Source organism: Aquimarina spongiae (genome assembly GCF_900141785.1).
Lineage (GTDB): Bacteria > Bacteroidota > Bacteroidia > Flavobacteriales > Flavobacteriaceae > Aquimarina > Aquimarina spongiae.
In genome coordinates, this window is the sequence record NZ_FQYP01000006.1 from 57,672 (window position 1) to 115,342 (window position 57,671).

The following is a 57,671-nucleotide window of genomic DNA, read 5'->3' on the forward strand; positions in this document are numbered from 1 at the left end:
TCCTGCTCTCTTTAACAAAGCTTCAGATTTAGGTTCTTGTCCACGAAAACGTTTATATAACTCCATTGGGTTTTCGGTTCCTCCTTTTGATAAGACATGGTCCTTGAAGCGCGTAGCAATTTCTTTGTTAAAGATTCCGTTTTCCTTAAAATATTCAAACGCATCCGCGTCCAGTACTTCTGCCCATTTATAGGAGTAGTAACCTGCAGAGTATCCCCCTTGAAAAATATGTGAGAATGCCGTGCTCATACAATTCTCTGCTACATCTGGATACATTGATGTTTCGGCAAATACTTTTTTCTCATGTGCTTTTACATCGGTAATTTCACTTGGATCCTGAGCGTGCCAAGACATATCTAGTAGTCCAAAACTTAATTGTCGAAGAGTTGCCATACCTTCCATAAAGGTTGCAGATTCTTTGATTTTCTGTACCAACTCCATTGGGATTACTTCTCCTGTTTCGTAATGCTTTGCAAACAACTCCAGAGTTTCTTTTTCGTAGCACCAGTTTTCTAGAATTTGGCTTGGTAACTCAACAAAATCCCAAAATACGCTAGTTCCCGAAAGACTGGGGTAGGTAGTATTGGCCAGCATACCATGCAGTGCATGACCAAATTCATGAAATAAAGTGGTTACTTCATTAAACGTTAGTAATGAAGGTTTACTAGGTGTGGGTTTGGTAAAATTACATACTATTGAAACATGTGGTCGTATATTCTTTTGTTCCTCTCTCATCTGGGACTTGTATGAGGTCATCCAAGCCCCATTTCGCTTACCAGGTCTTGGATGAAAATCTGCATAAAACAGCGAGATAAAATTGCCATCAAGATCAAATACTTCATATGTTTTCACTTCTTCATGATAACTGTCTATGGTATTTACTTCTTTAAAGCGAAGTCCAAATAGTTTAGAGGCAACCTCAAAAACTCCATCGATTACATTTTCAAGTTTGAAATAAGGCTTTAGCTTTTCGTCATTGAGGTCAAAAAGTTGTTGCTTTAGCTTTTCTGAATAATACGCTCCGTCCCATTTTTGTAAAGTATCTATGCCGTCCAAGTTTTTTGCAAAATTGGATAGTTGTTGAAATTCTCGTTCTGCGGCAGGTTTTGCTTTTTTCAGAATATCATTAAGAAAAGCAAATACCTTCTTTGGGGTTTCGGCCATTCTTTCTTCTAGTACAAAATGAGCATGAGAATCATACCCTAATAATTGTGCCCTTTGATGTCTTAGATTTGTAATTTGTAAAACAATATCTTGATTGTCTAAGTCATCATTTTTAAAACTTTTTGATCCAAAAGCTAAAGAAAGCTTTTTGCGAAGAGCTCTGTTATCAGCATATGTCATAAAAGGAACATAACTGGGATAATCTAGAGTAAACAACCAGCCTTTCTTGTCTTTTGCTTCGGCCATTGCTTTTGCAGCTTCTTTGGCACCTTCTGGGAGTCCTGATAATTCAGCTTCGTCCGTAATAAGCATTTCAAACCTATTGGTTTCTGCTAGAACATTCTCTCCAAATTTCAAGCTTAATTTAGAAAGTTTCATGTCAATATCTCGTAATTGTTCTTTTTTATTTTCGGGAAGATTGGCTCCATTTCTAGAAAATGATTTGTATTTCTTTTTGAGCAATGTTTGCTGTTCTGAATTTAAATCAAGACTGTCTTTTTGTTGATATATAACCTCTATTTTTTTGAATAACTTTTCATTCAACGAAATGTCGTTCTTAAATTCAGATAGCAATGGGGAGGATTCCTGGGCTATTTTTTGAATTTCTTCATTAGTCTCAGCGCTATTTAGGTTAAAAAATACACTGGTTACTCTATCCAAAAGCTGACCACTGTAATCCAAAGCTTCTATCGTATTGTTAAAGGTGGGGGCGTCTTCATTATCAACAATAGCATCAATTTCTTTACGGGCTTTTGCGATTCCATTCTTTATTGCAGGAAGAAAATGTTCAGGTTTTATTTTTGAAAAAGGTGCCTGATCAAAATATTCTAGTAACGGATTATTCATTATTTATAGTAATTTCTTGTTGTACATTTTTATCAAGTTCGTTCATCGAAAAATAGTGTATTTTGTCGATAAATGAAGGATTGATTTCATCAATTTTGGCTTTCACTAATCTTTATTCACCTAGTTTTGAATTAGGTTTATTAGTGATGGTCTTGTAATGAGAATAGCTACATTATTGTATCAGGGGTATGGATGTTAATAATTATTTTTCATTACGTAGACCAAATATATTGAAAGAGCTGCAATTTTTTGCAGCTCTTTTTATTTTATTAATGTGATTTTTACTTGTAAAAAGTAAAAAATCTGTATGCTTTTTCGATCAAATTAAATTTTAAAGACGTCTTTATATGAGTTTTGTCGATAAAATACGTGTTTTATCGAAAATTGTTAATAAGTTTTTATTACTTTTATTGTGTAATCAAAGTAAGGTTTTACCTTTGTACTAGGTTTTAAGAGTATGGTCTTACGATGAATTTTTTTGTGTAATATATTTAAGTTGGTTAATAAATATTGTTATATTCCTTTGTAAGACCTAATATTTAAAAGAGTCACTGAAAAGTGACTCTTTTTTTATGCGTAAAAAATGGGTGTAAATTTTACTTCTTTATATCCTTAGCTCCTTGGATAACTTTTTGCTTTAATCCCTCTTTGTAGACTACTATTTTGTCTAACACACATTTATCCTGTGCGCCAATGATTTGTGCAGCCAGAATCCCTGCATTGAGTGCCCCGTCTAGAGCTACAGTTGCAACAGGAACTCCTCCCGGCATTTGAAGAATGGATAACACAGAATCCCAACCATCAATAGAATTTCTTGATTTAACGGGAACTCCTATTACAGGAAGAGGAGAAAGAGAAGCCACCATGCCCGGTAGATGTGCAGCTCCACCAGCACCTGCAATAATAACATTGATACCTCTGGTATGAGCATTTTGAGCATAATCAAATAGTTTTTCTGGTGTGCGATGCGCGGAAACGATATCAACTTCGACTTCAATATCAAAACCTTTTAATACTTCTATAGCTTTTTCCATGACCGGCATGTCACTTGTACTGCCCATGATAATTCCTACCTTGCTCATTGGTTAATTCTGTTTGGTATTATTAATAAAAATGCTTCTTAAAATTTATTTGCTAATCACCTTGATGGTGTTTTTTACTTTTTCGGCAATTTCTCTTGCTTCATTAATATCTTCATGAATAATAGTCACGTGTCCCATTTTTCTAAACGGTCTTGTTTGTTGCTTACCATAGATATGAGGAGTAACACCTCTCATCTGCATTATTTTTTCGATGTTTTCATACTCGACGTCACCAGCGTAGCCTTCGGCACCTACCAAATTAACCATAATTCCGCCAACAATACTTTCTGTGGCTCCTAGAGGTAAATCTAGAATTGCTCTGATATGTTGTTCAAATTGATTGGTGTAACTTGCTTCGATGCTATAATGACCACTATTATGGGGTCTTGGCGCTACTTCGTTGACTAGAATTTCATCTTCCTGGGTTTGAAACATTTCTACTGCCAAAATCCCTACATGTTCAAAAGATTCAGAGACTTTTTGAGCTACAGTTATGGCTTTTTGAGCCACTTTATCATCAATTCGAGCGGGACAAATCACATATTCTACTTGATTTGCTTCGGGATGAAATTCCATTTCTACCACCGGATAGGTTTTAATCTCTCCACTCGGGTTACGTACTACAATAACAGCCAATTCATTTTTGAAATTAACCATTTCTTCTGCAATACATTCTACATCGGGTAATTTTGCTAGATCTGCACCTGTCTTTATAATAGATACTCCTTTACCATCATACCCTCCTTGCGTACTTTTCCATACAAAAGGAAGTCTGATTTTATTATTGGTAATCCCCTCTGCCAAATGGGCCTTATTAGAGAATACTACAAAAGGAGCAGTAGGAATATTATGTTTTTGATAGAATAACTTTTGTCGTCCTTTGTTTTGAATGCTTTCCAGAGTTTTTGCACTTGGGTATACCTTTTTTCCTTCTTTCTCTAATTGTGCAAGAGCCTTAATATTTACGGTTTCAATTTCGAAAGTAAGTATGTCTACCTTTTTTCCAAAATTGTATACCGTGTCGTAGTCCATTAGACTACCCTGTTGAAAGTGATCACAACCCACTTTGCAAGGTGCCTCTGGATTAGGGTCAAGAACAAATGTCTTGATGTCATATTTTCTGGTTTCGTACAACATCATCTTTCCTAATTGTCCTCCTCCCAGAATTCCGAGCTTAAATTTTGACGAAAAAAAGTTTGTCATTATTGGGGTATTTTTTGGCTTAAAAACGCAAAAATAATTTTTTCAGAAGGATTTACCATAATTATAGCGGTTAAATAGTGTAGTCAAAGTGTATTTATCATTATCTTTGCCGCTTTAATAAAAAAAGGAAGATCACCGAAACCTAAAAAGATAGCATGATTACGTTGCACGATCTACAATTCGTTCCATTTATTGCTGAAGATCAAATTACTACGGCAATAGATAAGCTATCTGAAGACCTTAATCAAGACTTTGAAGGCAAAACTCCATTGTTTATTGGGGTGCTTAACGGAGCATTCATGTTCTTTTCTGAAGTGCTCAAAAGATATAAAGGTGATTGCGAAGTTAGTTTTGTAAAACTGGCTTCTTATCAAGGTACGCAAACTACAAACAAGGTACAGGAACTCATAGGATTAGATGAAGATGTGTCTGATAGAACAGTAGTGATTCTAGAAGATATAGTAGATACAGGAAATACCATAGAAGTTCTTATACAAATGTTGAAGGATAAGGGCTGTAAAACGGTTAAGATTGCTACCCTGTTTTTTAAAGAAGAAGTATATACCAAAGAGATTACCATCGATTATGTTGGGATCGCAATCCCAAATAGGTTTATTGTGGGATATGGTCTGGATTATAATGGATTAGGCCGTAATCTTACAGATGTTTACCAATTAAAAATGAATAAAATGACAAATTTAGTGCTATTCGGTCCTCCGGGAGCAGGAAAAGGAACCCAAGCAGAAGTTTTGAAAGAAAAATACAACCTGGTGCATATTTCTACCGGAGATGTATTTCGATACAATATCAAAAATGCAACCGAATTAGGTACACTGGCTAAATCATACATCGATAAAGGACAATTGGTTCCTGATGAAGTTACCATTAATATGCTGAATGCTGAGGTAGAAAAAAATCCTGAAGCTAATGGTTTTATTTTCGACGGTTTTCCAAGAACCGAAGCACAAGCAGATTCGTTGGCTACCCTATTAGAGGATAAAGGGTCAGAAGTAAGTGCCATGATTGCTCTAGAAGTAGATGATGAGGTATTGGTAAATCGATTGCTGGAAAGAGGAAAAACTTCTGGAAGAGCGGATGATGCTGATGAAAGTGTAATTAGAAACCGTATCAAAGTATATTACGACGAGACTGCAATCCTGAAAAACTACTATCAGAAACAAAGTAAATACTTTGGTGTGGATGGAGTTGGAGCTATCGAAGAAATTACGGATAGACTAAGCAAGACTATAGATAACTTATCCTAGTTTTAAAAGATATAAAAGGTATACAAATAATAGATTAACGATCCTGATCTAGAAAGATTAAGTATTGAACTATGACTGAAGGGAATTTTGTAGATTACGTAAAACTACACGTTACTTCCGGAAACGGAGGTAAGGGATCTGTGCATTTGCATCGCGAAAAGTATATCCAAAAAGGTGGACCCGATGGTGGAGATGGGGGTAGAGGAGGACATATTGTCTTACGTGCAAATTCTAATATGTGGACTTTGTATCACCTCAAATTCAAAAGACACTTCAGAGCTGGACATGGTGGACACGGTAGTAAAAATAGAAGTACCGGAGCCGATGGGGAAGATATCTTTATAGATGTCCCGTTGGGAACGGTAATCCGAGATACAGAAACCCAAAATGTAATCACCGAAATTACAGAAGATGGTCAAGAGTACATCGTGGCCGAAGGAGGAATGGGAGGTAGAGGAAACTGGCATTTTAAAAGTGCTACCAATCAAACTCCTAGATATGCTCAACCAGGTATAGAAGGGCAGCAGCACGATATTACTCTGGAGTTAAAAGTATTGGCAGATGTGGGATTAGTTGGTTTTCCGAATGCAGGTAAATCAACACTTTTATCTGTGATTACGGCAGCAAAACCTAAGATTGCAGATTATGAGTTTACCACACTAAAGCCTAATCTGGGGATTGTTGAATACAGAGATTTTCAAACTTTTGTGATGGCAGATATTCCTGGAATTATCGAAGGAGCTGCCGAAGGAAAAGGTATTGGGCATCGTTTTCTACGTCATATAGAACGCAATTCTACCTTATTATTTTTGATACCCGCAGATGCTCCAGATATCAAAGAGCAATATGAAATCTTACTGGATGAGTTACGTAGATACAATCCAGAACTTTTGGATAAAGAACGACTTATTGCCATATCCAAATCTGATATGCTGGATGACGAGCTACAAGAAGAGCTAAAAGCAGAACTTGATGAGCAACTGAAGGTTTCTTATTTGTTTATTTCTTCAGTTGCTCAAAAAGGATTGCAAGAGTTAAAGGATCAACTCTGGAAGATGCTAAATGCTTAAATAGTATTATCTTTTTACAATGTGTTTAGGATTGAGAAGCTTCGGGTGTCATTAATGTAGCTCTTCCTATTCGATTCCATGTATTTATTGCACAAATGGCCATAATGATATCTGCAACTTTGGTAGCATCAAAATGATCCATTGCTATTTGGTAAAGCTCGTCACTCAACCCCTGTTGTGAAATCATCGTAATTTGCTCGGTCATTTGTAGGATGATTTTTTCATCTTCAGTAAAAAATGGAGATTCTTCCCAGACGGGTAAGGCATGTATACGATATTGTTTTTCTCCGTTATCAATAGCATCTTTGATATGCATTTGTAGGCAATAAGCGCAGCCATTGATTTGAGATGCTCTTATTTCGATAAGCAAAAATTCTGCTGGAGATAATGTGCTATTTTTTAAGTAATGATGAAGATCAAATAAAGGCTGATATGCCTTTGACGTAATCTGATTGATATTAATTCTTTCTGTTTTCATGTCGTTATATTTTTTAAAATACACTACAAAATTCGAAAGGTAATACCAGCTAAAAATTAATCTAGTTCAAGAAATACATCACTTTTTTTTACGTGCTCTTATTTTACTTAAAAATTCTGGGGTAAAACCAAGGTATGAAGCTAACATGTATTGAGGGACACGTTGCACGAATTTTGGATTATGCTCACAAAAAGAATGATATAATTCTTCTCCCGAAAGGCTGTACATAAATTTTATTCGTCTTTGATCGGCTATACGAACTTTTTCATGGATCATTCTGAAGTATTGATTAATTATGATAGATTCCTGTAACAAAAGATCTAATTTTTGTTTGCTGATTTTGAGTACGATTGAGTCTTCTGCTGCTTGTATATGAAGTTCGGAAGGGCGATTATGGACCAAACTATCAAAATCTGTGATCCACCAATCTTCGATACCAAAATTGATTACTTTTTCTGCTCCACTAGTATGTATAAAATAAGATCGGAAACACCCTTGGACAATGAAGTATAGATGTAAACAATACTGTCCCTCCTTGATTAGATATTGTTTATGGGAAATCACTTCGGTTTCAACAGCATCCAACAGCAACTGAAGCTCTTTTTCCGAAGGTTTTACAAATTTGAGAACATGGTCGCGCAGCGAAGTTAACATGAAAGAAATGGTATCTGATTTACTCTTTAAAAATAAGGTTTTTCTGACAATCAAAAAACACCCTGAGGATCATCCAACAGGGTGTTTTTTTACTATTACAAAATAATGGGTGTGTCGCTAATAAGTTTCCAGGATCCTTTTTCGGTTTTGATTAGATCCATAAGAGAAACAAAAGTGGCTTTTTTACCTTTAAGTACCACTTTGGCAGTAGCTACGTTTTCATTAACAATTATGTTTTTGAAGCTAACCTCGCGTTGGTCTCCTCCCCATTCTTTACTTTTTATCTTTTGAAGATAAACAGACCGGGGGACGATGGCCACTTCAGAACTTCCAAAAAGCCTATTCATCACTACCCGATAATTTGAGTCAAGGTGTTGTTCTAATGTCTGGACGTCATTTTGATCTCCTGCCTTGGCAAAAGCAAGTACGGTGTCTTTAATTTCTTTTTCTTCTGTGGATTGAGCCTGTACAGGTGCGTTTGCAAACAACACAATCAATCCAATTAAAATGGTGTTTTTCATTGTATACGAATTTTTAGGTTAATATTTAATCATGCTAAATCAATTGTTGATATATCAATTTTAAAATCAAAAAAAACTAACTCATGTTTTTCTGTATTTTTAATAAAATCGTTCTCAAGGATTCAATTTCTTCAGAACTAAGTCCTTCAATACTTTTTCTTCTGTGCGCTTTGATCATTTCCATATTATTTTTTACGAAAGTGTTTCCTTGGATCGTAAGTTCGATATGGTATTGTCTTCGATTATTAGGTATAGGTTTTCTTTGAATAAGTTGTTTCTTCTCTAGAATATCCAGGGTTCTTGTGATCGACGCTGGATCTCTTAGGGATTTATCCGCAAGTTCTCTTTGCGAGATAGGTTGTGTTTCTTCTATTATTTTTAGTAAAATCCACTGTTCAATAGTAATTCCCAGCTTTTTTTGATCAAACTCTCGCTGGGAGTATTGTTTCGAAATTTTACTGGTCTTATCAATTTGAAACAAAATTACATTTTCAATGTCTTGGTTCTTCATAACGCATGGAATGAATCAAATATATAAAAATTATTGATATATCAATGGTTTATTCTTGGATTTAACTTTATAATATTGATCTAGTTCTTAAGAATCAAGAATTTGTTATCCATTACATTACCCGTAAGAATCATATCCTGAAAAGGAGTGGCTACCGAAGATCCTGACATCAAATCGCCTTTATCTACAAATATACTTTCTGCAGTATAATCTCCTTTTTTGCGATAGGTTACTTTGATGATTTCTGAAGGAGCTGCGGTTTTATTTCCTTTGGCATATGCTTTAAATCTTAGCAGGTTTGGGTGTCCTGCGGTCCATATGTTGCCCTTGGGATCAATTTCTATATTATCTACTCCAGTACCACAGGGGATATCTTCAGTAAAAGTTAAGGTTCCGTCTGGATTTCTAGAATATACTTTAATTTCAAAACCTCTGGGAGAGGCCACATACAAAAGGTTTTTGCTTGGATCAAAGTTAATCCCGTTTGCATAAGCGATTCCATCGGCTACCTCAATAAAATCAGTTCCATCAAAATAAACCACGTTAGAAACCGAGAGCCCCAAGTATTCTTCAAAAAACTTTCCCATTCCTTTGGTATACCCATGATCATTTGTAAAATAGAATCGATTTTGATCAATAAGTACCACATCATTAGGGCTAATCATAGATGGATGTGAATAGGTTTTTTCAAAAATCAAGCTATCACCGATTAATCTGAATTTTTCTATAGAATGTCCATTTTTGGTATGATTTACTGAAAGAACAGTATATGCTCCATCTTTTTTGAACATAGAAATCCCATGTGGAGCAAAAGGTTTAGAAAAGGATTTGCTGAGATGAATAGTGGTAAACGAATTGTTCTGTAAATCTAATTTATAGAGTCCGCCAGATTCTTCTTCAGTAGGGGGGTAGATATTTCTTTTTGTAGAAGAAACAAGTGCAAAATTATCAGTATGGCTTATGGTAATATCTTCTGCACCTTGCAAGGGGATTTGTTTTAGTACTGAACCCTCAAAATGATTCTCCACAGTTCTAAAAAATCCTGTGGATTGTAGTGTGTAAAAAACATAGCCTAGAAATACTATCAATACAAGAAGGGCAATTTTAACAAATCTACGTCGCATAACATCTTATAATTTTAAACTATTAAGATTACTCTATTTTTCCATCATGAAACCCGGCTCTTTTCCAACTTCCGTCTTGATGTACCCAAAAATTAGTAACCCGATATTGATTTTGTTGTGTAGTATCCCCTTTTGAAGTGGAAACGGTAATTTTTGCAGTAAGAATGGCTGTATGATCATGGAATTTGATATCTGTTTCTTCCATTTGATATGTATTTACTTTGATATCGCCATTTTCAATTTGAACACTTCGTTTGGTTAAGTACCCAATCCAATCATCTTTACTAATAGGCTTTGCGTTTCCATTGGTATGATGATAATCATCTGTAATCATAGATGCTAACTTCTTAACATTACCTTCTTTAAAAGCCTGATTAAACTCGTTTACGGCTGCTAAGAGCTCTTTTTCCTGATTTACAGGGTGGGGTGTAGTGTTCGTGCAGCTGATCATCAAATTGGAGAGTACGATCAAAAAACACAAAGTAAACATCTTCATGTGATAAAAGGTTTGTAAGGTTGTGTATCGTATGAATTCTTTAAATATACCAAATATATCTCATCAGGAATTGGTTTTAACAAAGACTTCGCATTCTGGAAATTTTTCAAATAAGAACGCATTCTAATCCAACTCAAACGGATACTCATTTGTTAACAAGCTTTAACTTTTCTTGAAATATATTTAACAGGTAAAATCATACTACAATCCTCAGAAAACAGTTTTGTAGTAGAGCACATTTTTTGACGAAACTAAATTTAAAGCATGAATTTTAACAAACCCCTTTTCGCACTTTTAGCATCTAGTTTTTTATTTTTTACATCCTGTTCTGAGTCCAAAAAAACGGATACCAAGGATAAAAATGACAAATTGATCGCTCAGGCGAATATTGTTACTGAAGAAAAAATACCCAACCTTTCAGAATTAGTATCAGGAGATATTGGTTTCGAAAAATTTAATACCCTTATTGCAGATACCGAATTCAAAGAATTGCTAGCGCAAAAAGGGCCTTACACTGTATTTGTTCCTTTAAACGGAGCCATCGAAAAATTGCACCCTAAATTAATAGAAAGTCTCAAAAAACCGGAAAGTAAGACTAAACTTACTCAAATCATGAATTGCCATATCATTCCGGGGCTTATTAATAGAGATGATATTGTAAAAGCGATCAAAGAAAATGGAGGTAGTGTTACGCTAAAAACCTTGGGAGGTGTACGCTTGCTAGCTTCGATGAAAAGAGATAAAATCTACCTTATCGATAAAGCGGGAAATGCTGGAAGGTTAATGGTAAATGACCTAGAAGCTACCAATGGTATTGTTCATACCATAGAGTCGGTAATGATGCCCAAATAATGACTGTTCACTGATATAGTTTTTGATACTTAGAGAAAAGGAAATCCATAGCGGGTTTCCTTTTTTTTTATGAATTAATTTTGGATATAAAACGGATTGAATTGAGTGTGAATATAAATTGTTAATTTTATCCCTTTTTAGAAGAATACCTTGGGAATGAAACTACTACTAGTTGTAAAAAAGATTGCTCGATCCATATTTGGTTTTTGGTGGCATATAGATTGGAAATCGAAAATAATAGATCTACTGATTGTTATTATTGGTATTACATTGGCTTTTCGGTTAAATAGTTGGAGTGAATCCAAAAAACAAAATGGTTTGCTGAAAGATTATATCACAAGTTTTGATATTGAAAACCAATCTAATATTGAAAGCCTGAAGAATACACTGTCCTATTGCGAGGTGCAGCTTTCTAAAATCGATACCCTAAAGAACATTATGCGCGTTGGTAACTATGGTGATGTACGACTACGCACACTGTCTCCTAGTTTACTAAATACAATCAGTTATAGTTCTTCTACAATTACTTTAGAAAATATTAAAGAGTCGGGTGACTTTGAATTGATAAAAGATTACAAGCTTCGTAAAAAAATAATTACAGTCTACGAATATTTGAATGAAGTAAAAGAAAAGGAAAAGGTACTTAACGATTATGTAAGAACGATCACGAGACCGTATTTTTTTGAAAAGATCAGATATCGCGATTTCTACCCAGTAGATGATAAAGGGTTGATTCAGGATCACCGCTATGAGAATATGATTATTGGTTACGGAATCCTGATTCAGCGACAAATACAGGCTTATCAAACTACAATGTCAAAATTAGAAGATCTAGATAAAGGGCTTGATCTTTCGTTAGCAGATTAAAGCTTAGTTTTGATGAATGTCAATTAGCCGAAAATCATAAGGTGTCCAGAGACAGGCTTTGGCTTCGCTTTGTTTCAAACCAGAATTTACCCAGGTGTTACAGGTGTTAAAACAGTTGTAATTTCCTGTGGCTTCATAAAAATCATCATTTTTATAATACCCTATACCCGGTAACAATATTTTTTGATGATTTTCATCTAATCGAAAAGCATTAAGTATGTACTTGTTCATTCGGTCCAGTTGCTGAGATGTCATTTTGATGGCAGCCCAGTCCTGGTGCATTGCATTGTATCTGGTTACATGTAGTAGGGTGGAAGTGTTTACAAACAATGCTCTAAACCCGTTGATAAAAGTAAGATCTGCCCAGGTAGGAGTTTCTACATAAAATGTTTTATCTCCCCATCCAAAAGAAAAGAACAAATCCTCATCGGTATAGGTTAGTCCTTCTAATATGGCAGGAGCTATTTCGGATCGGGGAATAATAATTTCCAGATGCACTCCATTAGAACTTAGATATACCGTGTGATCTTTTGTTGCAGACGTGTCTTCCGAATTCACAGTGATGTAGGTTGAGATCAGGGAAACGATGGAATACACTAATGGTATTACTAATACAAAACATAGATATTTTGCTATCTTTTTTATCAATGCCATAAAACGAATTACAGCTATTTAGATTTAAATCGCAAGCAAAAAATAAAATAAACCTGCCGTAAAAGTAATACAGCAGGTGTTGTGAACAGTTTGAAAAATCCTTGTTTTGGTGTTGTTTATGCTTTACTGAAGCTGTTGTTTTGTGAAATCGTAAAGCATCTAATTTTAGTTCTTAGCATAAATGATTTCTCTTAGCACTTGCCAGCGTTTCGATTCCCATACTAAATCAATACTCAAAATAATCTCTTTTTCAATCCCGGTAAGATTAACTCTTCTTGTTAGTATAACCAGGCCTTTGTTTTCTGTTTGTTCAATGTGATGAAATTCAGCCCAGTCGTTTAATGGTTCTTCTTTGTTTTTTAATTTTGTTTGAAATAAGGTTTTAAAAGATTCTTTGTTAGAAATGACTTTTTGACTAGTTTTATCAATCATTATAACCTTAAGATTTTCATGATAAATTAATTCTAGTTGTTTTAAATCAAAAGTTGTTCCCGCTTTGATTAAGTTTTCCACGGTTTCTTTCAAACCTTGATCTGTTTTATTTTCCATGATTAATAATTGTTTGTTTATAATTTCCAAAGACTTTTCTGTCATATGCCCATGATGTGATAATAAATACTATGCTCAATAGTGCTGGCATGTACTCGTGATCCCTTACCATCAAGTGCGCTGTTAAAGCAAGTAATGCATCGAAGAGAAAACCACTATAAGCAAGTTCTTTTAAAAAAGTTGACTTTTTTGTTAGTATAGTTAAGACTCCTAATACTTTTAGGATTGCTAATGGGTATATAAGCCAGGTAGGGAAACCTAGATTAATAAAAAAACCACTAGCTCTTTCATAATTAAATAAATACATGCTTGCCGAGAGTATAAACAACAGACTCATAAGTATTGTTGCGGTCCAATAGATCATTTTATTTTTTTTCATAATTCACTTTGTTTTAGTACTGTTTTATTTTTAAGATGGTTTAGTAGAGTAATTGGTTCTAAGCGCTTCATATAATCCTCTTCAAAATGAATGAATACGATTTCCATTTTTTTATTAATTACATAAACAGCGGGAACAGGTAATTCGAAATTAGTATTGCCATGAATTTGAGCGAAGTCCATTCCAAAATTTTCGTATTCCTGTTTTGAAGCTTTATCTAATCGGAACATTATTCCTATCTCTTTCATCAGTTTTGCATTGACATCTGTTAAAAGTGGAATGGTTAAAGTATTTTTATTTGCCGTTTGTAGTGTTCTGTCTGGAATTTCGGCACTTATCCCTATAATACTGGCTTTTGCCGAATCGAAATCTTTTTTTAGTCTTTCGTATTCACGAAGTTCTAGATTGCAATACGGACACCATCCACCACGATAAAAGTTGAGTACAAGAAATTCTTTTTGTAGAAATTCACTTAAGAGAACACTTTCTTTTTTTATAGTTGTAAGTGGTAAATTTGGAACTATATCACCTATCTGGAACGCTCTGTTTTTGAGTTGATCTTTTCTGATCTTGTCTATACTGGTTTTAAAAACCTGAATTATTGAACGAGGCATGCGATCCATTGTCGCATCTCGCATTACTTTTAGTTGTTTTTCTAATTTCATTTATATCAAATTTTGTTTGATACAAATTTCAGATGTATTAACTGTTTTGTAATTACCGATCTAGGTATATTGATAGTCAATGTCGAACCGAAAAGAAATCACCTAAGTTTTTGTTGAAATTGAGAAGGAGTGATGCCAGTAAACTTTTTAAAGAACCTTATAAAATTAGAAGGCTCTTTAAAACCCATTTTAAAAGCGATTTGTTGAGAGGTATATTTCTTTTCAGAGATGTTTCTTTTGATTTCAAGTAATAACCAACTATCCAAGAATGCTTTTGCAGTTTTATGCCCAATTTCTTTGCAGATCTCATTGAGATATTTGTAAGAAACAGATAACTTTTTTGCATAGTCTTTGGCATTATGTGTTTCAGTATAATGTTCTGTTATAAGTTGTTTGAATCGAATAAAATCTTTGAATCTTTTACTTTCAAAAGTTTTATGTTGATAAATCGAAAGACGTTTAATTTGAAATAGCAACGTCATAAAAGCGGCATTAACGACTTCTGATTTTAGGTTAATATTGGGGTCTAAATGTACATCTTCGAGCAATTGTAAAAATGGCCTAATCGTTATTAAATTTTCCTGACCAATCTGTATGCATGGTGTATGGTAAATATGAAGAAAGTGAAACAAGTTTTTATCACTGGTATTTTGCGTTATAAAGCTTTCTTCAAAAGAAATGATAACTCCATTTATGTTTAGTTCTTTACTAAATGAATGAACTTGATTTTTTGTTAATGGTAAAATTACACCAGGAGAAAGAATTTCTTCTTTAAAGTCGACTACATGAGTGCTTTCTCCTTCAAAAACAATAATAAGTGCATGAAAAGCAATACGATGAGATCTGGATAAATCAAATTTAGCTGCAGAACAGCGTTGGTATAATTCTTCAATTGAAATAAACTCAAATGGTATAGGTTGTTTTACAAACCTTGAGAATACAATATTTTCAATTTGGTTTTGCAAGAATTAATGATGTTTCTTCCGATTTCTAATATTACTTTATGTGTACTCTTATACCTTCAGAGTGGCTTGTAAATTCTGGAGCATACATACTCTGTATGGTGGTGATTCCATTCGAGAAGTCACCGCTATTATTTACTCTCAAATCATATTCAAACACATGCACTCCTTTTGGTAAATAATCAAAGAAGAAATTGGTGGCGGCATCTCTTGTACTTTGATAGTAGCCTAAACCATCCTGCCATTTGTACTGTGAGATCACATTTATGGGTTCAAAACCTGCGGCTCTCATATCTTTCATGTGTACAAATTCCATGGCGCGGTCGGATCGTAATTCGATGCGTACCCGAACAAGATCTCCTAATTGTAATTGGGAAGCATCTGTGATCTCAGTAATTTCTTCTCCCGTATCCGTATTCTTTTTTACAAATAGTTTTTTCTTCAGCGATAGTGGGGTTTCTGCAACTGTGATTTTATCCAGATCTTCAAAATATTGCCAGTACAGGGCTCCCCAAGCAATTCCTTTTCCTTTTTTGGTAATTTGCGCCGTAGCCATGTTTGGTTGTATTTCGGATCCATTCCAAGAGGTTTTAAAGTATCCGGTTCCTGCTTCTACGCTTACATCTTCGATAGTGGCAGGATCAATTTTTTGATCACCTAGTACAATGTCTACCATATCGGTAACCGATATCCAATCACTTCCTTGCAATAGCAATGCATATACTGCATCAGCTGTCGCCTTTGTGGTTTGCCACCTGTTAGTTTGTTTGTTTTTGAGTAACCAAACCTTAAGATTGTCTACGATTTCTGTACGTTTTGGCTCTTTTTCTACTTCAGAAAATACCTCAATCATTAAAGACTGTGTTTCTATAGGTGCCTGATACCAATACCAACTTGCTACATTTGATTTCCAGTACATACCCAACTCTTCGTTGTTGATACTTCTCTCGTCAAGTGATCGAATGATCTTTGTTGCAGTAGAATTATCATTGTTTCTATGCAAAACCAGTGCTGACATTCCTTGAGCGTACAGATTTTGTTTCAACCAATATTTTTTGGATTGCCCCATATAGTATTCCCAGGCTTCATTGGTGTTATTTGGTCTTTTGATATCCGGAAAGAAACTCCTCATATACAGATAGTGGATTTGCGTATAACTAAGGTGATTTTTATTGATATCAATTTTATTTTTCTTGCAATATCTTTTCAGTTCTTTGTATTCTTTTACAAAAGCATTGTCAAGGTATCGAATAGCGTTTTGAAGCATATTTTTAGTACTGCTATCATATTCGGCTACGTTAAGCTTAGCGAGATGTCCAAATCCAGTTATAATATGTTGCGTGATATATCGATTTTCTCTTCCGCCTTCGAACCAAGGGAAAGCACCAGAACCGTACTGCATTTTCTTCAGTTTATTTAATGCAGATTGCAACTCATTATTCATTTTATTAAGATCAAAAAGCAAGGCTATTCGTTTCTTTTGCTCCGTTTCACTTTGTGCATCTCTTAACCATGGGGTTTCCTGAATGATCAGTGATTTTAATTCCTGATTCTTTTCCAGATTACTCAATAAAGCATCGGTAGATTTCCATTGATTAAAAACCTCTTGTATTCTTGGTGTAGAATTCGCGATATGGCTAGCTAATGCATTGGCGTAATATCTAGAAAAGGTTTGTTCTGAACACTCATAAGGATATTCCATCAAATAAGGTAGGGCTTGCACCGCATACCATGCCGGGTTTGATGTCATCTCTAGCGTTAGTTTATGATTCTTAAGTGTATTCGAGCGATTGTCTTTAAGCTTGTCTAAAGTAAATGTCTTGCTTTGATTAGAACGTATCCACATTGGCATCGTCTCAGTAACCAGCATTCTATTGCTTAATACCGGTAACATACTTTGTTCTCCATCAGAAAACTCACCCGCCTTGGCTACAATTTTATACAGAACAGTTTGTACATCATCAGGCACTTGCAATTTCCAGGAAACATTAGTATTTCCTTTTGTGGTTACTTCAAAATTCTGACGCGCATTGGTGTTACTTAATTTGTCATCTATCTTAGCATTAGTCAAGGCATCAAACAGTTGCAATTCTACAATTCCATTCAGATCTTGATCAGAGAGATTAGAAATTTTACTGCTCAAGATTATAGTATCTCCTTCTCGTAAAAATCTTGGAGGATTAGGAAGTACCATTAATTCTTTTTGAGTAACAGTTTCTAGCATTTGTGTGCCCGCGTTCATTTCTTTGGTGTGAGCCAAAAGTTGTAATTTCCATTGTGTCAATGCTTCTGGAGCGGTAAAAGTAAAACTGATATTCCCCTCAGAATCGGTAGTAAGCTGTGGTAAAAAGAAAGCCGTTTCCTGTAGATTTTTCCTGATTTTCACCCCTTCAGGTGAAGTTTCTTTTTGATCTGCACTTCCCTTTTCTTCCTGATCCGCTTCGCCAGCCGCCTCTTCTTTACGTTTATCTTCGTTTCCTTCAACAACAACTTCGCTTAATTCCGCTTCATCTGCTACTTCGGCACTTTTCGCAGCAAGTGGAGCGGCAGTCATTTCCAGAGCACCAGACATTCTTTTGCTTCTACGGAGACCAGAATACCCTTGTCCAAAGTATAACCCAAACCATTCTAGCTGATCATAAGATCGGTACCCATAATAGGATCCGTAACTAGGATCGTTATAAAGCCGAAATGTATTGGCTCCAAAACTATGCGTTGATCGGCGCTCATATTGGGTATAGTAGAGAGGTCTTGCCACAGGAGTGAAATACCATTGATGCGGTTTGAACTGATCCAACGACATGTCATACATACTAGCCAATAGTTCAGCGCTTACCTTATCGCCTTTTGGTCCTTTGATGGTAAAGCTCCAGGTTTCTGACTGTCCCGGTTGCAATTTGTCTCTAAATGTTTTGGTCTCTATGCTTAACTCAGTGGATTCATAAGGTACTGCGACAGGAAGTATCCCATGTTGGTAACTATTATAGTTTACAAAACTGTAATTCACAGAAAACCCACCAAGATCATCTTTGGTTACAGGTATTTTTATGACTTTGCTGTTCTTTGAAAGTCGGATAAGTTGTGTTTCTACAATTTTGTAGTTTTTTTCAATATCTATAGTTACCGTGATATCTTCAGAAGCCGAACTTAATTTCACCAAGGCAACATCACCATTCTTATACGTAGATTTATCGGTTGTTATTTCAAATAGTTGATTATCGCTTATCACCTTATCTGATTGTTGGTAGAGCGTTGTGTATCTGATATCTTTTACTGCCTGGCCAAAAGGGTCTTTACTTTCTAGTTCAACAACATATTTACCAGATTTCCATTTTTTGATATTTCCTAGCGTAATTTGTTGATTGCCCAAAGAGTTACTTTTGGTAGTGTTTGTATTAAAATTGGTATTCAAAACCAAAGTTCCTTTTTTCCACTTTCTAAAATCGTGTTCATCTTTAAAAGCGTCGTGGGGGAACAGTTTTTCAAAAGCTTCTTTTTCAAACCCAGGGTAGTCGGGTGCTGCCCAAGGGCGTTTACGCAAAGGGAGAGTAGGAGCTTCTAACTTATAGATTTTGATTGTGCCACTGGCAGCTACCGCTTCTCCATTAAGATTTGCTGTCGTAACACTAATCGTTTGATCTTTTTCTTCTTTGTTAATGACTCCGTTTATCGTTAAACCAGCAGTTATTGAATGATATCCAACATTAACTATAGTGGTTGTACTTCTAGTTTCACCATTGATATCAATAACATCAGCAGTAACTTCATAGTTAAAAATGGGTTGATTTTCTTTTAGAACTGATGGATCTGGTAAAGCCTTAAAATCGATGAAGTATTCTCCATTTTGATTGGTGGTAGTTTCGCCATTTACAATTTCTTGAGAATCCGAATTGTAGCTAGGAAACCAGTAACACCAACGTGGGTATTGTACTTTTCGGTGTACTCGATATACCACCTTTGCATCGGTTATATTACTACCGGCATACGCTTTTGCGGTTCCGGTAAGTTTTACGGTATCATTTACCGTATAGGTTTCTACCACAGGATTGAAAGTGGTTTCAAATTTTGGTCGTTTATATTCTTCTACCGAAAAAGAAATACTTTGATAATCGTCTGTTTGTATAGTATATAAACCTGTTAACCCCGAAGAAGGTAAAATAAATTCTCCGGCAAAAGATCCATATTCGTTGGTGGTAAATTGCAAGGTTTCTAGTTCCTGACCATTCACATCTCTTAGGCGGGCAAAGGCAGAAGTGTTAGGAACCACTTTGAAGTCTTCTTTGCGTTTAGAAGACATTCTGATTCCTTTAAAATATACAGTTTGCCCTGGTCGGTAGATACTTCGATCGGTAAACAGAAATGTAGAATAACGGGTGCTATCATCATTTTGATTAGGCTCGTAGTTTCTGTTTAAGTAATATCCTTCAAAAATAGCTTTATCCTTCTCGTGGGTAACCGTAATCGTCACATCATAATAATATTCATTTAGCTTTAAAGAAGCTTGCCCATTAGCATCTGTATAGATGGTTTTATCCAAACTTTGTCGATACCCTTGGTTAGAAGATTTTAAATGTATTTTGGCATTAGAGACCGGTGCTCCGTTATGACGATTTAGCACTTGAAAAATAGATGCAGAAGGAGCAGTGTGCTCAATCAAAGATAAATCTGTGATTTGCATATGTCCATAAGAAAACATGGTCTCTTTGGATAACTCAGATTCTTGAGTAGCCAATATGAGGTAAAAACCAGCATCTAGTTCTGGGAGCAATATTTCTGTATCATGTTTTTGGTAGTCGTTTTCATTCCGTATTTCAGCATCCCAGGTGGTACTAACTCTCAATCCGTTCAAGAACTTGATCTGTTTCTCTAATTCATAGATTCTTTCAAGTGTTTCCAGTTGTTTAGGAGTTATTTTTAGGGCTTTAAAGTATAGTTTGTTTAGGTTCTTGTATGACACCAATAAGCGTCCTGGGGTTTGTATAGGGACAAACTTTTCAGTTTTGATGTCAAGTTGCTGGTCAAGAATTTCATCTTGTAGGGCTTCACAATTATCCGCACCCCTTGATTCTGGAAACTTTTCGATGGTGTTTTTACAAATTTCTAAAGCTTCTTTTAGTCGCCATCTATGCGTTTCATTTTGTCCTGGAATATAAGAGGAACCTTGTTCTTTATATAGTAATGCAATTTCAAAATCGTATAATGCAGATACCTGGTGTTGGCTGTGTTTTTCTTTTTCGAGTTGTAATGTTTTTAGTAAAACTTCTTGCTTCTCAGGAAACACTGCATTTTCATAAATAAATTTTAAGCGCTCGATGTTTACCTCGGTAAGCGCAACGGGAGTAGTGTCTCTTTTATGAAATTGGATGAGGTCTTGATATAATTTCAAGGCATTTCCTTGTAGTGACAAGGTGTCTTTGGATTCAATTCGCAAAGTAGAGAATGTATTATGATCACTTAAAAAACTTGGGTTATCTAAGCGAAATGCATAAGAAGGTTTGGTGATGCTAGTTTCTGAAGTTTTATAAAACTGAAGCGCATTGTGCATTAAGAAGTCATAAAGCGTGGGGCGATACTTTTTTGAATCATAATAAGTGTTCAGAATCTCATCGAATTTTTTGAGATCGGTTTGCTGTGCTAGCACGCCGTTCTGGATCGACTTCTGAAAATGGGTATGTATTTCCTCAAACAAAGTGTTCAGATCCCAACTTCTAAAATCTTCCTCATCTACCTTTTGTGCAGTTTTTGTACGATTATAAAATTTCCATCTATTTTGTTGAAAATATTGCCAGTACAAATTGGCAAGAATACTTTCTAATATATTTTTCTTGGGAAATGCACTTTCGTTGATTTCGGTCTTAAAATCATTAATTATCGTAAGTTGTGCATTTTCTTCTAGAGTCAATAAGTGCTTTGATTTATACAGCAACGCTTTAATAACCTGGGGGTCATTGTTTTCTTTTTTGGCCTTGGTATATATAGTCTTTACCACTTCTATGGCAGATTTGGGCAATCCTTTTTGTTCAAAAGCGATTACTTTTTTCCAATCCTCCTGATAGTTATGTTGACCGTTCATAAAAAATAGGTTTGTTAGACAGAATATGGTAAGAATAAAATACTTTTTCATCATACTGATTTATAGGTTGTCAAATAAACTCAAACAATAGGTATACCATTTTTTGAAGTAAGTGTTTTATGCTTATTAAAAACAATATAAAGCTACATATTTGAAATGAGTCTTTACAATAATTTTATCGTTTAAAATACATTTTAAGTATACGATGATGCTAAAAAAAGTAGAATTACTAACGTAAAAAACCGTGAATGAGTAAAACTACGGTTTGATTGAGTGTGTCTGTATTTTTGAATAGGATCTTTTCCTTATGCCATATTGGTTTGTATATTTACCGTTAGAATTAAAGAATAGCTATGCGTGTACATTTTATAGCAATAGGGGGAAGTGCCATGCACAATCTTGCCATTGCCTTACGTCAAAAAGGATATCAGGTTACAGGAAGCGATGATACCATTTTTGAACCCTCAAAATCGAGATTAGATCGATATGATTTATTACCAGATGCTTTTGGTTGGTTTCCAGAAAAAATAACTTCTGATCTTGATGCTATTATTTTGGGGATGCATGCAAAAAAAGATAACCCAGAATTGCTAAAAGCTCAAGAATTAGGAGTTACTATATATTCTTATCCCGAATTTCTTTATGAGCAATCCAAAAATAAAACGCGTGTAGTTATTGGAGGATCTCATGGTAAAACCACCATTACATCGATGATTCTGCACGTATTGCACTATCATGATAAAGATGTAGACTATATGGTAGGGGCGCAATTAGAAGGTTTTGATACCATGGTACGTCTTACCGAAGAGAACGATTTTATGATCCTTGAAGGAGATGAGTATCTGTCGTCTCCTATCGATCGCAGACCAAAATTTCATCTGTATCAACCCAATATTGCATTGGTAAGCGGTATTGCCTGGGATCATATCAATGTATTTCCTACTTACGAAAACTATGTAGACCAGTTCAGGATTTTTATGAACTCTATTGTTAATGGGGGTGCTCTAGTGTATAATGAAGAAGATGCTGAGGTGAAACAGTTGGCAGAAGCAATCGAAATTCCGATCCGAAAGTTTCCTTATACTACACCAGTCTATAACATCGAAGATGGAAGTACCCTTCTTGATACTCCAGAAGGAGAGATGCCGATTGAGGTATTTGGAGCACATAATCTAAGTAATCTGGCTGGAGCGAAATGGGTATGTCAACATATGGGAGTCGATGAAGATGATTTTTATGAAGCTATTGCTTCGTTCAAAGGGGCATCAAAACGATTGGAGAAAATAGCCGAAAATTCCACCTCGGTGGCATATAAAGATTTTGCACATAGCCCGTCTAAAGTGAGTGCCACCACAAAAGCTGTCAAAGAGCAATATGCAAACAAGACGGTTATCGCTTGTTTGGAATTACATACTTATAGTAGTCTCAATGCGGAGTTTTTGAAAGAATACGAAGGGGCTCTTAATTCTGCAGACAAAGCGGTGGTATTTTATTCTCCCCATGCTGTAAAAATTAAGCAACTAGAAGAGGTTTCTGCAGATCAGATTGAAAGCGCTTTCAAACGCGATGATTTGATCATTTATACCAATCCTGACGAATTCCAAACTTTTTTAAGACAGCAGGATTTTACGGATACCGTACTACTTTTGATGAGTAGCGGTAACTACGGAGGGTTAGATTTTGATGAGGTAAAGAGCTGGTTTTAATATCTAATGAGACGAAAAGTGTAGCTCATACATTTGGTTTACAAAATCGGCAACCTGTTTTTGATTGTTTTGTATTAATTCTTTTTTGGCGTTCTCTATATCATTAGACGTTTTATCCTGACTGATTTTGAACTTCCCTTCCCAAGAGTCAATCGTTATTTCGAAACAATGTATGTAGGGCACTAATCGATCCATTCTTGGGTCATCGATATCCAGAATGAACTTTTGATTGGACCCCTCTAGAAACTCAGTCATTCGTACAATGGATTGTTTGATCTCATCAGGATTTACAAGAGTTTTAGCTTTGCCGTGGGCATGTGCGATAATGTAATTCCAGGTAGGAAGCTGCTTTGTTGTATAAATTGAAGGTGAGATGTAGGTGTTTGGTCCCTGAAAAATAGCGGTAACAAAATGATTTTCTTTCAATAAATTAACATGTGGGTTGTTGCGATCGATATGTCCTACAAGTTTATCATTGTGAAATATCAAAGGTGCATGTGTTATGAAAGGAACTGATCCGTCTGAAGAAACTAAAGTAGCAAAAGGATAAGCTTTGGCTACACTTTTGATCGTTTCTGTATTGTAATCTTGGTGGTGTTTTGGTGGATACACGAATTATGCGTTAAATTGTTTAAGGTGATGATCCAAATGTTTGTATTGCATTTTTCCCCATTGATCTCGGGTGAATTTACCAAACATCGGGTGTGGATCCCATTGCTGTTTGTCTCTTTGGTTCGAAAACTCTTTTGTGAGTTCCAGTAATTGTTGTTTTTCAGACTCAAACTCTTTTTGATCTTCGACCTTTAATTTGGAATGGGTGGGTAGATTTTTTTTCCAAGGTTTGTCATTATACATGGATTTTTTGAAGAATAGTTTGGCTAGAAAATTAGGCTTGAGTTCGGGATGCTCTTTTTGCAAAGCAATTTTCAAAGGAAATTGACAATGATGAAACATTTGTGAAGCGTTCATTTTTCCCCAGGCAGGAGAAGTGGTGTCAGAAATTTGATCTATGCGATTTTCTATTTCCTGTAAGGTTGATTCTTCAAAAAGCGATTTCATAATGAGGGTATTTTTGGATAGATGCATACCAAAAATAAAACATTATTTATATAAAAATAAAAAAGGCGAGTTTTATTAACTCGCCTTTCTAAATATATATGTTTGATTTTAACCTACTTTATCAAAGAATAAACTTAAGAAACCATCTAGATCATCTTCGCTAGCTATATCATTAGGAGTTCCCAAGTTGATCATTAATGGTTGATCCTTAATAGTTCCTCTTAAAAAGAACTGATATGTGTTTCCTGTTTTAAATTTGAAACCTTTTAATTCAGAACCAAAAGAAGTAAACTTTACTTCAGTCTTTGCAGCGCTACCTTCAGCGAAAGCACTAATAGTTGCGTCGAATACAGCAGATAACATATCATCTGTATAATAATCCCACTTAATAGAGGTACCATTACATGCCTGTAATTCATATTCTGAAACAGCTTCACATCCTCTTGGGACTTGTATGTTATTTCCTACTAAGTTTAGAAAGGAAACTTTATTGTCTTGACCGTAAAAATTAAGTGCAGTAAGGAATAAAACGATAGTAAAAATATTCTTCATAAATAGGTTAATTTGAAGGTTTTAAATTATTCATTTTTGGATTAAGGGTGCCCAAATATAGTAAAACTTTCATTTTCAAACAAATATATGCTATATAATATTAAAGGATTGTTAAATAGAATTGTGTTTTTTTGTGGATATTTAGGGGAATAATGTATTGTTTTTGAGGGAAATAGTTTGTAAATATATAGTAGGATATTTTTTTGTTTAACGATAAAAATTAACATATGATCGATAAAAATTCTTCTTTTTCTATTAAGAAATGGAGTGGAAATGATCGTCCAAGAGAGAAATTAATCGTCAAAGGTAAGAATGCGCTTACGGATGCCGAGTTGGTAGCCATACTTATTGGGTCTGGAAATAGGGACGAAAGCGCATTGGCTTTAAGTAAAAGAATTTTGGCAAGCGTTGAACATAAAATAAATAGATTAGGCAAATTATCGTTAAAGGATCTCATGCAGTTTAAAGGTATTGGTGAGGCTAAAGCAATTTCGATTATCGCAGGATTAGAGTTGGGGCGAAGAAGGGGAGATGGTATTGAAGTCCTACCTGTAATTACTAGTAGTCGGGATGCGTATGTTTTGTTCGATAGAGTTATGGGAGATCTTGAGCATGAAGAGTTTTGGGTGCTTTACCTAGATCATGGAAATAAGGTGATTCAACAAAAACAAATTAGTGTTGGAGGGAAGACAGTTACTGTAGTAGATCCTAGGGTAGTTTTTAGAAATGCCTTAGAGTATGGAGCAACAAACATCATTATTGGTCATAACCATCCGAGCGGAGGGTTAAAGCCTAGTACTGCGGATATTAATTTAACCCAAAAGCTAAAGCAAGCGGGGGTAAGTTTGGATATTAAGGTTATTGATCACTTGATTATAGGCGAAAAAAGCTATTTTAGCTTTGCCGATGATGCAATGTTGTAGGATTCGGTGCAGGATTCAATTTACTCGTAGTTCAGATTATGTTATTAATGCATACCCAAAAAGTCACTTCCAGAGTTTCTTACACTTTTAAGCAAATTTGTAAGAGAATTTTGGGGCTTGACATTGATTTAACTTCCAAGATTGAACTATTTATTGCACACGATGGTCCTAAATTTTCCTATGGGAAACAACCTTTGGGTAAAGAATTGTACTTTCAGAGTGTTGATTTACTTTTTGAACAGGGCTTGAATGATGTAGAGGTTCAGGTTTCGGATTGGGAAGGTGTAAAATGTTTTTTCGAGGTAAAACATGAAGATTCGGTGTTACCTTATGATATTTTTGCAGCTACTTTTTATCTACTCTCCCGGTACGAAGAATATATGCCGCATGTAAAAGATCAAATGGGACGTTTTCCTGCTACCGAAAGTATAGCTTTTCAAAATGATTTTTTAAAAGATCCAGTTGTCGACATTTGGGCACATCGATTTAAGAAGATTCTGTTAGAGAAATACCCTGATCTTATCTTTAAACAAAAAACTTTTTCGATCATGCCGATTGTGGCAGTAAGTCAAACCTTTGCTTACAAAAACAAAGGAGTTTTGCGATCGATTGGTGGGGGTATTCGCGATCTTTGGAGACTTAAATTAGATGAATTTGGGGATCGCATACGTGTACTTTTAGGGTTCATGAGGGATCCTTACGATATTTTTGATTTTATTATTGATTTGCAAAAAAGCAAACCCAATAAAGCTAAAGTTTTGTTTGGAATAGGAGACTTTTCTAACTACGAAAAAAACATTGGTTACAATAAACCTAAGCATCGCACGGTTATAAAACATATAGCCGACTACGTAGAAGTAGGACTTAAACCTTCTTATGAAGGGATAGAGAGTCTTCAAATCCTTAAAAAGGAAAAAATAAGAATAGAAGGAATTCTAAATCGAAGGTTAAAATATACCATCTGTTCTTTTTTTAAATTAAAATTACCTGAAGCTTACCGTAATTTTATTGAGCTTGAGGTAAAAGAGGATTTTTCTATGGGATATGCAAAGTATTCTGGGTTTAGGGCAGGTACTTGTACTCCGTTTATGTTTTACGATTTGGATTATGAGGTACAGACTCCTTTGGTAATTCACTCATTTTGCTTTTCGAATGTAGGACAAGATGTAGATTTGACTCCTGAAGATGAAATAAGAAAAGAAATGATGGACTTAATGGGTAGGGTAAAAGAGGTTAAAGGTGTTTTTATTACAGTATTCTCTAATACAGTACTTAGTGAGAATCATGAACATCAATCATTTTGGAAATCTATTTTTGAATTTATTTGGAATATAGAAAATGAATAATTCAATACAACACATTTTTTTTGATTTGGATCATACTCTTTGGGATTTTGATAAAAATTCATCTTTGGCTTTTGGGGAGATATTTAAAAAGTTTCAGATTGATTTAGAATTGGATCAATTTTTGAGGGTATATCGTCCAATAAACATGAAGTACTGGAAGCTATATCGAGAAGAAAAAGTAGGTAAAAAAGAATTGCGAAGAGCAAGACTCACAGAAACCTTTTCCGGTTTTGATATGCAGTTTGATATGAAGGTGATTGATCAAATGTCTGATGATTATATCGACTTTTTGCCACTTAATAATTACTTGATTGATGGTGCCAAGGAGTTATTAGAGTATCTACATCCCAAGTACGAAATGCATATCATTACCAACGGTTTTAAAGAAGTGCAACAAACAAAATTGGTAAAAGCGGGCATACATGACTATTTTAAAACAGTAACGAATAGTGAAGAAGTTGGAGTCAAGAAGCCGAATCCCGTTATTTTTGAGCATGCATTAAAAAAATCGGGGGCAAAAACAACTCATAGCGTAATGATTGGGGATAACTATGAAGCTGATATTCTGGGCGCCGAGGCCTTGGGTTTTAAGACGATTTGTTTTAATTATCACAATGAAACTTTACCATCAGCCAACATTCAGGTAACAGAATTAAAAAGTATCAAAAATCATCTTTAGAAATAAATATTTGTATTTTAGTTAATTATAAACATTGCCCCTACGATGAAAACAAAAAAAATAGTGAGATTGCTATGCCTATTTTGCATAGCATTAATGTCGATTTCTTGTGTTAAGGATTTGGATTTTGATCAGGTAGAAGATGTAGTATTAACCCCAATATTTGAGGTAGACTTTATATTCTCCCGATTTGAAACCGATGAATTTGTGGATCCCGGTATTGATCCATCCATAGTAATTCCAGAAGTAGTTGTTAGAGATACTTTGGATTATGATCTTTTAGCAACAGATTTCATTGTCGATAATCTGGAGCAAATAGAATTAACTTTCGAATTTAGAAATACCATCCAAAGAGCTTTTGAGTTTGATTTTGGTTTCTTGAATGATGCCGACCAAATTGTCGGTCCTGCGTTTAGTTTTACCGCAGCTGCTGGTAACGGACCGGGTACAGAGCCCGTGATAACCACAGAAGTTATTGTTTTGGATAGTGCTACCATAGACGTTCTGGGAGGCGCAAGAAGATTGATATCTTCGATACGTGTACAGAATGTAAACAGTGGGTTGGAAGGGGTGTTAGAGTTAAGATCTAAAGGTACTTATTTTATCAATTACGAGTTATGAGAGCAGTTTTAGTGTTATGTTTTATCTTTTGGGGCTCTCATATATATTCTCAAAATAAGGAGACTTTATATGATTTTAATGATTTGCCTCAATCTTTAATGCTTAATCCAGGAGCCAAGGTTGGGTTTAAAAAGCATATAGGTATTCCGTTTTTATCTCAAATCCACTTGAATGCGGGATTTAGAGGAGCTTCTTTATTTGATGTTTTTGGTGATGATGGCAGAGATATCAATGAGAAAATCGAAACCACTCTTAATACCCTTACGAGCAATGATTATGTAACGCTTACACAGCAGTTAGAAATTGCCAATTTTGGGTGGGAGAGCAAACGAAATGAGGATGTTTATTTTTCTGCTGGGATTTATCAAGAATTAGATGTAATTGGTTTTTTTCCTAAAGATTTTGCTGTACTGGCTTATCAGGGAAATAGGGATTTTATTAACGTTCCTTTCCGATTTTCTACGATAAATGCTTCTGGTGAGTTGCTTATGGTATATCATTTTGGGTATAATAAAAGAGTGAATAAGAAATTTACTTTTGGAGCAAGAGCTAAATTGTATTCGAGTATAATTCATGCGCGATCCGCGAGAAATACAGGGACTTTTACAACAGTAGAAACGCCGCAAGGAAGAAATATATATCAGCATATTGTTAGTAATGCTGATGTAGAGTTGAGAACATCTGGATATGCTTCTCTACGAGATCTCGAGGAAGAAACGGGTTCTGATCAAGTAAAAAATGCAGTTAATAAATTAATTGGAAGAGCACTTTTAGGAGGTAATCTTGGAGTTGGAGTTGATGTTGGATTTACACACAATATTAATGATCAACTAAGTGTTACGGGAAGTGTAAATGATCTTGGTGTAGTCTTTTATACTAACGATGTGGAGACCTACCGGGCAAGAGGGAATTATATATTTGAAGGATTTGAGACACCAATTCAATTTTCAGGAGAAGAGTCTCAGAATTTTATTGATGAATTAGAAGAGGCTATTCCCTTGGATACCTTAAGTAATACTTACGTCAATATGCGACCGATGAAATTAAATGGCTCTATTCGATATTCATTTAATCAATATGATGACGGAAGATGTTATTATTGTATAGAGGGAGAAGATCCTCCTTACCTAGATGCTGTAGGTTTTCAGGTATTTACTCAGTTCAGGCCAAATAGGCCTCAATACGCGGCATCTTTGTTTTACTATAAAAGACTATTTCATTTTTTAAGAACCAAAGTAACTTATACTGTAGATGATTTTTCACCATATAACCTAGGTTTTTTGGTTTCGACGCATATTAATAAATTTAATTTTTATCTTTCAGCAAATAATGTATTCGAGTACACCAATCTGGCAAAAGCGAGGGGTGCCTCGGTTCAATTGGGGTTTAATATTATAATGTAAAAAGATATGTTAAGAGTTTTTTTGTTAGTGCTTGCCTTTTTTATGGTTTTTAGTGGAAATGCGCAAAAGAGTGTAAATGACTATAAATATGTAATAGTACCTACTCGATATAATTTTTTAAAGAAAGACGATTCCTATCAGTTAAACTCATTGACTCAGTTTTTGTTTAAGAAATATGGCTTTCATGCAATATTGCAAGGTCAGGAGCTTCCTGCAGATCTTATCACTAATGGCTGCAAGGGATTGCAGGCGGATGTGACCAAAAATTCTGGACTTTTTATAACTAAGCTAGTGGTCACGCTAAAGGATTGTAATGGTAGAGAAGTCTTTGCTTCGGCAGAAGGTACAAGCAAAGAAAAAGATTTCAAAACAGCATATCATGCGGCTTTAAGAGATGCTTTTAAGAGTGTAGAGGAGCTAAATTACAGTTATAATGGTAATGCAGAAAGTGGAGCACAATCAGGGCAACAGGCAGCAATACAGGCACCAAAACCGACGACTGTTGAAAAGGAATCTGCGGTAAGTACCCCGAAGAGTCAGGAAAAGGAATTACAACCACAACCAAATCCTACAGCAAAAGAAAGTAGTAAATATCTTTTAAACGGAAATACATATACGTTAAAGAAAACTAGTTTTGGATTTGAATTATATCAGGATCAATCTGGTACTAAAGGTAAAATATATCAGTTGGAACGAAACAATAGTTACCTGATTAATGCGGGAGACCTTAGTGGTTCTGGTTATTTTGACGGTTTCGGGAACTTTGTCCTGGAACGAGTGAACCCAGTAACTGATAAAGTTATTAAAGATATTTTAGCTCGTCAATAAGCTGATTAATAATCATATTTATCTTTCCATCTTGATTTAAGGAAATTTCGAAACGCATTTTCTCTTTGATTATCACCAGGATCATACAGTTTGGTATTTGCGATTTCGTCTGGTAAAAACTCTTGATTTACAAAATTGTTTTGATAATCATGAGAATATTTATAATCTTCACCATATCCTAGTTCTTTCATGAGCTTGGTGGGAGCATTTCTAATGTGTAGAGGGATGGATAAGTCCCCGGTTTGTTTTACCAATTGTTGTGCGTTTTTTATTGCCATGTAAGAAGCATTACTTTTGGCAGAACTAGCTAAATAAACTGTACATTGACTTAGGATGATCCTAGCTTCAGGATAACCTATAGTGTTTACAGCCTGAAAGGTGTTATTTGCTAGTATTAATGCTGTAGGATTAGCGTTTCCTATATCTTCTGAAGCTAGTATTATTAACCTTCTTGCAATGAACTTTAGATCTTCTCCGCCTTCTATCATTCTCGCTAACCAATAGACAGCTGCGTTAGGATCACTACCTCTAACCGATTTAATAAAAGCTGAGATGATATCGTAGTGTTGTTCGCCAGTCTTGTCATATCGTACAGTATTTTGCTGGACAAGTTTTAGAACGAGATCATTTGTGATTACAATTGGATTGGTGTCTTGGCTAGAAACTATTAGCTCAAAAATATTCAATAGCTTTCTGGCATCTCCACCACTCAGTCGTAATAAAGATTCGGTTTGTTCCAGGACAATATTTTTGGATTTTAAGAGGCTATCTTCTTGCATCGCTCTATTAAGCAAGGCTTCTAGCTCCTTTTTGCCAAATGGATTAAGTGTATATACCTGACAGCGGGAGAGTAATGCAGGGATCACCTCAAAACTGGGATTTTCGGTGGTAGCTCCTATAAGTGTAATCCACCCCTTTTCTACGGCGCCTAACAGGGAATCTTGTTGTGATTTACTAAATCTATGAATTTCATCGATGAATAGAATAGGATTTTTTGAAGTAAAAAGCCCTCCACTTTGTTTTGCTTTGTCGATAACTTCACGTACTTCTTTAACACCACTGTTGATGGCGCTAAGCGTATAAAAAGGACGTTCAGACTCTTTGGCAATGATATTTGCTAATGTGGTTTTTCCTACACCTGGTGGTCCCCATAAGATTAACGAAGGGATAACTCCTCTTTTTATTTGCTGTCTTAGAGCGCCATCGTTCCCTACCAAGTGCTCCTGACTCAAATATTCTTCAAGCGATTGAGGACGTATCCGTTCTGCCAAAGGTTGATTTGTATCCATACGTACAAAGGTACAAAGCTAGTTACAATCCTTAACAAGAAATATAGGATAGATCGTTTACCTGGGAATTAAAACTGCCATTTTAGCTGTATTTGGTGTTTTGGACTTTTTTTTGATACTTTACAGGGTATGAAAAGAGATCAGGAGTTATTTGAGTTTAATACCGGAGTTATTGGATATCCTATATTGTTTGTTTTACTGATCTGGATTGTATTTTGGGCAGAAGTACGACTAGGGTTAGATATTAAACAGTTTGGGGTGTATCCTAGAACGTTCATGGGACTCAGAGGGGTGTTATTTTCCCCTTTTATACATGGAGATATTACACATTTGTGGCATAATACGCTTCCTCTTTTGATATTGTCTAGTGCTTTATTTTATTTTTATAATAACAATGCCTGGAGAATATTGTTAATTGGTACTTTGCTTACTGGTATTTTGACATGGATACTGGGTAGACCTGCCAATCATATTGGAGCAAGTGGAATAGTATATCTTTTATTTGGTTTTCTGTTTTTCAAAGGAATCATTGCTAGAAATTTTAGATTAATGGCTTTGTCATTTGTTGTAGTATTTATTTATGGTAGTATGGTCTGGTACGTTTTTCCTGTGGACCCTAAAATTTCTTGGGAAGGTCATTTTTCAGGTCTTTTTTCGGGTGCCTTATTGGCATTTTTAATTCGAAAAGGAATTGCAAAACCCAAAGTATATTCCTGGGAATCTCCCAATTATAACCCAGAGGAAGATGAATTTCTGAAGCATTTTGATGAGGATGGGAATTTTATAGAAACCCTTCCAGAACAAGAGGAGGGGGTGGTAGATCAAGAAATAAAGATCAATTACGAATACAAGGAAGATAATAGGGGAGAAGACAAACTATAGTCGTTGGCGTATAGTTTCGTAGAGAAATACACCACAGGCAACGGATACGTTAAGCGAAGCAATCTCACCGTGCATTGGTAATTTAGCTTGTTCATCCACTAATTTTAAAACAGAATTAGATATTCCCTTGCCTTCGCTACCCATAATAATAGCTGTAGGATTGGTTAAGTTTAAATCGTAGATGGTTCCCTTTGCTTTTTCAGTTGCTGCTATAACAGTTATTCCAGAACCCTGCAAATAGAATATAGCGTCTTTGATATGATCTACTTTGCAGATGGGAATATTAAATATCGCACCTGCTGAAGTTTTTATAGTATCTGCACTTACTGGTGCTCCACCTTTTTTCTGGATGATAATACCATGTACACCGGTGCATTCTGCAGTTCTTATAATAGCTCCAAAATTGCGAACATCTGATAATTGATCAAGAATTAAGAAGAGTGGAGTTTCTCCAGACTCGATCACATCGAGTACTAGGTTTTCCAGATTATGAAATTCAATAGGGGAGATGAAGGCTACAACTCCTTGATGATTTTTTCGGGTTAGCCGGTTTAGCTTTTCAATGGGAACATATGAGAATGATATACCATTTTCTTTAATTTGCTTCCAGAGCTCTTTTGATAATTCACCATGCAACCCTTTTTGGATAAATAGTTTATCAATCGTTTTTCCAGAAATGATGGCTTCCATAACCGCTCTGATACCAAATACTAACGTTTCGTCTTTCACCCTATGATTGTTTAGTTTTCTGCCTGCAAATATAGGTATAAAAAAACATCCCTCTGAAATTTTCAGAGGGATGCTTTATTATATTAAAAGTGTTTTTAAAACAACTTTAATTTTAGTTTTGGAAGAACATTGGAGTAATCAATGCTTCAACCGCAGGTGCATTAGGGTTAGAAGTAATCTCACTCAATGGAATCTGATATCTATTAATATTATCAGTAAGTACAGTTTGAGTAATAGGCTCGTAATCAGGAACCTGATTTCTTCTAATCGTTGTCCATGATTCCATGTGTCTCATGAAATCAGCTACGTAGTGCTCTTCGTGGATTTTTCTTAATGCATCAGCTTGGCTGTCACCAGCGATAGATCCTCTTGCAGAAGCTAAATAAGTAGCTTTATCACCAGCAGGAACTTCGTTTGGAAGACCGTCATAACGACCTAAAGAAGTTGAGATACCAGCTTGGTAGAATGTATCTGCAGCAGCTGGTCCACCTGTAATTAATCCTAATAAAGCAGCTTCTGCTAAGTAGAAGTTAGTTTCAGGAGCAGTAGCATATCTATCTGGTAATGTAGCAACGATAATGTCGTCAGAAACCTGAGAGAACTGAGCAGTATCCAAGATTAAAGAACCTTGTGGCTGTCCAGCAAACCCTCCTCCGTCAAGCTCATTAAAGTATGCAGCTCTTCTTGGATCGTTGTTGTTGTTCATTAAAGTTACCAAAGTAGAACCACCAGAGTAGAAGTCTTGGCTACCACCAGCAAACTGTACAATCAATGTAAAGATTGGGTTTTGGTTACCAGCCTGATCAAGGTAGTCTAGTTTAGCTTCGTATTGATTTTCAGTAATCATTGGCTGACTAGCTAGTGCTTGAATATCTGCGGCTACAGAAGTAGGATCAACATTTGCGATTAACATTAAAGCTTTTAACTTTAAAGAGTTAGCAAAACGGATCCAGTTTTCTCTATTTCCTCCGTAGATTAAATCTGCACCATCAACAATATCAGTATCAGTTGCTAATTCAGCAATTGCTTCGTCTAACAATACTGCAACTCCTCTTAATACATCTTCTTGGCTATCAAAATTAGGATTTGGGAATTCCTCTACCTGAATTGCTTCACTAAATGGAATAGCACCAAAAACCTGAGTTAAGTTTAAGTAAGTAAACGCTTCAAGAACTTTAGCTTGTCCTATGATATTTCTTGCCGCAGGGTTGTTGCGTTCTGTAAGAATTCTCATTTGAGCTAAGTTTCTCAAGGAAGTTGTATAGTTACCGAAGAAAATGTTGTTTACTGTATTTGGACTAATAGTACCTCTTTCCGGATTACGGAATACTCCAAAGTTAGCAGAGAATGACCAGTGCTGAGAGTGGGTACTCATTTGAAATTGTTCTACTGTTCTGTTTGCTGTAATACCTCCAAGTAAAATCTCAGGCATTAATAATGCCGGATCAATTTCTAAGGCAGCAAGGGGATCAGAGTTAATACCTTCAATAGTATCCTCACAACCTGTAAATACGATTGCCGATACCAAAACAAGAAGGATACTGATCTTATTTTTAAATATATTTTTCATTTTGTTCATTTTAGAAATTTGCTTGAATGTTAAATCCGAAACTCTTAGTAGATGGTACACCACCTCTTTCAATTCCTTGCAGGTTACTAGCAGAACCTCCTAAACCAGCTTCTGGATCGATATGAGGAACATCAGTATTAAACAAAGCAAGGTTTCTTCCTTCTAAAGCAATTTGTAATGCTTTGATAGGTGTCTTCTTAAGAATTTCTGAAGGGAAAGTATAGGCTAAACTAATTTCTCTCCATTTGATGAAAGTAGCGTCAAATACGTTACCTTCTACAACACTAGCGTTTGCAAATCCACCCCAGTAGTTTTGTACACTTGAAATTGGAGTAGTGTTTGGAGCAACAATTGTAGAACCATCAGGATTTGTACCCGTAGCTACAAATGTATTTGGATCAACAAATACTTCACGACCGTTTACAGCAGTTTCTTCAGCTAAACCAGCTCTTCTTAATTGTCCTACAGTATTAGAGAATATTTTTCCTCCTTCTCTGTAATCGAATGTAGTAGATAATCTCCAGTTTTTATATCTGAACGTAGAAGTAATACCCATTGTATAATCAGGGAAGATGCTTCCAAGAGGAGCAGACTGACCAACTTGACGGATACCATTAGCATCAACAACGATTTGATCATCAATATCATTTCCTTCTGCATCTACAGCTCTTAACCAACGTGGACCGAATAACTGAAGATCTTCACCTTCAATTGCTCTTACTGCAATACCGTTAAATCCAGTCGCTAAGTTTAAAGCACCACCTGGAAGAGCTCCAAGGTCTTCTACTTTAAATTCGTTAGTTGTGAAGTTATAATCTAAGTCCCAAGTAAAGTTATCAGTTTGAACAACTTTAGCGTTAATTTGTAATTCAATACCCTTGTTACTAATCTCACCAACGTTGGTTAAGAATCCACCAAAACCAGAAGATTGTGGAGTAGGTACTGTGATAATTTGATCCTCAGTAAAGTTTTCGTAGTATGTTGCATCAATGAATACTCTGTTATTCAATAAACCTAATTCAACACCTATTTCGAAGTTTTCCTGATTTTCAGGCTTCAAGTTTTGATTGGCTAAGGTTCCATCAGAGTTAAATGCTAACTGTCCGTCGAATGGGAAAGTACCTCCCTGACCAAACTGTTGGAAGAAACCAGTATCTGGATTAAACGTAAAGTCTAATAGGAATGGCGCAGTATCAACACCTACGTTTGCCCATGCTCCTCTAAGCTTACCATAACTTAAGAAATCTCCCTGGATGTTAAGAGCATCAGAGAATATCCAACTCAAAGATACAGAAGGGTAGAAGAAACTGTTGTTACCAATCGGTAGTGTAGAAGACCAGTCATTACGACCAGTTACGTTCAAAATTAACCAGTTCTTGTAGTCTAAAGTAACGTCTCCAAATGCACCAAAGATTCTTCTAAGTGTGAAATCTTTTACTACTGCATTAACCTCGGCATTACCTGGATCAAATAATTCTGGTACTGTTAAGTTAGTACCTGTGTTTTGTAAACGATCTAATACCCTTTCGTTCCACTGCATACCACCACGTACTGTTAAGTTGAAAGCATCAGAAAGAGACTTGTCATAAGTAGCGATAAGGTCTAAAGTAAGCTCACGTCTTTTGATAAAGTCATCTACGAAGCTACCACGTAAAGCACCGATAGTACCGATACTGTTTTGGATTAAACGCTGATCTGTAAATGTATCGTAACCAGCTCTACCTAAAATATTGAAGTTTTCAGTAGGAGCATAAGTTAAAGATGCATTACCAAAGAAACGCTCAACTTGTGTTTGAGTAGCATTCTGACGAGCAATAAATAATGGGTTATTAGATTGTCCTCCTGGATCATTAATCTGATTTCCGAATTCGTCAACATCTGGATCGAATAAAGAGAAGTCAGTTAATCTTGAAAGACCATTTATAATATTTGTTAATACGTTAGGGTCATTTGCTCCTTGAGCAGCAGTACCTACTGTATTTGTTCTAACATAGTTTACACTAAATCTTGAACTTAATTTCTCATTAAACTCTTTACCTGAGTTCAAACCAATATTAGTTCTATTCAAAGAAGAGTTAGGGATGATACCTTGTTGATCTGTGTAAGCAACACTTAATCTGTAGTCATCACCATTTTGACCAGCTCCAGAAACAGTAACACTATTAATAGAGGTGATACCAGTGTCATAAAAATCTTCAACACCATCTTCGAAAATTCTGAAAGGAACGTTCTGGTCTCTTAAGTTTACAAAAGTTTGACCAGCAAGAGATGGATCATTGATTGAAGGACCCCAACCTACAGTAGTTTGATCTCTTTCGTTCTGTGTAAAGTCATATACACCTTGATCACCACTGATAAACTCATTCTGGAAATCTGGTAATCTTAAAGGAGAATCAAAACGTAAACTAGAGTTAAAGCTTATACTAGCCTTAGAACCTTGCTTACCTTTCTTTGTAGTAATGATGATAACCCCAGCAGATGCACGAGATCCGTAAAGAGCGGCAGCAGATGCACCTTTCAGTACAGAAATAGTTTCGATGTCATCCGGGTTGATATCCTGAGCACGGTTACCAAAGTCAAATCCACCAGTAATACGAGATCCTGTGGCGATATTAGAGTTCGAGATCGGCACACCATCTACTACGAATAGTGGTTGCTGATTACCCTGTAAACTTGAGATACCACGGATAAGTATTCTCGTAGATCCACCTACGTTACCACTTTGGTTTTGGATTACTACACCAGAAGTCTTTCCTTGTAGTGCTCCAAGAAGGTTGGTTTCTCTTACCTCATTCAGATCTTCAGATTTAATAGTAGATACCGCATAACCAAGTGATCTTGCAGAACGCTCAATACCAAGTGCTGTTACTACTACTTCTTCTAACTCTGAAGCTGATGCCGCCAACTGTACGTTGATATTGTCACTGTCACCAACTACAACTTCTTTAGTTGTGAAACCAACATAACTAAACGATAATACTGCACCTTTGTTTGCGGTAATACTATAATTACCATCAAAATCGGTTTGTGTACCGTTAGCTGTGTTTTTCACAACGATATTAACCCCTGGTAAAGGTAACCCTCTGTCGTCGGTTACATTACCTGAGATAGTTTTTTCTTGCGCAAAAGTTATTTGCACAACAAACGCCAAAAATAGCGTTAAAATTCCACTAAACTTTGTTCTCATTTTACAATTTATTTGAATTAGCCAGCTCCAAAAATGATAATAATATCTTTATAAAACAACTTTTTACTATTAAAATTTGAATTATTGCTTTAAGTGGTTTTATAAATGGCGAACACTTACTAAAACGTTGTAGTAGGGGGTTTGTAAGATTTTTTTTGTTTTTTTTTGACCCAATTTAATAGGATGTATTGACTCTTTTTCTTACTAATTTTTTATAACAAGAACAGCCTCTTTGATTTTAAAATTTGGTTAAAAAAATAATTGCAAAATGCTTATTTAGAGTTGTTTGTCAAGCGTCTGAAAAAGTATAGACTATCATTATTAAACCCTGATATTAGATATTCATCTTGGTTATGTGTTAATTTTTTTAAGATTCGTAGTTCTTTATTATGTAGGGTTAGTCCTACTTGTTTTGAGGATAAATAAGAGAACGTGTTTTTGGTCCTGCTTTTTGTTATCAAAAAACCTGGATTAGAATTAAAAATACCGTGATACGTGTTGAGACCATAAAAGTTTCCTCCCAGAAGTAATTGATCATAGCCTTCTCCAAGAAAATCATTTGCTAAAAAAGAATTGATAGGAGATAATTGAAAGGTAGGAGGGAATTCGATAAACTCATCATACGTGCCATTTGTATTGCGAAGATATCCACTTTTCAGGGTGGTTACATCGATGCTTTCAATTGTTTTTGCATTTAGGGATTTTAAAATATCGTCTATAGGTTGATTTGCATAACTTTTATAATCAATATACTGTTTGTTGATTATATTGATCTGGGAAGCGAATTCATCTTTAGAATTTACAGGGTAATACTGGCCTTTTACAGCATATGCTACCAATGTTTCATTCTTATTGTTTTGATCAAAATCGCCATAATACATTACAAGAGGGTATTCTGTGGTAGGTTTAAATTTGGTGTTTTGCCCCCAGTTTCCCAAGAGAATATCTTTGTCCCCATCGAAGTCTATATCATAAAATGCTATAGATTGCCAAAGGCCGGTGATATTGGCTTCAAGTTCTACTTCGGTTAAGGTGCCATTATTATTTGTAAAAATTCTTGGTTTATCCCACTCTGCAGCTACCAATAAATCTTTGATGTTATCTCCATTGATATCCTCCCAGATAGCATCAGTAACCATAGTGGTTAATGAAAAGCTATTGTCTTTTACAAACTGTAAGTTGCCTTGATTTTTTAATAAGTAAGAATTTACTTTTTTTCCGAAGTTTGAACTGTCAGATCTGTTTCCAACAAAAATATCCATATCTCCATCTTGGTCATAATCATAAGCACGTACCACAGCAGTATTCAAATTGTTTACAGGTAGGTCTGTAGAAGGTTTTGAGAAATTACCCAAACCGTCATTGATATACAATCGGTCATTTTGAAATTCAATGTGTTTGGAATCAATTATTCCTGAAGCTACATATAGATCTAAGTCGTTGTCGCCATCAACATCAAAAAAAGTAGCATCAACATCTTCGCTGATAGAATCGTTTTCAATCACAGGGATTGGATGATGTTGTAGTTTTTGTTCCTTGCTAATTATTAATTTAGATTTTTGCAAAGATGCTCCACCAATAAATATATCTTCTTGCCCGTCATTGTTAACGTCTCCTATGGCTATCGCTGGGCCTTGTGTAGATATTTTGTATGGAATTAGTTTGTTTACATCAAAATCATTGTACTGGTCTTCGCGATGTTTAAAAGTTGCTAATTGGTCTTTTTTGAAAATAGGATTACTCGTTTGATTCTTATATTTGAACGAGGTGATATTTTGAGAATCATATTTGATTTTGATGTTTTTATTTTTGAAATCTACTAAGTTTATATTTTGATAAGTATTGTCTGGCCAGATTACTTTGATAGAATCAATACTTTTCTGGCCTAATCCAAAGTGCAATTTAGGTGCTACAGATGAGATAAAACCTCGAGAAGTAAATAATTGCTTATTTTGGATTTCATTATTACTATATATAAAGACTTTGGAGCCAATACCTAACTTGTTACTAGGTTTGTAATCAAACTCTACCGAAACAAAGGATGTATTTGAATTGTCAGAACTTCCATTTTTGTATAAACTAGCAAAGTCATTCAAATTATTTACTATTAAATCAAGATCTCCATCATTATCCAGATCTGCATAAGTGGCACCGTTGGATAGAGTAGGTGTGTTTTTGATCCAATCCCCAGTTTTATTATGAAAAGTTTTACTGTCCCCTTCAAAAATAGCATTTGGAGTCTCTCCAGTAGGCATAACTTTTAAAGATTTTATCAACCAGGCATCTTTCTGTTTTTTATCTTGATATTTGTTTTTAAAAGAATTGGAAAGATATCTCATGAAATCTAGATTGTTAGGTCTCTTGTGTATTCCATTGGTAATAAACAAATCCTGATGCCCATCGAGATTATAATCTGCAATAAGAGGAGACCAGCTCCAATCCGTTGCAGCTATGTTGTCGTATAGCCCTTTTTCTATAAAGAAATCTCCAGATTTATTCATTTGAAGCATGTTTCTGGCGTATTGCTTTTGATAACCCTGGCTAATAAGGAATTCCTGAGTTTTGTAAGAAACATCTCCATCTGATTCTTTGAGTACTTTTTCTTCATAAGGAAGCATATCCAAGGTTATCAAATCTTGAAACCCATCGCCATCAATGTCTGCGGCATCGCTACCCATAGAAAATCTGCTGGTGTGTGAAAAGTATTTGGGAAGTTCTTCGTTGAAAGTGCCATCTCCCTGATTAATATAGTAATAGTCGTCTTCATGGAAATCATTACATACATAAATGTCATCCCAGCCGTCATTATTAAAATCTGCAATTGATGCACTAAGGCCATATCCATTAGCGCCCCCATGAATTTTTGCTTCAAGGCTTACATCTATGAATTTGGAATTATCGTTCTTAAGTAATACGTCTCCAACATAATCTGTTCTTTTTTTGCGAATGTATGAAGGGCCGTGAGAGGTTTTGGTGTGTAGTGCATGGTTAACGATATAGACATCCAGATCATCATCCTTATCATAATCAAAAAAATAAGCTTGAGTGGCATATCCTTTATAGTTCAGGCCATATTTTTCGGATTCTTCTGTGAAAGTTCCATCTCCATTATTAATAAATAGTTCATTGTGTCCTTCAAACCCCAAAATATTAATTACGGCACATACATAGATGTCCAGAAATCCATCTCCATTAATATCCACCATAGTAACACCTGTATTCCAGTCAGATTTTCCTGCTGTACCAGAAGAAGTTGTGATGTCCTTGAATTTGAAATCACCTTGATTGAGGTACAATTTGTTTTGGCCTCTGTTAGACACAAAATACAAGTCTGGTAAATCATCGTTATTGATATCTCCTACTGCTACTCCTCCGCCATTGTAATAATACAAGTAATTGACGATATTATATTTTTCATCTTCCTGAATTTGATTTTGGAAATCAATTCCTGTGATCTTGTTATCTACTTTCGAAAATAGATATGATGTAGCATCTTGATTTTCTTTTTGAGTGCAGGAAAAGAAAAAAAATAGAAGAAGTAATGTTAGGATGTTTTTCATGGGTTAAATGTAAAAAAGAGGTTGTGAATCCACAACCTCTTTTATTTAATATAATTTTATGCTACTTATTAGTTAGGGGTAGGAGAAACAGGGTTAAAGTCTGTTTCGAATGCTGGTACTGGCCAGTATTCTAAATATCCATAATTAATAGTGGCATTGGTGTTAAGGTTTCCATTTTCATCAAGAACATGCGCTCCAGTTCTTGAAGTGGCTGCTACACCATAACGACGAGCGTCATAGAAAGCAACTGCTCTAAAAATTAATGCAAGACGACGCTCTTTTCTAATTTCCTCTAATGCTTGATCTTGTGTTAATCCTGTCCCTACCGTAGCAGCTAAACCAGAAGCCTGGAACGTTCTAACAGCGTCCAAGTGGGCAAGCCCTCCTTCGATATCATTAGTTCTTACTTTTGCTTCTGCAAGTATTAATTGGTTTTCTTCAAAACTTCCTGCATAATACATAGTAGCTCCTAATGGATTTGAAGATACGATAGGAGTATTGTCATTCCAGAATCTAGACGCACCATATTGAATTCCTCTTCCTCTTGGGTTAGGGAAATCAAAATCAGGTTCAAAATATAAATCTAAACGTACATCTCCAGGATTAATATCCTGAATTAATCTTTCACTTGGGAAATACCAGAAACCAGTAACCTGACCAGGTATCCAGTTGTTATCGATAAACGAAGATTCAGACTGCATAATAAAAGCGTTTGCATTTGCTGATACCCCATTGTTCGCTAATGTGATTACCTGATTCCAGTCTGCAGTTGTCATGTCTGCTACTGGAGTGTTGTAAACAAGGTTTCGAACTCGTAATGAGTTAATATTTTCCTGTAAACCAGCAAGATTTACTTTAGAAGTAAGATATGCCAATTGTAATCCGGTGAATCTCCCATCAAAGGTTGCTACATCAGTAACACCATTTAATAAAGTTTCAAGTTCATTTAATATTTCATTAGACTTGCTTATTAGTTGAGAATTGTCTACAAACTGTGTGCTTGGCTCAGAAGTAGGATTAGAGATCAAGCCTGAGTCATTGATTAATCCTTGCTCATACATCGAACCAAGTCTATTGTATCCATAGGCTCTCCACCATAGTGACCATGCTCTAAAGGCGTCTTTAGTGGCATCATCAGCTTCTAAGTTGTCTAGTGCTTCTGCAATTGTATTGCTTTGAACTATAAGTCCATACATGTCTCTCCACTCATATTGTGTTGGGTTGTCACTACCTGCGGCTCTTGTGTTTCTAATAGCAATTTCACCTGGCTGAGGCCCTCCTGCAGGAGGTAATACCACAGTACCATCGTCCAAAACAACAGATTCTGTTTGATTGATCCATCTGTTGGCAAAGTTACCCCATGGAGTTGTTAATGCATCTCCCATAGATTCATGATATCCATAAGTAAAGAAAAGCATTGGACTTTCTAATTCTGCTCCTACGGTTTCAAATACATCATCAGATGCTATAAAATCATATATTCCTTTAGAAAAGGTAGTCAATCCATCTACATTGTTTAGAGATGCAGTAGAAGGAAGGTTGTTGTCAACAGGGTCAATGTCTGTATCTAAAATGTTATCTTGACAAGAGACCACAAACGATAGCGCTAGTAAAAACGCTGCTTTGTTTAATAAACTTTTCATAGTCTTATTTTTTTAAAATGCTAGGTTTAATCCAAAATTATAGCTCTTTACGTTTGGATGCGTAAATTCATCAAATCCTCTTTGGAATGTGTTTCCAAATCCTCTTGCTGCTTCTGGATCTAGACCTTTGTAATCTGTAATTGTGATTAAGTTTCTTCCTGAGATGCTTAAGTTGATATAATCAAAAGCCTCTAGGTTAAGCACGTTGTTTAGTTTAAAATTAAAACTGATATCTCTAAATCTTAAGAATGAACCATCTTCAACAAACTCTGATGTTGGTACATTAGTATTGTATAAAGAAGTGTAGTAGCTTACAAAAGCTCCGGTTTGTACTGCTCCTGTTGGATCTTCAATCGATACTGGAACTGCAGTGTCAGAATGTAAGCCATTATTGTATAACCATTGTCTTGCACGGTTGTATACATCAAGACCTTGGAACCAATCTATCTGGAAAGATACTCCCATGAAATCATTGAAGAATGAGAAGTCATTGATAAATGTCATTACAAAATCAGGCTGAGTACTACCTGCTACTACTTTGTCTGGTCCGATTACAACTCGACCAGTGTTTTTGTTTACAACATATCCTGAGCTAGCCACTGTAAAGTCATTTACATCAGCTTCAGGGATGATTCTGTTTCCGCTAGCGTCAAGGGCATCTAAGCTAGTAATAACTGGGAATACAGAGAAAGTACCGATTTCTTCCCCTTCGTCAAGAACGAAGTTATCATTAACAACAACTGGAAGCCCATTCGCGATTCTATCAAGTACTGCTGTAGATTTTGTAAAACGTAATCCGAAGTTCCATCTGAATTTTTCTGAAGTAAACATCGAAGCATCTATGGAAGCTTCAACACCATCACTCGAAATATCGTATGCATTAGAGAAAATGGCACTTGTTCCTGTACTACTTGGTAGTCCTAAACGGAATATTGCTCCATCTGTCTTTCTGTCAAAATAGTTCACAGAACCATCTAATCTAGTAAACCAAGCTCCTTTTCCAGGAGTAAAGGTGTAATCTAGACCAACTTCAAGTTCTTTTGAAGTTTCCACCTCAAGACTTGGGTTTGCTACAGAAGAAGGGATCCCTGAGATTACTTCACTTCCTACTGTTGTTGTTGCAAGAGTAAAGATGTTCTGGCTAAATAGAGGTTGAATACCCGCTTCACCATATGCCCCTCTTATTTTTAAGTTGCTTACTAAGTCAGATTCAAACAATTCTGCAAAATTAAGATAGGCATCTGCTCTTGGGAAGGTAAAGTCTAAGTTGTTACCAAATCGGTTAGAGAAGTCACGTCTGAAACCTGCTGAAAAACCAAAAATACTTTCGTAATCAAATTTTTGGTTCAATAAGAAACCATATGTTCTAAAAGGCTCATCGCTAAATTCGTTGAACGTTTTAACAACTGCTTGGTTTACGTTAAAAGAACCAAATGGTCCTGTTGGTAAGTTTGTTCCTTGGACATCAGTGGTACGAGATCCTAAATCTCTCCAATCAAAGTTAAATGTCGTATTTGAAGTAAATGGAATGTTAATTTTAAGGTCTTCTTTGAAATCTAAGGTCAAGTTTGTAGAGATCAATAAGTTTTGGAAAAACTCTTGTGTGTCTACTTGATTTATAATACCAGAAACATTAGTACCAATAGACGATGCTTGTTGGTGGTTAGTCTGATTTTCTTGAAAGAAAGTGAACTGTTGGGAGAAAGTATCATATCCGTATTTGAAATTTACAGATAATACTTCAAATGGCTGATATGTTAAATCAAGGTTTGCAATGTATCTGGTGATTTTGTCCTCTCTAACCTGAATTTCTTGATAAAAGAAAGGGTTAGCAGAGTTAGGATCAGTTGCGTCTGGTGATACAGTAAGATCTCCGTCTGAGTTCCTGTTGAAGAAATCTACGTGTGGAAGATTTTGAAATACGTTGTTGATCAAGTTGTTGGCATTTGCGTTATCCGTATCTGTACCTGTGGTGTTTGTACTATTGATAACATCAAATCTTGTGTTAACCTTGATTTTCTCTCCAAGATCGAAGCCTAAATTAATACGGCCATCATATTTTGTATATTTTCCAACTACTAAAACACTCTCTTGTTCTGTTCTATTACCAGAAACAAGGTATCTGATACCTTCAGATCCTCCTGAAACAGTTATACCATTGGTAGTGTTGATTGCATCTCTAAAAAGTATATCAGTAGCATCAAAAATTGGCTCTCTAAAAGGTGTGTCATTAATACCTTCTGCACCAAGTGCCGTTCCATTGATATTTCTCTCGGCAGGATCTACCGCTAGATATTGTGCTTCGTCATTAAGCTGCGTTACTGGAGTACCGTTTAGGTCTACCAAAAATCCTGCAGCGTTTGTTGAATAGTGATGTAGGTCAGCTCTTAATCGATCTTTTCCAGTAATTGCTTGAGCAACACTTACAGAAGATCTGATATTTACGACAGGAGCACCTGCTTTACCTTTTTTGGTGATAATGTTGATTACCCCATTTGCTCCTTGCGCACCATAAATGGTACCCGCTGCAGCTCCAGAGATAGTTTCAACTCGCTCTACATTAGAAAAGTCAATATCTGCCAGACGAGAACTTTGGTTAGAAGCTCCACCTACACTTGATTCTGAGGTAGAAACCTGAACACCATCAATTAATATCATTGGTTGAGAAGAGTTCAAACTATTGATCGATCTCAAAATGATGTTTTGTTGCTGACCTGGCTGACCAGTAGTCGATTGGATAATAGTACCAGCGATTTTACCTTGTAGTGCCTGGTCAATTGCTTGAGCACCCTGTACTTGAAGGTCTTCTGCTTTTACCGAATTTACCGAAACCCCTAGTTTCCGTTTACTCGTTCCAGAAGCAACCCCTGTTACTACTACTTCTTCTAGTACTGCAGCGTCCTCCTGAAGTGTAACATCAATTTGGTTACCGCTTCCTACGGTAACTTCTTGTGTTGTAAATCCAAGATAACTGAATACTAAACTTGAGCCCGCACTAGCACTTACCGAATATTTTCCATCAAAATCGGTTTGAGTTCCACTATTGGTTCCTTTTACAATAATGTTTACTCCTGGTAGTGGGGATCCCCCGTTGTCCGTTACAGTACCTGTAATGGTTTTGTCTTGTGCAAAAGAAGTCTGCACACCCAATGCTAGGAATAGCATTAGGATTCCCTTTAATAAAGATTTCATTGTGTTTTGTAATTTTAGAATTAGCCACGCTAAAAATCTTAATTATATCTTAATAAAACAACTTTTTCGATATCAAATTTACTTGTCCATTCCTTTTTTGAGGTGAGAACACTGTGTTACCTTACTGTAAAACAGTACTTTGTCTTTGATTTGAGTTAGTGTTAAATATTGTAGTTTATTCAGGGAAAGGAAGAGTTTTTTATTAAATTAACAAAAAAAGATCTTTCTGATTAAAGAAAGATCTTAAAAAACTTATGATTCGAGTGTTTTTTTACTAAATATTCATTTTTTTATCTTTTTTGTAGGAATAATCTGTAATTATCGAGTTAATAATGCTGGCCAAACTTTGCCGTCTGGTCGGGTAAGAATTACAGTTCCTCGATCTCCAGCAGAGTTGCTAAAGTCCAATGTCATATCAGAGCCAGAAGTAGAAACAATGGTGTATACATAAGAAAATTCATCCTCGTTACCATTTGCAGTTTCTACGGTTTCGATAGTTCCTTCTGCTACCAGATTGATGCAATCCCAAACAATTTGCACGTCATCAAAAGTAATAGAACTGAAAACATCCATATAGCAGCTATCAAATTGTCCAAAACTAATATCTGATGTGGTGTATTCTCCAGGAGTATCCGTTTCTTCCCATGTCACCTGGCCTGATAGAGGAGCAGCAGGGCAATTACTTCTTCCTCCCGGGGCAGAAGTTAGAGCAGTTATCTGATATGTGTAAGTGTCGGCTAGACTTTCGGTGATTGCACATGCTATAGGTGTTCTATAAGTATATGGTGAAGAAAAGTAAGACCCTCCAGATACGTTACCACTGGCATCGTCTTCAGAGAAAGTACGTCCGTCAGTTAGTGTTAGTACGAAGTTCAATTCAAAGTCGTCTCTTCCTTCTATTAAAGCTTCGTCTACTCCGGTGAATGTAACAAGTTCATCAGCTGTGAATGTAATTTCAGTAATAGGTACTCCTCGACTACCGGGTTGAAAGTCTGCTGCTGTCAAAGTGCGAATTACGCCTACTTGGGTTGTAAGATTAGCGTCATCATCATCAATTGTTCCATCCATATTGGTGTCTACTCTTGTGTTTTCTACAAAACGAGCAGAAATTTCAATAGATTCCAAGAGTTCACCTTGTTGTGCATCCTGTTCTTCAATGGTAAGTACATAATTAGATCCGGTCTCAAAGGATAAAGTTATATCATTGTAGACTAGGTTGTTGTCAATATCAATTGTTCTCAAAACCGCCCCGCTTGTTACATTTGCAAGTACGTCATCAACGGTTTTGTCATCGCCACTACAACCTAACATAATTACAGTTAGTAGTGCTATGTTTATATATTTAAAAAATCTTTTCATTGTTTTGTCTTTTTATGATTCCTAAATGCTATTCATTTTAGTTCGCTGGAGGGAAAGCTGGGGAATCAGGGTTAGTATCCCAAAAAACTTTTTGATCCGTATTTGGTTTTTGTTGTACTGAAGAATTGTTGGTAACAAGGTCTGCTGGATAAAAGAAAGATCTTATCAAATTCCCAGGATTAGGTTCAATATTAGGTTGTAATGTGGTAGGGTAACCGGTACGACGATAAAAGTTGTAAGAATCAATACCGTTACCAAATAATGCTACCCAATATTGTTCTGCAATTACATCCCAACGGTCATCAGGTGTTACTGCAGCATCAAAATCAGCAAGGCGATCATTAACAAAACTAGAAATAGCAGCAGCGTTAGGTTCAAACGATAAGTTTGCAGAAGTGTCTAAAGCTCCAAAAGTGGCAACTTTTGTTATTGATTTAGTCAATCCGTTATTTAGTGCGGTTCTTGCACCAGGAATGTCCATGTTTAACATAGCGACTTCTGCGATCATGAAATCTACCCATGAAGATAGGATGATCGGAGTAATACCAGCTCCTTGCCCTCCATCTCCTTGAGAGATACCTTGAAAACTACTATCGTCAAATCGACCTGCAGCAGGATAAACTCCAAAAGTCGTTCTTAGGAACCCGTCTGGAGGTGTTCCATCATCATCTCCATGATCACGCCCCCAGTATCCATTATTTAGAAAACAAAATGTAAAATTACCGTCAATATAATGTTGAGGAGCACTTTCTAAGGAGCAACTTAGTGTTTCTTCATTAGGGGCAATTTCTGCACCTGGTACTGCATTGGTTTGTCTGTAAAAGTAATATCTAATTCTTGGATCGTCATTATTAGACATTTGGTTCATTAACCAATTTGATAGGTATTCGTCGGCACCATCACCTTCATAATTGTTTGCATATCTAGGATGGCGGTTATCTGGTTGAATTTCATTAGCTCCCCAGGAAAACTGGAAGTCTTCCGAAGCAGTTTGAATATAATCTCCGGAAGTAATAATAGCATTAAAATCAGCAATAGCATTGTTGTCTACAAGTCTGCGTTGCAGGTAGATTTTCATTTTTAAGGTATTAGCAGCCTTAATCCAATTGTCCCAATCACCACTATAATAAAAATCATTTTCTGGTTCGTTAGTTACATCTCTTTCGAAATTTACAATAGCTTCGTCTAGTAATTCCAGTGCGGCAGCATATATTGTTGCTCCGCTATCTGTTACAGGGTTTAAATTACCCGTACTTCCTTGAACAGCTTCCGTGTAAGGAACATCTCCAAAAAAGTCTACCAAGGTAACAATAGTATACGCTTCAATTACTTGGCTTATAGCTAAGTGATGATAGAGTTCTCCATCTATGGCAAGTGGTTTCAAAGCTCTAACATCTGCCAGGATACCATTAAAGGTTTGGCTATGTCCATTTTGATCATCAAAAGATTCTCCAGTTGATTGGTAAGAGCCACTCCAGACATCATTAAAATCAGCTGGTGAATAGGTGTTTTGGTAGTTTCTTCCAAACATATTGTCTATTCGGGTAACCTGCCCGGCAATAGCTCCAAAACGCTCAACAACTTTTCCAAAGTCTACTTGTATAGAATTCAGAAATAAATCTGGATTGGATTGATCAGGTGTTAATTGATTTGGATTGTCTGCCAAATCAAGCTCTAAACTCTCGCAAGAGGTAAATAACATTCCTATCGAGAGGATTGCTATGAGTGATATTTTATATGTCAATTTTATTGTATTCATGATGTTGTTTTTTTTGATTAGAAAGAAGCTTTAACACTGATACCATATCTTCTTGAACTTGGTCCATTCAAAAAGTCAAAACCTCTACCGTTACCTACTCCTAATCCAGCTACGTTAGGATCGAAATTCGTTCCATCAGGAATATTGAAGGCGTCAAACCATAAGTTATATCCTGTAAGATTCACGCTAAGTGAACCAAAAGGTGTATTGTCTAAATATTTTGTTGGTAATGAATACCCTAAAGAAAGTTCTTGTAATCGTAGTACTGTTCCGTCAAAAACACCAAGTTCATCAGGTCCAAATAATACATTCGAGAAATAGAATGTTGAATTGTTGATCTGAATGTTGTTTTGAGAGCCATCTTCTCTTACTCCAGGTAAGATAAATGTGTTTTCTCTGTCAACAGTATCAGTGGTTAGTCCTCTTCCTAATAAGGTAGATACTGTTCTTGAATAGATGTCTCCTCCTTTAACAAAAGTAAATAAGAAACTTAAGTTGAAGTTTTTGTAAGAGAATGAGTTGTTTACGTTCAATAAGTAATCCGGGTTAGGGTCACCAATTACGAAAGTACCCTCTTCTTCTCTGTAATTACCAGCATCGTTAACCAAAAAGTTTCCATTGGCATCTCTTTCTATTCGGCTACCTACTATAACACCAAGAGGCTCTCCTTCGATAGCGGCATTACCAAGGTTTGAGAAACCAGAATACACAATAATATCGGTATCAGCACCAAGGTCTTCTACGGTAGTTTCGTTGGTGGTGAAATTGATATTGGTATTCCAATTGAATCCATTGTCTGGAAATTGAATAATATCGATGCCTAAATCAATTTCTAAACCATCACTTTTGATTTCTCCAATATTTTCACTGGTTACTGTAGCGCCAGTAGAGTTATCTAGTGGTCTGTCAATGATTAAGTCTTTGGTGATTCTGTTATAATAAGAAGCGTTTAATGAGATTCTATTTCTAAAAAACCTTGATTCGATCCCTAGTTCGATCTCGTTTAGACGTTCTGGCTTCAGATCTGGGTTTCCTAGTCTAGGTGCTGCAGAATTGGTTACGATATCTGTTCCAGAATCCTGGAAGTTTTGAGTGTCCAAGTCAAGAGTGGTAGCTACCGGGAATCCGGTTGGGAAGTTTGCTGAAGTTCCATAACCTGCCCTTATTTTAAGGTAGTTAATACCGTTATCAGTTCTTAGTCCTTCTATTGCGGTTGTTGGTAAGAAAGATACGCTGGTACTAGGGTAAAAGATAGAGCGGTTGGCAGAACTTAGATTGGATACCCAGTCATTTCTTCCTGCAACGGTAAGATATAACATTCTTTTGTAGTCAAAATCTGCTTGTCCATACAAACCAACAATATTTCTTTCTTGTTTGAACTCTATTTCGTTTTGATTGGCAAAGTTTACATGTCTGAAAACATCAAACACCTGTTGATCGCTACTAGCAACACCGTTACGTTCAAAAACTTCTCGTCTGCTTGTTGCACCTAGGTTAAAAGTCATTCCGACTTGTTCGCTAAGAGAGTAGCTACCATTAACGATAAAGTTATGGTCAAAAATGGTGTTGATATTAGTCCATGTTTGATAAATACCACTTCGTAAGGAAGCATCATCACTTACTCCACCTTTGTTTTGTTGGTTAACATTTGATTCGGTATAGTTGTCCAAACCAAAACGGTATACCAGGTTTATATTATCGTTGATATCGTATTGAATAGTTCCATTACCAAATACACGATTGGTAGTTTGACGGTTTAAGGCATTGTTCACTGTCCATAGTGGGTGCTGTATACTGTTGTTTTGACGATAATAAACACTGGATCCGTCTATTGGATTCTGAAACGGTAATCCTATTAAGTCAACACTACGCGGGGTAAAGAACAATTCTCCAAATACCGATGAACCTGTTCCAAAAGATCCGTTACCTCTACTCGCTGATACTGGTGGAGTTCGGAAATCTGTTTTTGAATAGTTCAATGTATTCGAAAGCGTGATTTTGTTGGATAGTTGTGCTTTTCCTCCAAAACCAAGTGTGTTTCTTCTTAAAGTGTTTCCTGGAGTGAAACCTTCATCTTCCAGATAACTATAGTTGGCATTATAACTTAAAGTGTTATCTGCAGTAGTTCCTCTAAAGTTAATTGCGGTATTAGAAACCGTTCCTGTTCTGAAAAAGTTTTCTACACTATCATAAGGTCTCCATTCATATCTCGCACCTGCAAACTGCGGAAATGCTGCTGGGATTCCTGTGGCAGAAGCTGCTGTGCTATATGGGTGAGCTAGAGTTCCATCTTCGTTAAATCCTCTGTTAGGGTCTGAGTTGATTCCATTTCCCCAACCGGCAACACCATCTCTATCAAAACTTGGTCCCCAGTTACTAAAAAACCATCCGAAAGCCTGGTCAAATCCATTACCAAATTGATCTTGGTAATCAGGTAAGGAGGCAATTTCATTAAAGAAGAATGAAGAGGTTATGGTCACTTCGTTCTTTTTTAGTGCTCCACCTGTAGAACCATTTTTGGTAGTGATAAGAATTACACCATTACGTCCTGCAGTACCATAAAGGGTTGCGGCTGCCAAACCTTTTAGTACGTTTACACTTTCTATACTGTTGGGATCCAGATCTAGGAATCTACTTGATCCGGAGTTACCATCGATAAAGTCATTCTGGCTGTCTCCATCATTACCTCCTTGCGAGTTGGTGTCACTGCTAAAAGGAACACCATCAACAATAAATAGAGGTTGGTTACTACCACTAAAAGAACTTAGGCCTCGAATTACGATATTGGTACCTGATCCAGAAAGTCCATTTTGTTGTGTAATATTTACACCTGAGGCTTTTCCGAAGAGTACCCTACCGATATCTCCTTCTGCTCTTTGTTCTAATTGTTCATCTTTTACTTCTGCTACTGCGTATCCCAGTGCCTGTTTCTCACGGCGAATACCTTGCGCAGTTACAATTACTTCTTCGAGTTCTGAGGTTGAAGATTCTAATTGCACATCAATAGTATTTGATGCGCCTACCAGTACTTCCTTGTTGGTAAACCCAAGGAAGCTGAATACAAGAGTGCTTCCTTGAGCAGTTTCAATACTGTATTTTCCGTCAAAGTCTGATTGTGTTCCAGAGTCTGTTCCTTTCACAATGATGTTTACTCCCGGAAGAGGTGAGCCTGCATCATCTGTTATTGTTCCTGTGATTGTTTTTTCTTGTGCATACGAGAGGTGCACTACCAGCGCTAGGAATAGCACCAGCATTCGATTTGTCGGTGATTTCATTTATTTTAATTATTAGAATTAGCCAACTTCAAAGTTGATAATAAATAATAACTAACAACTGTTCTTTTAGATTTTTTTAACGTTTTTTATTACGGTTTATCTGTTAATTTATGATAATTTAAGAGGACTTTTTCAACTTTTTAAACTTTGCGATTGATTGTCTTAACAGCTGAAAATCAAACGAATAATTTTGCACTCTTTTTTGAACTGACTGTGGATTAGTTGTTTGTTTTGAGGAAATAAAGTTTATAATCTTTTTTATTTGGTATAGTTTTGTTTTCCTTGCTACATCCTAATAAATTCTTGGCTGGAATTGGGGTAGTGGATTCTGAAAATGAGTTTTTCTGCTATTCTTATTTATGAGGTATTTTCGTAAGGATTTTTAATTCTTTAAAAATTAATGTACTAGGATTTGATTTGCTCAAAAATATTTCTACCTTTGCAGCCCTTTTAAAGGGATATTTTAAAATTTTTAATAATAGTGTAAAGCAAATTATGCCAACAATTTCACAATTAGTACGAAAAGGTAGAGCCAAAATAACTAAGAAGAGTAAATCGGCTGCTTTGGATTCGTGCCCGCAACGTCGCGGTGTATGTACTCGTGTATACACTACTACTCCTAAGAAACCAAATTCTGCGATGCGTAAAGTAGCGCGTGTTAGGTTAACGAATGGAAAAGAAGTGAATGCATACATCGGTGGTGAAGGTCACAATCTCCAGGAGCACTCGATAGTATTAGTTAGAGGTGGAAGGGTAAAAGATTTACCGGGAGTTAGATATCATATTGTTCGTGGAGCTTTAGACACCGCTGGTGTTGAAGGTAGAACACAACGTAGATCTAAATACGGTGCAAAACGCCCTAAAAAGTAATTAAAAAACTTTAAGAAGAAATGAGAAAAAGAAAGGCTAAAAAAAGACCGATTTTACCAGATCCTCGTTTTAACGATCAATTAGTGACTCGTTTTGTAAATATGATGATGTGGGATGGTAAGAAATCTGTTGCTTTCAAGATTTTTTATGATGCGATTGATATCGTAGATCAGAAAAAACAAAATGAGGAAAAAACCGCATTAGAAATGTGGAAAGATGCATTGTCTAATGTAATGCCTCACGTAGAAGTACGAAGCCGAAGAGTTGGTGGAGCTACTTTTCAAATTCCTAATCCAATCAGACCAGACCGTAAGATATCTACTGCTATGAAGTGGTTGATTCAGTTTGCTCGTAAGAGAAACGAAAAATCTATGGCTCAAAAACTTGCTGCAGAAATTATCGCTGCAGAAAAAGAAGAAGGAGCTGCGGTTAAGAAAAGAGTTGATACTCACAAAATGGCTGAAGCAAATAAAGCATTCTCACACTTTAGATTTTAATCAATAACAGAAATGGCTAGAGATTTAAAATATACAAGAAACATAGGAATTGCTGCGCACATTGACGCAGGAAAGACAACGACTACAGAGCGTATTCTTTATTACACTGGTGTAAGTCATAAAATAGGTGAGGTGCACGATGGTGCGGCTACTATGGACTGGATGGAGCAAGAGCAGGAAAGAGGTATTACAATTACTTCTGCTGCTACCACTTGTACGTGGAACTTTCCAACAGAAAATGGCAAGCCAACTGCAGATGCAAAAGGATACCACTTCAATATTATTGATACTCCAGGACACGTTGATTTTACCGTAGAGGTGAATCGTTCTTTACGTGTACTTGATGGATTAGTTTTCTTATTTAGTGCAGTTGATGGTGTAGAGCCTCAATCTGAAACTAACTGGAGACTAGCAGATAATTACAAAGTTCCAAGAATGGGATTTGTAAACAAAATGGATCGCCAGGGATCTAACTTTTTAGCAGTTTGTAATCAGGTAAAAGAAATGTTAGGATCAAATGCTGTTCCTATCGTTTTGAATATCGGTGATGAAGCTGATTTTAAAGGTATTGTTGATCTTGTGAAGAACCGTGCTATTGTATGGCATGATGAAACTCAAGGAGCAACATTTGATGTTATAGACATTCCTGAAGAGCTTAAAGCTGAAGCAAAAGAACTTAGAGGTAAGCTTATCGAAGAGGTAGCTGCTTATGACGAGGATCTTTTAGAAAAATACATGGAAGACGAGGAGTCTATTACCGAAGAGGAAGTGCATGCTGCACTTAGAGCTGCGGTAATGGATATGTCTATTATTCCAATGGTATGTGGTTCTGCTTTTAAAAATAAAGGAGTACAGTTCTTATTAGATGCTGTATGTCGTTACTTACCTTCTCCAACGGATAAGGATGCAATTGTTGGAACTGATCCTAATACAGATGAAGAGATTTCTCGTAAGCCTGATGTTAAGGAGCCGTTTTCTGCATTGGCATTTAAGATTGCTACAGATCCTTTCGTAGGTCGTTTGGCTTTCTTCCGTGCGTATTCAGGTAGATTGGATGCAGGTTCTTACGTGTTAAATAATCGTTCTGGAAAGAAAGAACGTATTTCTCGTATTTACCAAATGCACTCCAACAAGCAAAATGCAATTGAATATATCGAGGCAGGAGATATTGGTGCAGCTGTAGGTTTTAAAGATATTAAAACTGGAGATACATTGTCAGATGAGAAGAATCCAATTGTTCTTGAATCAATGGACTTCCCTGATCCGGTAATTGGTATCGCTGTAGAGCCAAAAACAAAGGCTGATGTAGATAAATTAGGAATGGCTTTGGCTAAGTTAGCAGAAGAAGATCCTACATTTACTGTAAGAACAGATGAGGCTTCAGGACAGACTATTATTTCTGGAATGGGTGAGCTTCACTTAGATATTATTGTTGACCGTTTAAAGCGTGAATTTAAAGTAGAGGTTAACCAAGGGCAACCACAGGTTGAGTACAAAGAAGCTATTACTGCTCGTGCAGAACATAGAGAAGTGTACAAGAAACAGTCTGGTGGTCGTGGTAAATTCGCAGATATTGTATTTACTATGGAGCCTGCTGAAGAAGGTAAAGTTGGTCTTGAATTCGTTTCTGAGATTAAAGGTGGTAACGTTCCTAAAGAATTTATCCCTTCTGTAGAAAAAGGATTCAAAGTGGCTATGAAAAACGGACCTTTGGCTGGATATGAAATGGATGCAATGAAAGTGACACTTACTGATGGTTCTTACCACGATGTGGATTCTGATCAATTGTCATTCGAGTTAGCTGCGAAGTTAGGTTACAAAGCTGCTGCAAAAGCTGCAAGAGCTGTAATCATGGAGCCTATTATGAAATTGGAGGTATTAACTCCAGAAGAAAACATGGGGGATATCGTAGGAGATTTGAACAGACGTAGAGGTCAGGTTAACGATATGAGTGATCGTTCAGGATCTAAGGTTGTGAAAGCGATCGTTCCTCTTTCAGAAATGTTTGGTTATGTAACTTCATTAAGAACATTATCTTCTGGTAGAGCAACATCTACGATGGAATTTTCTCACTATGCAGAGACTCCTTCTAATATTTCAGAAGAAGTAATTGCAGCTGCAAAAGGAGTTAACGCTTAATTATTACAGAAATGAGTCAAAAAATCAGAATAAAACTAAAATCTTACGATCACAACTTGGTAGACAAGTCTGCTGAGAAAATCGTAAAGACGGTAAAGAGTACAGGAGCTGTAGTAACTGGGCCGATTCCTTTACCAACACATAAGAAAATTTTTACTGTGCTACGTTCTCCACACGTAAACAAAAAGTCAAGAGAGCAATTTCAATTGAGTTCTTACAAAAGACTTTTGGATATCTATAGTTCTTCTTCAAAAACGATTGATGCGTTGATGAAGTTGGAATTACCAAGTGGAGTAGAAGTAGAGATCAAAGTATAATTGATTTAGACTCCGCTCAACAATAGTTGATATTAAATTGCTGAGCGGAGTCGAAACAACATGTCCCAAGCTGCGTGCGAGGGAAAAACGGCAAAAATACATTTCAGGGTTGAAGGTGTTTTTAGCCCTGTTTTTTTTGTAAAAGAATAAAGAGAAGTCAAGATCTAGTTTTGACTTTAAATAAGAATAATTAATAAATAATTTAAATATGTCTGGGTTAATAGGAAAAAAGATCGGTATGACCAGCATCTTCGACGAGAATGGAAAGAATATTCCATGTACGGTGATCGAAGCTGGGCCATGCGTGGTTACCCAAGTCAGAACCAATGAGGTTGACGGTTATGATGCTGTTCAATTAGGTTTCGATGACAAAGCAGACAAAAATGCTTCAAAAGCGGCTTTAGGTCACTTTAAAAAAGCAGGAACTGTTGCTAAGCGTAAAGTTGTCGAGTTTAAAGGTTTTGATGAGGAGTACAAATTAGGTGACACGATAACAGTAGAGCACTTCGCAGAAGGAGAGTTTGTTGACGTTTCAGGAACTTCAAAAGGTAAAGGTTTCCAAGGGGTTGTAAAAAGACACGGTTTCGGCGGTGTTGGACAAGCAACTCACGGGCAACATAACCGATTAAGAGCTCCTGGTTCTATTGGTGCTGCATCCTACCCTGCAAGAGTATTCAAAGGAATGCGTATGGCAGGTAGAATGGGTGGAGAAAAAGTAAAAGTTCAAAACTTAAGAGTGTTAAAGGTAGTTCCAGAAAAGAACTTACTTGTGGTAAAGGGATGCGTTCCTGGTCATAAAAACACTTATGTAACGATTCAGAAGTAATGAAAGTAGCAGTTGTTGATATAAACGGAAAAGAAACAGGAAGAA

General features: G+C 36.0%; 46 protein-coding genes (2 of these 46 cut by a window edge). 18 read left to right on the plus strand and 28 right to left on the minus strand.

Features of this window, described 5'->3' with window-relative positions:
* The 3 genes from BUE24_RS13955 to BUE24_RS13965 all read right to left on the minus strand — a co-directional run.
* On the minus strand, positions 1–2,010 hold the 5' portion of the coding sequence (locus BUE24_RS13955; protein WP_073316764.1) for a M3 family metallopeptidase. Its footprint begins 12 nt before the window's first position; the window shows 2,010 of its 2,022 coding nt (coding positions 1–2,010); its start codon is at positions 2,008–2,010; the stop codon falls past the left edge of the window.
* Positions 2,011–2,606: 596 nt separating this feature from the next.
* A complete protein-coding gene (purE, locus tag BUE24_RS13960; protein WP_073316766.1) occupies positions 2,607–3,092 on the minus strand; it encodes a 5-(carboxyamino)imidazole ribonucleotide mutase in 486 nt (161 codons plus the stop codon).
* Positions 3,093–3,137: 45 nt separating this feature from the next.
* Positions 3,138–4,295, minus strand: a complete 1,158-nt coding sequence (locus BUE24_RS13965; RefSeq protein WP_073316768.1) for a 5-(carboxyamino)imidazole ribonucleotide synthase — start codon at positions 4,293–4,295, stop codon at positions 3,138–3,140.
* Positions 4,296–4,450: 155 nt separating this feature from the next.
* Between BUE24_RS13965 and BUE24_RS13970 the strand changes: the two genes are divergently transcribed.
* Together BUE24_RS13970 and obgE are read left to right on the plus strand one after the other, a co-directional pair.
* Entirely contained in the window at positions 4,451–5,560 is a 1,110-nt protein-coding gene (locus tag BUE24_RS13970) for an adenylate kinase (protein ID WP_073316770.1), read from the plus strand.
* A gap of 71 nt (positions 5,561–5,631) precedes the next feature.
* Positions 5,632–6,630 carry a GTPase ObgE gene (obgE, locus tag BUE24_RS13975; RefSeq protein WP_073316772.1) on the plus strand — a complete coding sequence of 333 codons (999 nt, stop codon included), beginning with the start codon at positions 5,632–5,634 and terminating at the stop codon, positions 6,628–6,630.
* Between the two features lie 25 nt (positions 6,631–6,655).
* On the opposite strand, the gene BUE24_RS13980 is transcribed toward obgE, so the two are convergent.
* The 6 genes from BUE24_RS13980 to BUE24_RS14005 form a co-directional block, all read right to left on the minus strand.
* On the minus strand, positions 6,656–7,108 hold the full coding sequence (locus BUE24_RS13980; RefSeq protein WP_073316774.1) for a carboxymuconolactone decarboxylase family protein: 453 nt from the start codon (positions 7,106–7,108) through the stop codon (positions 6,656–6,658).
* 78 nt (positions 7,109–7,186) lie between these two features.
* Positions 7,187–7,762, minus strand: coding sequence for a Crp/Fnr family transcriptional regulator (locus BUE24_RS13985; RefSeq protein WP_073316776.1), 576 nt, complete (start codon positions 7,760–7,762; stop codon positions 7,187–7,189).
* A gap of 95 nt (positions 7,763–7,857) precedes the next feature.
* Entirely contained in the window at positions 7,858–8,283 is a 426-nt protein-coding gene (locus BUE24_RS13990) for a nuclear transport factor 2 family protein (RefSeq protein ID WP_073316778.1), read from the minus strand.
* Positions 8,284–8,359: 76 nt separating this feature from the next.
* Entirely contained in the window at positions 8,360–8,794 is a 435-nt protein-coding gene (locus BUE24_RS13995) for a MarR family winged helix-turn-helix transcriptional regulator (protein ID WP_073316780.1), read from the minus strand.
* A gap of 80 nt (positions 8,795–8,874) precedes the next feature.
* Positions 8,875–9,918 carry an SMP-30/gluconolactonase/LRE family protein gene (locus BUE24_RS14000; RefSeq protein WP_073316782.1) on the minus strand — a complete coding sequence of 348 codons (1,044 nt, stop codon included), beginning with the start codon at positions 9,916–9,918 and terminating at the stop codon, positions 8,875–8,877.
* A 28-nt stretch (positions 9,919–9,946) separates the two neighbouring features.
* Positions 9,947–10,414, minus strand: a complete 468-nt coding sequence (locus BUE24_RS14005; RefSeq protein ID WP_073316784.1) for a nuclear transport factor 2 family protein — start codon at positions 10,412–10,414, stop codon at positions 9,947–9,949.
* 264 nt (positions 10,415–10,678) lie between these two features.
* Here BUE24_RS14005 and BUE24_RS14010 point away from each other — a divergent pair, with 264 nt between their 5' ends.
* A complete protein-coding gene (locus BUE24_RS14010; RefSeq protein ID WP_073316786.1) occupies positions 10,679–11,266 on the plus strand; it encodes a fasciclin domain-containing protein in 588 nt (195 codons plus the stop codon).
* Between the two features lie 156 nt (positions 11,267–11,422).
* Positions 11,423–12,133: a hypothetical protein gene (locus tag BUE24_RS14015; RefSeq protein ID WP_073316788.1), complete on the plus strand. Its 711-nt coding sequence runs from the start codon at positions 11,423–11,425 to the stop codon at positions 12,131–12,133.
* Between the two features lie 3 nt (positions 12,134–12,136).
* Here BUE24_RS14015 and BUE24_RS14020 read toward each other — a convergent pair whose 3' ends face one another.
* The 6 genes from BUE24_RS14020 to BUE24_RS14045 all read right to left on the minus strand — a co-directional run bounded on the left by BUE24_RS14020 (position 12,137) and on the right by BUE24_RS14045 (position 21,415).
* Positions 12,137–12,691 (minus strand): DUF2459 domain-containing protein, encoded by a 555-nt coding sequence (locus tag BUE24_RS14020; RefSeq protein WP_170864605.1) that lies wholly within the window; start codon positions 12,689–12,691, stop codon positions 12,137–12,139.
* A gap of 261 nt (positions 12,692–12,952) precedes the next feature.
* Positions 12,953–13,336 carry a hypothetical protein gene (locus BUE24_RS14025; protein ID WP_073316792.1) on the minus strand — a complete coding sequence of 128 codons (384 nt, stop codon included), beginning with the start codon at positions 13,334–13,336 and terminating at the stop codon, positions 12,953–12,955.
* Positions 13,326–13,715, minus strand: a complete 390-nt coding sequence (locus BUE24_RS14030) for a DoxX family protein (RefSeq protein WP_073316794.1) — start codon at positions 13,713–13,715, stop codon at positions 13,326–13,328. Before BUE24_RS14030 ends, BUE24_RS14025 begins: the two co-directional genes overlap by 11 nt.
* Positions 13,712–14,380 carry a peroxiredoxin-like family protein gene (locus tag BUE24_RS14035; RefSeq protein ID WP_073316796.1) on the minus strand — a complete coding sequence of 223 codons (669 nt, stop codon included), beginning with the start codon at positions 14,378–14,380 and terminating at the stop codon, positions 13,712–13,714. The genes BUE24_RS14030 and BUE24_RS14035 overlap by 4 nt, the downstream gene beginning before the upstream one ends.
* A gap of 98 nt (positions 14,381–14,478) precedes the next feature.
* A complete protein-coding gene (locus BUE24_RS14040) occupies positions 14,479–15,345 on the minus strand; it encodes a helix-turn-helix domain-containing protein (RefSeq protein ID WP_073316798.1) in 867 nt (288 codons plus the stop codon).
* A 31-nt stretch (positions 15,346–15,376) separates the two neighbouring features.
* A complete protein-coding gene (locus BUE24_RS14045) occupies positions 15,377–21,415 on the minus strand; it encodes an alpha-2-macroglobulin family protein (RefSeq protein ID WP_244548155.1) in 6,039 nt (2,012 codons plus the stop codon).
* 353 nt (positions 21,416–21,768) lie between these two features.
* Here BUE24_RS14045 and BUE24_RS14050 point away from each other — a divergent pair, with 353 nt between their 5' ends.
* The gene (locus BUE24_RS14050; protein ID WP_073316801.1) at positions 21,769–23,121 is read left to right on the plus strand and encodes a UDP-N-acetylmuramate--L-alanine ligase; all 1,353 of its coding nucleotides are present in this window, start codon (positions 21,769–21,771) and stop codon (positions 23,119–23,121) included.
* Between the two features lie 3 nt (positions 23,122–23,124).
* Here the strand turns inward: BUE24_RS14050 and BUE24_RS14055 are convergent, their stop codons facing one another.
* The 3 genes from BUE24_RS14055 to BUE24_RS14065 all read right to left on the minus strand — a co-directional run bounded on the left by BUE24_RS14055 (position 23,125) and on the right by BUE24_RS14065 (position 24,732).
* The gene (locus BUE24_RS14055) at positions 23,125–23,733 is read right to left on the minus strand and encodes an FMN-binding negative transcriptional regulator (RefSeq protein ID WP_073316803.1); all 609 of its coding nucleotides are present in this window, start codon (positions 23,731–23,733) and stop codon (positions 23,125–23,127) included.
* Between the two features lie 3 nt (positions 23,734–23,736).
* Positions 23,737–24,180 (minus strand): DUF1569 domain-containing protein, encoded by a 444-nt coding sequence (locus BUE24_RS14060; RefSeq protein WP_073316806.1) that lies wholly within the window; start codon positions 24,178–24,180, stop codon positions 23,737–23,739.
* Positions 24,181–24,288: 108 nt separating this feature from the next.
* Positions 24,289–24,732, minus strand: coding sequence for a hypothetical protein (locus BUE24_RS14065; protein WP_073316808.1), 444 nt, complete (start codon positions 24,730–24,732; stop codon positions 24,289–24,291).
* Between the two features lie 227 nt (positions 24,733–24,959).
* Here BUE24_RS14065 and radC point away from each other — a divergent pair, with 227 nt between their 5' ends.
* The 6 genes from radC to BUE24_RS14095 are packed head-to-tail and all read left to right on the plus strand — an operon-like array spanning position 24,960 to position 30,532.
* Positions 24,960–25,655 (plus strand): RadC family protein, encoded by a 696-nt coding sequence (radC, locus tag BUE24_RS14070; protein ID WP_073316810.1) that lies wholly within the window; start codon positions 24,960–24,962, stop codon positions 25,653–25,655.
* A gap of 47 nt (positions 25,656–25,702) precedes the next feature.
* Positions 25,703–27,001 carry a polysaccharide deacetylase family protein gene (locus tag BUE24_RS14075; protein WP_244548156.1) on the plus strand — a complete coding sequence of 433 codons (1,299 nt, stop codon included), beginning with the start codon at positions 25,703–25,705 and terminating at the stop codon, positions 26,999–27,001.
* A complete protein-coding gene (locus tag BUE24_RS14080; RefSeq protein ID WP_073316814.1) occupies positions 26,994–27,680 on the plus strand; it encodes a YjjG family noncanonical pyrimidine nucleotidase in 687 nt (228 codons plus the stop codon). Before BUE24_RS14075 ends, BUE24_RS14080 begins: the two co-directional genes overlap by 8 nt.
* Positions 27,681–27,725: 45 nt before the next feature.
* The gene (locus BUE24_RS14085) at positions 27,726–28,301 is read left to right on the plus strand and encodes a hypothetical protein (RefSeq protein WP_073316815.1); all 576 of its coding nucleotides are present in this window, start codon (positions 27,726–27,728) and stop codon (positions 28,299–28,301) included.
* On the plus strand, positions 28,298–29,704 hold the full coding sequence (locus BUE24_RS14090) for a DUF5723 family protein (protein WP_073316817.1): 1,407 nt from the start codon (positions 28,298–28,300) through the stop codon (positions 29,702–29,704). The genes BUE24_RS14085 and BUE24_RS14090 overlap by 4 nt, the downstream gene beginning before the upstream one ends.
* Before the next feature lie 6 nt (positions 29,705–29,710).
* Positions 29,711–30,532 (plus strand): hypothetical protein, encoded by an 822-nt coding sequence (locus BUE24_RS14095; protein WP_073316819.1) that lies wholly within the window; start codon positions 29,711–29,713, stop codon positions 30,530–30,532.
* Positions 30,533–30,537: 5 nt separating this feature from the next.
* Here the strand turns inward: BUE24_RS14095 and BUE24_RS14100 are convergent, their stop codons facing one another.
* Positions 30,538–31,821: a replication-associated recombination protein A gene (locus BUE24_RS14100; RefSeq protein WP_073316821.1), complete on the minus strand. Its 1,284-nt coding sequence runs from the start codon at positions 31,819–31,821 to the stop codon at positions 30,538–30,540.
* A gap of 129 nt (positions 31,822–31,950) precedes the next feature.
* On the opposite strand from BUE24_RS14100, the gene BUE24_RS14105 reads away from it, so the two are divergent.
* Complete coding sequence (locus BUE24_RS14105) at positions 31,951–32,703, plus strand: rhomboid family intramembrane serine protease (RefSeq protein ID WP_073316823.1); 753 nt, start codon at positions 31,951–31,953, stop codon at positions 32,701–32,703.
* On the opposite strand, the gene rlmB is transcribed toward BUE24_RS14105, so the two are convergent.
* The 9 genes from rlmB to BUE24_RS14150 form a co-directional block, all read right to left on the minus strand.
* Positions 32,698–33,432 carry a 23S rRNA (guanosine(2251)-2'-O)-methyltransferase RlmB gene (gene rlmB / locus BUE24_RS14110; RefSeq protein WP_073316825.1) on the minus strand — a complete coding sequence of 245 codons (735 nt, stop codon included), beginning with the start codon at positions 33,430–33,432 and terminating at the stop codon, positions 32,698–32,700. The genes BUE24_RS14105 and rlmB overlap by 6 nt on opposite strands.
* 112 nt (positions 33,433–33,544) lie before the next feature.
* A complete protein-coding gene (locus tag BUE24_RS14115) occupies positions 33,545–35,002 on the minus strand; it encodes a SusD/RagB family nutrient-binding outer membrane lipoprotein (RefSeq protein ID WP_170864606.1) in 1,458 nt (485 codons plus the stop codon).
* A gap of 10 nt (positions 35,003–35,012) precedes the next feature.
* A complete protein-coding gene (locus tag BUE24_RS14120; protein ID WP_084549555.1) occupies positions 35,013–38,189 on the minus strand; it encodes a SusC/RagA family TonB-linked outer membrane protein in 3,177 nt (1,058 codons plus the stop codon).
* Between the two features lie 272 nt (positions 38,190–38,461).
* Complete coding sequence (locus BUE24_RS14125) at positions 38,462–41,749, minus strand: VCBS repeat-containing protein (protein ID WP_073316829.1); 3,288 nt, start codon at positions 41,747–41,749, stop codon at positions 38,462–38,464.
* 68 nt (positions 41,750–41,817) lie between these two features.
* Positions 41,818–43,392 carry a RagB/SusD family nutrient uptake outer membrane protein gene (locus tag BUE24_RS14130; protein WP_073316831.1) on the minus strand — a complete coding sequence of 525 codons (1,575 nt, stop codon included), beginning with the start codon at positions 43,390–43,392 and terminating at the stop codon, positions 41,818–41,820.
* Positions 43,393–43,404: 12 nt separating this feature from the next.
* Positions 43,405–46,584: a SusC/RagA family TonB-linked outer membrane protein gene (locus BUE24_RS14135; RefSeq protein WP_073316833.1), complete on the minus strand. Its 3,180-nt coding sequence runs from the start codon at positions 46,582–46,584 to the stop codon at positions 43,405–43,407.
* Positions 46,585–46,902: 318 nt separating this feature from the next.
* Positions 46,903–47,943: a hypothetical protein gene (locus BUE24_RS14140; RefSeq protein ID WP_073316835.1), complete on the minus strand. Its 1,041-nt coding sequence runs from the start codon at positions 47,941–47,943 to the stop codon at positions 46,903–46,905.
* A gap of 37 nt (positions 47,944–47,980) precedes the next feature.
* Positions 47,981–49,702 (minus strand): SusD/RagB family nutrient-binding outer membrane lipoprotein, encoded by a 1,722-nt coding sequence (locus BUE24_RS14145; protein ID WP_073316837.1) that lies wholly within the window; start codon positions 49,700–49,702, stop codon positions 47,981–47,983.
* A 17-nt stretch (positions 49,703–49,719) separates the two neighbouring features.
* Positions 49,720–52,977 (minus strand): SusC/RagA family TonB-linked outer membrane protein, encoded by a 3,258-nt coding sequence (locus BUE24_RS14150; RefSeq protein WP_073316839.1) that lies wholly within the window; start codon positions 52,975–52,977, stop codon positions 49,720–49,722.
* A gap of 495 nt (positions 52,978–53,472) precedes the next feature.
* Here BUE24_RS14150 and rpsL point away from each other — a divergent pair, with 495 nt between their 5' ends.
* The 6 genes from rpsL to rplD form a co-directional block, all read left to right on the plus strand.
* A complete protein-coding gene (gene rpsL / locus BUE24_RS14155) occupies positions 53,473–53,847 on the plus strand; it encodes a 30S ribosomal protein S12 (protein WP_024770883.1) in 375 nt (124 codons plus the stop codon).
* Between the two features lie 20 nt (positions 53,848–53,867).
* On the plus strand, positions 53,868–54,344 hold the full coding sequence (gene rpsG, locus BUE24_RS14160; RefSeq protein ID WP_073316841.1) for a 30S ribosomal protein S7: 477 nt from the start codon (positions 53,868–53,870) through the stop codon (positions 54,342–54,344).
* A gap of 12 nt (positions 54,345–54,356) precedes the next feature.
* On the plus strand, positions 54,357–56,483 hold the full coding sequence (fusA, locus tag BUE24_RS14165) for an elongation factor G (protein ID WP_073316843.1): 2,127 nt from the start codon (positions 54,357–54,359) through the stop codon (positions 56,481–56,483).
* 11 nt (positions 56,484–56,494) lie between these two features.
* Entirely contained in the window at positions 56,495–56,800 is a 306-nt protein-coding gene (rpsJ, locus tag BUE24_RS14170) for a 30S ribosomal protein S10 (RefSeq protein ID WP_010181931.1), read from the plus strand.
* A 208-nt stretch (positions 56,801–57,008) separates the two neighbouring features.
* Entirely contained in the window at positions 57,009–57,626 is a 618-nt protein-coding gene (gene rplC, locus BUE24_RS14175; RefSeq protein ID WP_073316845.1) for a 50S ribosomal protein L3, read from the plus strand.
* A protein-coding gene (rplD, locus tag BUE24_RS14180) for a 50S ribosomal protein L4 (RefSeq protein WP_073316847.1) crosses the window boundary here: on the plus strand, positions 57,626–57,671 show its 5' end (the start). It continues 584 nt past the right edge of the window; only the first 46 of its 630 coding nucleotides appear in the window; the start codon lies at positions 57,626–57,628; its stop codon lies off the right edge, out of view. Before rplC ends, rplD begins: the two co-directional genes overlap by 1 nt.

Coding starts and splice junctions, on each gene's coding strand:
- BUE24_RS14105 (WP_073316823.1), top strand. CDS start 31,951: ATGAAAAGAGATCAGGAGTTATTTGAGTTTAATACCGGAGTTATTGGA.
- BUE24_RS14095 (WP_073316819.1), top strand. CDS start 29,711: ATGTTAAGAGTTTTTTTGTTAGTGCTTGCCTTTTTTATGGTTTTTAGT.
- BUE24_RS14030 (WP_073316794.1), bottom strand. CDS start 13,715: ATGAAAAAAAATAAAATGATCTATTGGACCGCAACAATACTTATGAGT.
- BUE24_RS14060 (WP_073316806.1), bottom strand. CDS start 24,180: ATGAAATCGCTTTTTGAAGAATCAACCTTACAGGAAATAGAAAATCGC.
- BUE24_RS14025 (WP_073316792.1), bottom strand. CDS start 13,336: ATGGAAAATAAAACAGATCAAGGTTTGAAAGAAACCGTGGAAAACTTA.
- radC (WP_073316810.1), top strand. CDS start 24,960: ATGATCGATAAAAATTCTTCTTTTTCTATTAAGAAATGGAGTGGAAAT.
- rpsL (WP_024770883.1), top strand. CDS start 53,473: ATGCCAACAATTTCACAATTAGTACGAAAAGGTAGAGCCAAAATAACT.
- purE (WP_073316766.1), bottom strand. CDS start 3,092: ATGAGCAAGGTAGGAATTATCATGGGCAGTACAAGTGACATGCCGGTC.
- rpsG (WP_073316841.1), top strand. CDS start 53,868: ATGAGAAAAAGAAAGGCTAAAAAAAGACCGATTTTACCAGATCCTCGT.
- BUE24_RS14090 (WP_073316817.1), top strand. CDS start 28,298: ATGAGAGCAGTTTTAGTGTTATGTTTTATCTTTTGGGGCTCTCATATA.
- BUE24_RS14035 (WP_073316796.1), bottom strand. CDS start 14,380: ATGAAATTAGAAAAACAACTAAAAGTAATGCGAGATGCGACAATGGAT.
- rplC (WP_073316845.1), top strand. CDS start 57,009: ATGTCTGGGTTAATAGGAAAAAAGATCGGTATGACCAGCATCTTCGAC.
- BUE24_RS14050 (WP_073316801.1), top strand. CDS start 21,769: ATGCGTGTACATTTTATAGCAATAGGGGGAAGTGCCATGCACAATCTT.
- BUE24_RS14120 (WP_084549555.1), bottom strand. CDS start 38,189: ATGAGAACAAAGTTTAGTGGAATTTTAACGCTATTTTTGGCGTTTGTT.
- BUE24_RS14005 (WP_073316784.1), bottom strand. CDS start 10,414: ATGAAGATGTTTACTTTGTGTTTTTTGATCGTACTCTCCAATTTGATG.
- BUE24_RS14015 (WP_073316788.1), top strand. CDS start 11,423: ATGAAACTACTACTAGTTGTAAAAAAGATTGCTCGATCCATATTTGGT.
- BUE24_RS14150 (WP_073316839.1), bottom strand. CDS start 52,977: ATGAAATCACCGACAAATCGAATGCTGGTGCTATTCCTAGCGCTGGTA.
- BUE24_RS13980 (WP_073316774.1), bottom strand. CDS start 7,108: ATGAAAACAGAAAGAATTAATATCAATCAGATTACGTCAAAGGCATAT.
- BUE24_RS13965 (WP_073316768.1), bottom strand. CDS start 4,295: ATGACAAACTTTTTTTCGTCAAAATTTAAGCTCGGAATTCTGGGAGGA.
- BUE24_RS14115 (WP_170864606.1), bottom strand. CDS start 35,002: ATGAAAAATATATTTAAAAATAAGATCAGTATCCTTCTTGTTTTGGTA.
- BUE24_RS13985 (WP_073316776.1), bottom strand. CDS start 7,762: ATGTTAACTTCGCTGCGCGACCATGTTCTCAAATTTGTAAAACCTTCG.
- BUE24_RS14140 (WP_073316835.1), bottom strand. CDS start 47,943: ATGAAAAGATTTTTTAAATATATAAACATAGCACTACTAACTGTAATT.
- BUE24_RS14135 (WP_073316833.1), bottom strand. CDS start 46,584: ATGAAATCTTTATTAAAGGGAATCCTAATGCTATTCCTAGCATTGGGT.
- rpsJ (WP_010181931.1), top strand. CDS start 56,495: ATGAGTCAAAAAATCAGAATAAAACTAAAATCTTACGATCACAACTTG.
- BUE24_RS13970 (WP_073316770.1), top strand. CDS start 4,451: ATGATTACGTTGCACGATCTACAATTCGTTCCATTTATTGCTGAAGAT.
- BUE24_RS14065 (WP_073316808.1), bottom strand. CDS start 24,732: ATGAAGAATATTTTTACTATCGTTTTATTCCTTACTGCACTTAATTTT.
- BUE24_RS13990 (WP_073316778.1), bottom strand. CDS start 8,283: ATGAAAAACACCATTTTAATTGGATTGATTGTGTTGTTTGCAAACGCA.
- BUE24_RS14100 (WP_073316821.1), bottom strand. CDS start 31,821: ATGGATACAAATCAACCTTTGGCAGAACGGATACGTCCTCAATCGCTT.
- BUE24_RS13995 (WP_073316780.1), bottom strand. CDS start 8,794: ATGAAGAACCAAGACATTGAAAATGTAATTTTGTTTCAAATTGATAAG.
- BUE24_RS14010 (WP_073316786.1), top strand. CDS start 10,679: ATGAATTTTAACAAACCCCTTTTCGCACTTTTAGCATCTAGTTTTTTA.
- fusA (WP_073316843.1), top strand. CDS start 54,357: ATGGCTAGAGATTTAAAATATACAAGAAACATAGGAATTGCTGCGCAC.
- BUE24_RS14000 (WP_073316782.1), bottom strand. CDS start 9,918: ATGCGACGTAGATTTGTTAAAATTGCCCTTCTTGTATTGATAGTATTT.
- BUE24_RS14075 (WP_244548156.1), top strand. CDS start 25,703: ATGCATACCCAAAAAGTCACTTCCAGAGTTTCTTACACTTTTAAGCAA.
- obgE (WP_073316772.1), top strand. CDS start 5,632: ATGACTGAAGGGAATTTTGTAGATTACGTAAAACTACACGTTACTTCC.
- BUE24_RS14080 (WP_073316814.1), top strand. CDS start 26,994: ATGAATAATTCAATACAACACATTTTTTTTGATTTGGATCATACTCTT.
- BUE24_RS14045 (WP_244548155.1), bottom strand. CDS start 21,415: ATGAACGGTCAACATAACTATCAGGAGGATTGGAAAAAAGTAATCGCT.
- BUE24_RS14130 (WP_073316831.1), bottom strand. CDS start 43,392: ATGAAAAGTTTATTAAACAAAGCAGCGTTTTTACTAGCGCTATCGTTT.
- BUE24_RS14125 (WP_073316829.1), bottom strand. CDS start 41,749: ATGAAAAACATCCTAACATTACTTCTTCTATTTTTTTTCTTTTCCTGC.
- BUE24_RS14145 (WP_073316837.1), bottom strand. CDS start 49,702: ATGAATACAATAAAATTGACATATAAAATATCACTCATAGCAATCCTC.
- BUE24_RS14085 (WP_073316815.1), top strand. CDS start 27,726: ATGAAAACAAAAAAAATAGTGAGATTGCTATGCCTATTTTGCATAGCA.